Source organism: Streptomyces fractus, from assembly GCF_049844455.1.
GTDB lineage: Bacteria > Actinomycetota > Actinomycetes > Streptomycetales > Streptomycetaceae > Streptomyces > Streptomyces fractus.
This window is the reverse complement of record NZ_JBMYHI010000002.1, coordinates 6,713,156-6,770,562: the sequence shown is the minus strand read 5'-3', so window position 1 is coordinate 6,770,562 and position 57,407 is coordinate 6,713,156. Positions and strand designations below refer to the sequence as shown.

Genomic DNA, 57,407 nt, shown 5'->3' with positions numbered 1-57,407 from the left:
GCCCGGTGAGCTGTTCGCAGCGGCGCAGCCGGTTCAGGACCGTGTTGCGGTGGCAGTAGAGGCGGGCGGCGGCGCGCTGCGCGGAGCCGTCGCAGTCCAGCCAGGCCGTCAGCGTGTCGAGCAGCAGGGTCCGGTCGGCCGGGGGCAGGGCGAGCAGCGGGCCGAGGACGCGGTCGGCGAGGATCCGGCCGAGCGCGGGCGCGGCGGCGACGAGGGCGGCGGGCAGGTGTTCGTCCAGGAGTACGGTGCCGCCGCCCGCGGGGCAGATGCGCAGCGCGGTCTCGGCGAGCCGCCGGGCGCCGCCCACGGCGGCGAGCCCTTCGACGGCGGGGCTGACGCCGACACGCAGACCGGACTCACGACGACAGAACTCCCGTAGCGATGCGGCGAGTTGACCGGCATCCAGTTCTCGTTCTCCGAGGTCGACGATGGCGCGTTCGGCGTCGGCGGCGGTGTGCCACACGGCCCGTACGCCGGCGGGCAGGGCCGTACGGGGTGCGACCCGGCCGCCGCCGTCGGCCATCAGCACCGCGTAGCGGCCGCGTTCGGGCAGGTCGAGTGCGGCGGCCGCGTCGGGCAGGTCAGCGATGCGGATGGCGCCGTCGAGGAGGGCGGCGGCCATCAGACGGCGCCGGTTCTCGCGCCGCCAGGTGAGTTCGCGCTCGGCGCGCCGGTAGGACTCGGCGACGTGGGCGCAGTGCTCGTCGACGAAGTTCCGTACGTCGACGGCGAGATGGACCAGCAGGTGGGCGTCCTCGGGGTGCCGCAGGGTCACCTCGTCGACGAGCGCCTGCCAGACGAGGGCGCCGCCGAGCCTGAAGGCGTGGGAGACGGCGTCGAGCGGGAACCCGCGGGCGGCGCGTTGGGCGCCGATCCGGGCGGAGCAGGCGCGGGCGGCGTCCCGGTTGCGGGTGGGATCGAGCAGCGAGGCGACGCTGTGCCGCAGCGAGCGCCGGATCTCCGCGCGTACGTCGCCGGGGTCGGTGTCGAGGGCGGCCCGGTAGGCGGGCTCCTGCTCGTACAGCTCCGCCGCCAGCCTCTCGGTGAGCGCGGGGAGTTGCCCGAGCAGCGGCCTCGCGGCACGCCGCAGCACGGCGACGGGGGCCGCTTTGGCGGGGGCGGTGTGGGGGCGGGGACGTACGAGGTGCGCGGGCATAGCGGTCCTCCACGGCTCGACGTGCGAGTCCGCAGAATGACATACCGTCTGGTCGGTCTCCAGCCCCCTGAATGAACGCGCAGGTCAGAACGCCCCCACCCCCGGGGCTCCGCCCCGGACCCCGCTCCTCAATCGCCGGAGGGGCTTGAATTGCGGGGGCGTGGCTTGAGGGGGGCGGACGCGGCCTGAGGAGTAGGGACGCGGCTCGAGGAACGCGGGCGCGGCTTGAGGGGCGCGGGCGCGGCCTGAGGGGCGCGGGCGCGGCCTGAGGGGCGCGAGCGCGGCCTGAGGAGCGCGGGCGCGGCTTGAGGGGCGGGGCGCGGCTTGAGGAGCGCGGGTGCGGAAGGGGTTCGGTCCCCGCCCGTCTCCCGCCGCCCGCCCCCTCCGGGGGCTACGGTTCCGCGTTGCCTTGGGCGGCAGGGTGGGGAAGGCGGCGCGTGTCCATGGCGACGGGCCACGGCCTCGGCGCTGGTCAGAGGTGGCTCGGGTCCGTGCGGTCGACCAGGCGGGTCAGTTCGACGCGGGAGCGGATGCCGAGTTGGGCGAAGACGTTGCGGAGGTGGTGGTCCACCGTGCGGGGGCTGACCGAGAGGCGGCGGGCGACCTCGCGGTTGGTGTCGCCCTTCGCGACGCAGCGGGCGATGCGTAGCTGTTGAGGCGTCAACTCGGCCAGCCGCCCCGGGGGTTCGGCGACGTCCGACGACTCGCCCGTGGCGCGCAGCTCCGCCGCCACCTGCTCCGCCCACACCGTGGCCCCGCACCGCTCGAAGGCAACCAGGGCGTCACGCAGCAACGTACGGGCCCGCGCCGGACGGCGGATGCGGCGCAGCCACTTGCCGTAGAGGGCGAGGGTGCGGGCCCGCTCGAAGTCGCCGCCCGCCCGCTCGTGCCTGGCCAGGGACTCCGTGAAGCGGGACTCGGCCGTGGCCGGCGCGCCCCACGCCAACAGGGCCTGACAACGGGCCAGTTGGGCCGGGGCCACGGGGTCGTGGCCCCGGTCCACCCACACCGTGAACTCGCCGACCGCGGCCCCAGCGCCGCCCGGCTCCCCCGCGAGGACGGCGGCCTCGACCAGGCACGGCACGGCGAGCATCCGCACCCCGAAGTGGCCGCGCCGGGGCCCGGGGCCGACGAGCGGGCCCAGCCGCGCGAGGGCCCGGGCCGCGTCCCCGCGGGCCAGATCGGCGCGGGCGAGGGCCCATTGGGCGAGCGTCGCGGCCTGCACGAGCCCGTGCCGGTCGGCGACGTGCTGCGCGGCGGCGGCATGCCGGGCGACGGTGTCGACGTCGCGGTCGAGCGAGGCGACGAGGGCCAGGACGGCGTGCTGGTGCGCGAGCACGTTGCGCTGCCCCGCGGCGATCGCGGCCCGCACCCCCTCCTCGGCATGGGCGCGAGCGCGGACGTGCCGCCCGGAGCGCAGCTCACCGTAGGCGAGCAGCTCCAGGGCGCGCGGCAGTTCGGCGCCCGCGTCCCGGTCCAGCGCGGCCGCGAGCGCACGGCTGCCGAGGCGGCAGGCCGCGTCGACGTCCCCGGCGACGAGGGCGGCGGCCCCGGCGCGCAGCAGCGCCCCCGGTTCCCGCTCACCCGCGGACCGCGCCACGACCCGCCGCAACGCGACCCGCCCCACCCCGGCACGCTCGCCCAGGGATGCGGCCATGCCGACCCGGTAGTCGAGCGCGGAATCCCCCGGCCGCGCACGACCGCCGAGCTCGACCGCCTCCCGGTACCCGGCCCTGTCCCCCAGCGCCCAGGACGCCTCCGCCGCGCCGAGACGCGCTTCGAGGGCCGCCGGTTCAACGCAGAGGCGGGCCGCCAGCAGGAGGGACTCGCGGGCGTCGGCCACCGGCCCGTCGCGCAGCGCCAGCAGGCCGCGGACCAGCGCGGCGCGGCCCCGTACGGCATCCGGCCCCGCCAAGTCGCCCAGCTGCGCGAGGAGTTCACGCGCGCGGTGCGGGCGGCCCGCGAGGCGCGCGTGGTCCGCCGCCGCGACCAGCCGCTCGGCGCGGACGGCCGGGGCATCGGCGAGGCGGGCCGCGTGGGCGAGCGCCGTGCAGCGTTCTCCGTGGGGCGCGCCCTCCGCCGCGGCCAGTTCCGCGCCGAGCTCCGGGTCCGGGTAGGCCGCGCCGAGGGATCGGTGCAGCAGCCCCGCGGACCGCTGCCGCTCCCCCGCCGCCGCGGCGGCGAGCAAGCGGTGCGCCGCCCTGCGCCGCTCCGGGTCCACGGCCTCGTACAGCCTGCGCCGTCCCGGCAGCCGCAGCCGGCCGTCGGGACCGCGCCGCAGCCCCGCCCGCTCGGCCGCGTCCAGATCACCGGCGCCGAGCCCGGCCGCCGCGGCGGCCCGCAGCACGAGCCCCGCGTCGACACCGGGCCCCTCGGGATCGGCCTCGTACGCGGCAGCGGCAAGCAACAGGACCATTCTTCCGCTCACTTGCCGCACGCTAGGGCCCTCCTGACGGATCCTGCTGGAGTCGCGGGCCCCGGCACGCCCAGGGGGACCCCCTCGGCGTCGTCGTCGGTTGCCGACGCTCCGCGCCGTCGCCCGCCTCCAGCCTGATCCGCCAGAAGGACCCTAGTGGCGAACCGGCCCACGCACAGCGCCGGTTGGGCGAGGACCCAACCGGCGCGTTCGTACCCTGTTCCAGCGCACAGGACGTCAGTACCTCACGACGTCACGACCACACGACGTCACGACATGACGCTGCGTCAATGTCACGAGGTGTGCGGGCAGTTGCCCCGGTACTCCGCGATCGTGAGGCTCGAACTCGGCAGCGGGCAGAGGAACTGCTCGTACCGGGTGTCGTTGTCGATGAAGCGCTTGAGCCACGAGATGCTGTACTTCGCGATCGTGGTGTTGGACGTGTTCGGCGTGAAGTGCGTGGCCCCGCGCAGCTCCACGTACGCCTTGTCCAGCGATCCGGGCAGGCTCTGGTAGAAGGGCTCGGAGTGCGAGGGGACGGGCGCGATGGTGTCGCCGTCGGCGCCCACGACGAGCGTCGGGGTCTTGATCTCGGGCCAGGTCTTGTCGAGGTTCCACCCGGTGAGGGGGATCGCCGCCTGGAGCGAGGGCCTGCTCTTGGCGGCCTCCAGCGTGCCGCCGCCGCCCATGGAGTGGCCCATGACGCCGAGCCGGCTCGTGTCGATGCGGCCGCGCACCGAGCTCTGCTGGGTCAAGTAGTCGAGGGCGGACAGGAGTTGGCGGCCCCGGCTGTCCGGCTGGTCGAGCGTGGTGTTGGTGTCGATGGTGAAGACGACGAAGCCCTGCGAGGCGAGGCGCGGGCCCAGCCAGGCGATGGACGACTGGTACGCCGTGTACCCCGGCGAGATCGCGACCGCGCCGAACGTGCCGTCGGCCGTCGACGTCGGATAGTAGATGGTGCCGCCGCCGAAGCCGCTCACGCCCAGCGAGGAGACGGTGGTCTGCGAGACGGCGTACGAGCCGCGTGAGGCCTCGATGCTGGAAACGGTCGGGGCGGGGCCGCGCTCGTAGGGGTTCTCGGCCGCCTGCGCGGTCAGGGCCTGCTGGGTGGCGAGTCCGCCGAGGGCCAGCAGGGTGGCAAGTCCCGTACGGATCAGGCGGGTTCGGAACTTACTCGCGGCTCGCCGGGCGTGCACGGGGGGCGCCGCACTTCTGTGCTGCTGCACGATGACGCGTTCCTCTCGGGAGGGCGGCGCCCGTCCCGGGGCGCCACCGTGGTCACTGACAGCGACCACGGTGGCGTCGGTTCCGCCTCACCCGCATCGGCGAAATCACCGGTCTCGCGGGAAGGTTCAGCGGACGGGGTGCCCCGCCCCGCGCAGCGTGTCCTTGACCTCACCGATGCGGAGGTCGCCGAAGTGGAAGACGGAGGCGGCGAGCACGGCGTCCGCGCCCGCGGCGACGGCCGGTGCGAAGTGCTCCAGCTTTCCGGCGCCGCCCGACGCGATCACCGGCACCGACACGTGCTTTCGGACGGCCTCGATCATCTCGATGTCGTAGCCGTCCTTGGTGCCGTCGGCGTCCATCGAGTTGAGCAGGATCTCGCCCGCGCCCAACTCCGCGGCCCGGTGCGCCCATTCGACGGCGTCGATGCCGGCCGACTTGCGCCCGCCGTGCGTCGTCACCTCGAAGGAGCCCGTCTCGGTGCGGCGCGCGTCCACGGACAGGACGAGGACCTGGCTGCCGAAGCGCTCGGCGATCTCCCGGATCAGCTCCGGGCGGGCGATGGCGGCGGTGTTGACCCCCACCTTGTCCGCGCCGGCCCGCAGCAGCTTGTCCACGTCCTCCGCGGTGCGCACGCCGCCGCCGACCGTGAGCGGGATGAAGACCTGCTCGGCGGTGCGGCGCACCACGTCGTACGTGGTCTCGCGGTTGCCGGAGGACGCGGTGATGTCCAGGAAGGTCAACTCGTCCGCGCCTTCGGCGTCGTAGACCTTCGCCATCTCGACGGGGTCGCCCGCGTCGCGCAGGTTCTGGAAGTTGACGCCCTTGACGACGCGGCCGTTGTCCACGTCGAGGCAGGGGATGACTCGGACGGCGAGCGTCACGGGGTGGCTCCTCGGAAGGCTTCGAGTTCGACTTCGACCAGGATGCGCGGGTCGACGAAGCCCGTGACGACCACCAGGGTCGTCGCGGGACGCACCTGTGCGAATACGTCGTTGTGGGCGCGGCCGACCTCGTCGGCGTCCCGCGCGTGGGTCAGATACATCCGGGTGCGGATCACGGACTCGGGGCCGAGCCCGAACTCCGCGATCGCGTCGAGGGCGTTCGCGAAGGCGACGGTCGCCTGCTCGTACGGGTCGCCCTCCCCGTACAGCACCTCCTGGCGGAACGAGGTCGTGCCGCCCACGACGACCCGGTCGCCGGCGGCGACGGCGCGCGCGAACCCGAAGGACTCCTCCCAGGGACTCCCGGACTGCACGCGCCGCACGTCGTCGTCGCTCATCGGGACACGGCCTCCAGGGCCTCTTCCAGCGTGAACGCCTTGGCGTACAGCGCCTTGCCGACGATGGAGCCCTCGACGCCGAGCGGAACCAGCTCGGAGATGGCTCGCAGGTCGTCGAGGGACGAGACGCCTCCGGAGGCGACGACCGGGCGGTCGGTCGCCGCGCAGACGTTGCGCAGCAGCTCCAGGTTCGGGCCCTGGAGCGTGCCGTCCTTGGCGATGTCCGTGACGACGTACCGGGAGCAGCCCTCGGAGTCGAGGCGCTCCAGGGTCTCGTACAGGTCGCCGCCGTCGCGGGTCCAGCCGCGGCCGCGCAGCGTCGTGCCGCGGACGTCCAGGCCGACCGCGATCTTGTCGCCGTGCTCGGCGATGATCTTGGCGACCCACTCGGGGTCCTCCAGGGCGGCCGTGCCGATGTTGACGCGGGTGGCGCCGGTGGCGAGGGCGGCGGCGAGCGAGTCGTCGTCGCGGATGCCGCCGGACAGCTCCACCTTGATGTCCATGGCCTTCGCGACCTCGGAGATCAGCGCGCGGTTGTCGCCGGTGCCGAACGCGGCGTCCAGGTCGACCAGGTGCAGCCACTCGGCGCCGGAACGCTGCCAGGCGAGGGCCGCCTCCAGCGGGGAGCCGTAGGAGGTCTCGGAGCCGGACTCGCCGTGCACGAGGCGGACGGCCTGCCCGTCGCGGACGTCGACTGCGGGGAGCAGTTCGAGCTTGTTCTTCGCGGGATTCACGGATGCGGTCACAGTACGGAGATCCAGTTCTTCAGCAGCTGCGCTCCGGCGTCGCCGGACTTCTCGGGGTGGAACTGCGTCGCCCACAGCGCGCCGTTCTCGACGGCGGCCACGAACGGGCCGCCGTGCGTGGACCAGGTGACCTTGGGCGCACGCATGGAGGGGTTGTGGATTTCGAGCTCCCAGTTCTGCACGGCGTACGAGTGCACGAAGTAGAAGCGCTCGTCGGTGTCGACGCCCGCGAACAGCTGGGAGCCCTCCGGGGCGTCCACGGTGTTCCAGCCCATGTGGGGGACGACATCGGCCTTGAGCGGCTCGACGACGCCGGGCCACTCGTCGAGGCCCTCCGCCTCCACGCCGTGCTCGATGCCGCGCGCGAACAGGATCTGCATGCCGACGCAGATGCCCATCACAGGGCGACCGCCGGCGAGGCGGCGGCCGACGAGCCAGTCGCCGCGCGCCTCCTTCAGCCCGTTCATGCAGGCGGCGAACGCGCCGACGCCGGGCACGAGCAGCCCGTCGGCGTTCATCGCCTTGTCGAAGTCGCGGGTGATCTCGACGTCGGCGCCCGCGCGGGCGAGGGCGCGCTCGGCGGAGCGCACGTTCCCGAAGCCGTAGTCGAAGACGACGACGCTCTTGGTCTTCTCGGCCGACATCAGTAGAGCCACTCCATCCGCAGGATTCCGGCGACGAGACACATCGCGGAACCGATCCCCATCAGCACCACGACGCTCTTGGGCAGTTTCTGCTTCCAGAAGGACCAGGCGCCGCCGGCGAGGAAGAGGCCGACGAAGATCAGGACCGCGGACAGGCCACTCACAGCGCGCCCTTCGTGGAGGGAAGGATCCCGGCGGCGGCCGCGCGCGGGTCTATCTCGCTCGCGTAGCGCAGGGCGCGCGCGAGGGCCTTGAACTGGCACTCCACGATGTGGTGCGCGTTGCGCCCGTACGGGACGTGGACGTGCAGCGCGATCTGGGCCTGCGCGACGAAGGACTCCAGGATGTGCCGGGTCATCGTCGTGTCGTACTCGCCGATCATCGGCGCCAGCTTCTCGGGCTCGGTGTGCACGAGGTACGGGCGGCCGCTGAGGTCCACCGTCACCTGGGCGAGCGACTCGTCCAGCGGGACCGTGCAGTTGCCGAAGCGGTAGATGCCGACCTTGTCGCCGAGCGCCTGCTTGAAGGCGGCGCCGAGGGCGAGGGCGGTGTCCTCGATGGTGTGGTGCGAGTCGATGTGCAGGTCGCCCTCGGTCTTCACCGTGAGGTCGAACAGGCCGTGCTTGCCGAGCTGGTCGAGCATGTGGTCGTAGAAGCCGACCCCGGTCGCGACATCGACCTTGCCGGTGCCGTCGAGGTCGATCTCGACAAGGACCGAGGTCTCCTTGGTCGTACGTTCAACACGTCCTACGCGGCTCATGCGCCGAACTCCTTTTTCACTTCGCGGGCCGCGTCCAGGAACGCGTCGTTCTCTTCGGGGGTGCCGACGGTCACCCGCAGGCGTCCCGGGACTCCGTTGTCACGGATCAGGACGCCGCGGTCGAGGATGAACTGCCAGACGGCATGCGGGTCTTCGAAGACGCCGAACTGGATGAAGTTGGCGTCGGCGACGGTGACGTCGAAGCCGAACCCCTCCAACTCGGTGACCACACGGTCGCGTTCGGCCTTCAGCTGTTCCACGTACTGGAGCAGCGTGTCGGTGTATTCCAGGGCGGCGAGCGCCGTCGCCTGGTTCACGGCCGACAAGTGGTAGGGCAGGCGCACCAGTTGGACGGCGTCGACCACGGCCGGGTCGGCGGCGAGGTAGCCGAGCCGCAGCCCGGCCGCGCCGAAGGCCTTGGACATCGTCCGCGAGACGACGAGGTTCGGCCGGCCCTCGAGCAGCGAGAGCAGCGAGGTGCCGTGGCTGAACTCGGTGTACGCCTCGTCGACGATCACCATCGCGTCCCGGCCCGCGGCCTCGTACAGCGCGAGGACGTCCTCGGCCGCGACCGCGTTGCCCGTCGGGTTGTTGGGGCTGGTGATGAAGACGACGTGCGGCTTGTGCGTCCGGATCGCCTCGACGGCGGCCGGCACGTCGAGGGAGTAGTCCTCGCGGCGCGGGGCGCTCACCCAGCCGGTGTTGGTGCCGCGGGCGAGCAGCGGGTGCATCGAGTACGAGGGCTCGAAGCCGAGCGCCAGGCGGCCGGGGCCGCCGAAGGCCTGGAGGAGCTGCTGGAGCACCTCGTTCGACCCGTTGGCCGCCCACACCTGCTCGTAACCGACCTCGTAGCCGGTCGTACGGGTCAGGTACCTGGCGAGTTCCGTGCGCAGCTCGACCGCGTCCCGGTCCGGGTAGCGGTTGAGCCCGCGGGCCGCGTCGGCGACGCGCTCGGCGATCCGTCGCACCAGGGGCTCGGGCAGCGGGTACGGGTTCTCGTTCGTGTTCAGCCGGACGGCGACGTCCAACTGCGGTGCGCCGTAAGGGGACTTGCCGCGCAGTTCCTCGCGTACGGGAAGGTCGTCGATCTTGGTCACTTGTTCTTCGGCTCCTTCGGGACCTGCCACTCGAACCGCGCCCTGATCGCCGCGCCGTGCGCCGGCAGGTCCTCCGCGTCGGCGAGCGTCACCACGGTGGCCGCAACCTCGGCGAGGGCGTCCTTCGTGTAGTCGACGATGTGGATGCCGCGCAGGAAGGACTGGACGGACAGGCCGGACGAGTGGCAGGCGCAACCGCCCGTCGGCAGCACGTGGTTGGACCCGGCGGCGTAGTCACCGAGGGAGACGGGCGCCCACGGGCCGACGAAGATCGCGCCCGCGTTCCGCACCCGCTGGGCCACGGCGGAGGCGTCGGCGGTCTGGATCTCCAGGTGCTCGGCCCCGTACGCGTCGACGACCTTGAGGCCGTCGTCGATCGAGTCGACGAGGACGATCGCGGACTGCCGGCCCTTGAGGGCGGGCACGATCCGGTCCTCGACGTGCTTGGTGGCGGCGACCTGCGGCTCCAGCTCCTTCTCCACGGCGGCGGCGAGTTCCTCGCTGTCCGTGACGAGGACGGCGGCGGCCAGCGGGTCGTGCTCGGCCTGACTGATCAGGTCGGAGGCGACGTGCACCGGGTCGGCGGCTGCGTCGGCGAGGACCGCGATCTCGGTCGGGCCCGCCTCGGCGTCGATGCCGATGCGGCCCGTGAAGTAGCGCTTGGCGGCGGCCACCCAGATGTTGCCCGGGCCGGTCACCATGTTCGCCGGGGCGCAGGACTCGGTGCCGTACGCGTACATGGCGACGGCCTGGGCGCCGCCGACCGCGTACACCTCGTCGACGCCGAGCAGCGCGCACGCGGCGAGGATCGTCGGGTGCGGCAGGCCGCCGAACTCCTTCTGCGGCGGCGAGGCCAGCGCGACCGACTCGACGCCCGCCTCCTGCGCCGGTACCGCGTTCATGATCACGGACGACGGGTACACGGACCGGCCACCGGGCGCGTACAGGCCGACGCGCTCGACCGGCACCCACTTCTCGGTGACGGAGCCGCCGGGCACGACCTGCGTCGTGTGGCTGCCGCGACGCTGCTCGCGGTGGACGATGCGGGCCCGGCGGATGGACTCCTCCAGGGCGGCGCGCACGGCGGGGTCGAGATCGGCGAGCGCCTTCTGGAGTGCCTCGGCGGGAACCCGCACGGACTCCAGCCGCACACCGTCGAATTTCTCCCCGTACTCGATCAGCGCCGCGTCGCCGCGATGATGCACGTCCTCGCAGATCGGGCGCACCTTCTCCAGGGCGGCCGCGACATCGAAGTCGGCACGGGGCAGCAGCGAGCGCAGGGCCTGACCCTCGGGGAGGGCGGCGCCGCGCAGATCGATTCGAGAGATCACAGAACAATTCTCTCAGACGCGGGTTTACGCTCGGCGCCCCGTATCAATGGCTGATATCCCGGCAGGCGACCTGACCACCGGCGTTCAGACGGTCACACAGCGGGCATGAACGGTTGTACGAACCAGCGGGCCGCACGGGGGAGGCAGAGCAGTCGTGGTCGAGGGGACGACCGGCACCGGCAACGGGGACGTGCCGGACGGGCTGACCGCCACCGAGGTCGGGATGTGGCAGGCGTTCCGCAACGGGAGCGTCTACGACCTGCGCACCGGGGACAGCGCGCTGGACGATCCGCACGGCGGCCACCCCTGGGGCCCGGAGCGCAGCGTGCGGGCGCGCATCGTGGCGTGGCTGCTGCTCGACGGCCCGCCGGCGCTGGACGGCCGGGTCTCCTCGCTCAAGCTCCAGGGCGTGCAGATCACCGACGCGTTCGACCTCGCGGGCGGCAACGTCGTCCCGTACGTGGAGATGAAGGGCTGCCGCTTCGAGAAGGAAGTGCTCCTCCCGGAGGCGCACTTCACGACGGTGCGCCTCATCGCCTGCTCGGTGCCCCGCCTCGAGGGCGCCCGGGTCCACACGGAGGGCGATCTGCACCTCGCCCGCTGCCGCTTCCACAAGGGGATCCGGCTCACGGACGCGCACATCGGCACGGACCTGCTGCTCAACCAGGCCGTCGTGTTCGGCGACCGGCGCGGGAAGTCGATCATGGCGGACGGGCTCACGGTCGGCCAGGACCTCCAGGCCGAGCTGCTGGAGACGCACGGCGAGCTGAGCCTGCGCAGCGCGACGGTGGGCGTCTCGCTCTCGCTGCGGGGCAGCCGGCTGCGGGCCACGCCGGGGCGCCGCGCCCTGAACGCTCCGCAGATGTCGGTCGAGCGGACCCTGTACCTCGGCCCTGCCGCGCTCGGCGGCCCGTTCCAGAACGGCGGCGGGACGCCCGCGCGCGGCACCCGTGTGCAGCGCTTCGAGTGCGTGGGCGGGGTGCGGCTCGACGACGGCCGGTTCGGCGACGCGGTCGACCTGGACTCGGCGCGCTTCACGATGGAGAACGAGCAGGAGGTCTCCATGCGCCGCATCCAGACCCCGGAACTGCGCTTCCTCTGCGAAAAGCCGGAGCGCGGGCGGATCGTGCTGTCCGGCGCGCGGGCGACCAACCTGGTCGACAGATCGACCAGCTGGCCGGGCCCTGGCCAGCTCCGCCTCGTCGGATTCCAGTACGAGAACCTCATCCCGTCCGGCTCCTTCCCCCTCGCCCGCCGCCTCGACTGGCTCGCCGCGGCGACACCCGAGTACAGCCCGGAGCCGTACGAGTGCCTGGCGACGGTGCTGCGGAGCGGCGGCGAGGACTCCGACGCGCGCGAGGTGCTGCTCGCCAAGCAGCGCAGACGCCGCGAGACGCTGCCGGTCGCGGCGAAGGTCTGGGGCTACATCCAGGACTGGACGGTGGCGTACGGGTACCGGCCGGGCCGGGCCGCGCTCTGGATGGCGATCGTCTGGGCGCTCAGCGCGGCCGTCTTCTCCCAGGCCCCGCACCCCCGCATCAAGCCCGGCGAGGGCCCCGTCTGGGACCCGGCCCTCTTCACCCTCGACCTCCTCCTCCCCGTCATCGACCTCGGCCAGGCCGGCAGCTGGCAGCTCCACGGCCCCTGGCAGTGGGCCTCGGCGATCCTGGTCCTCCTGGGCTGGATCCTGGCGACAACAGTGGCAGCAGGCGCCACCCGCCTGCTCCGCAGAAGCTAGGTGCTGCCGCCCCCGCCTTGGGCAATCTGCCGCCTTGGGCGGCAGGGTGGGCAAGGCGGCCCCCGGTGCGGCGCACCGTTCACGGCGGCCCTGGCCACGTCGCGGCAAAAAGTACCCCGGCCCGTGCAACCTTTCGGCCCCTTCGACCGTCATCCCACCGCAACAACCAACCCGCACCCACGTCCCCGCGCGCAGAAGAAGGAGGCCCCGTGCCATTCCTGCGCGCCCTCATACGCACCACCCGCATGCTCCGCCACACCACCGCCCTGGGCATCGGCCTCCCCCCGGACGAGGAACTCCTCCTCGACGCCCCGGACGACCGCCTCGCCCCCGCCCTCGTCGCCGCGGGCCTCGGCGACCACGGCCCCGCCGCGAAGGCCCTCGCCCAGACCCGCGAGGCCGCCGAGTGGGAGAACCGGGACCGCGCCGTGCAGCGCCTCGCCGCGTTCGCCGCCGCCCGCCCCGAGTGGTTCGAGGTCTGGCAGGAGGCCTCGCCGCACGACCCCGACCTGCTCCTGGTCAAGGCCGAACTCGCCGTCACCCGCGCCTTCGCCGCGCCCGCCCACGCCGAGCTGCTGCGCGAGGTCACCCCGCTGATCCTGGCCGCGGCCGAGTCCGACCCCCGCGACCCGGTCCCCTGGCGCATCGCCCTGGACCACGCCCGCGGCACCAACGCCCCGCACACAGAGTTCGAGCAGCTGTGGGAGCGGGCGGTGCGCCGCTCCCCGCACCACTACGGCTGCCACGTCGCGGCGCTGCGCTATCTGTCGGCCGCCTGGTACGGCTCGCACCGCGAGTGCTTCGACTTCGCGGAGCGCGCCGCGCAGGACGCCCTGCCGGGCTCGCTGCTCAAGGCGCTCCCGGCCCGCGCGGCCCTCGCGTATCTGACCTCGGGCGCCCCGCAGACGGGCATCCCCCGCGCCCGCCTGGACGCCGCCGCCGACCTCGCCGTGGACCTCTCCCGCGGTTACGAACCCGCGGACCCGTGGCCCGCCGAGGTGCGCAACCTGCTGACCTGCGTACTGGTCGGACTCGAACGCTGGGAGGACGCCCTGGAGCAGCTGCGGCTCATCGGCCCGTACGCGACGTCGTTCCCCTGGGACCGGCTCACGGACGACCCGCTGGGCCATTTCATGGAGCTGCGCGGGCAGGTCCGGCTCGAAGTCGCGGCGACGATGCCGCTGCGCGGCGGACCGCCCCGGTCCGATGACCATTACGCTTGGCCGACGTGACCACCGTCCGACTTCCGCTGTTCCCGCTCAACTCGGTGCTGTTCCCGGGACTCGTGCTCCCGCTGAACGTGTTCGAGGAGCGCTATCGCGCCATGATGCGCGATCTCTTGAAGGCGTCGCCCGACGATCCGTCGGAGCCCGACACCGAACCGTCCACCTCGGACGAGCCCCGCCAGTTCGTGGTCGTCGCGATCCGCGACGGCCACGAGGTCGCGCCCAGCGCGTCCGGCATGCCGGACGAGGTGACGACGAAGGAGGCGGGCGCGGGCCCGGCCGCGGGCTTCGGAGACGACCCCATCGCGTCCTTCCACGCCGTCGGCTGCATCGCGGACGCCGCGACGATCAGGGAGCGCGCGGACGGCAGCTTCGAGGTGCTCGCCACGGGCACCCGCCGGGTGAAGCTGCACTCGGTCGACGCCTCGGGCCCGTATCTGACGGCCGAGGTGGAGGAGCTGCCCGAGGAGGACGGCGAGGAGGCGGGCGCCCTCGCGGAGGGGGTGCTACGCGCGTTCCGCTCGTACCAGAAGCGCCTCGCGGGCGCCCGTGAGCGCTCGCTGACGACGGGCGCGGAGCTGCCGGACGAGCCGTCGGTGGTGTCGTACCTGGTCGCGGCCGCCGCGGTCCTCGACGTACCGACGAAGCAGCACCTGCTCCAGGCCGCCGACGTGGCGTCCCGGCTGCGCGAGGAGCTGACGCTGCTGCGCGCGGAGACGGCGATCATCCGCCATCTGCCGTCACTGCCGGCCACCGAACTCACCCGGCAGTCCACCAGCCTCAACTGACCCGAGAATCAAGGGATTCGCACGTTGGCGAAGAAGAGCAAGAAGCAGCAGCCCGGAGGCACGCCCGCGACCGTCGCCCTCACCACCGCGGGCACCCCCTTCACGGTCCACTCCTACGAGCACGATCCCGCGCACGCCTCGTACGGCGAGGAGGCAGCCCAGGCCATGGGTGTGTCCCCGGACCGGGTGTTCAAGACGCTCGTCGCGGACGTGGACGGCGCGCTCGTCGTCGGCGTCGTGCCGGTGGCGGGCCAGCTCGACCTGAAGGCGCTCGCGGCGGCCGTCGGCGGCAAGCGCGCCACGATGGCCGATCCGGCGCTCGCGGAGCGCACGACCGGGTACGTGCGCGGCGGCATCTCGCCGCTCGGGCAACGCAAGAAGCTGCGTACGGTGCTCGACTCCTCCGCCCAGAAGCACGCCACGGTCTGCGTCTCGGCGGGGCGCCGCGGCCTCGAGGTCGAGCTGGCGCCGGGGGACCTCGCGGCGCTCACGGACGCGGTCCTCGCCCCCGTCGGACGTGCGTGACCCCTCGACGTACCCCGCCGCTTCGACTAAGTACCCAGGACATGTCGAAGAAGACGCGCAAGCGCAAGTGGCGGATCAAGAAGGGCAAGTCCAACCACGGGCACCGGCCCGCCTGAGGCCCCCTCTGAAGCAGGACCCTGAAGCTCAGCGCGCGCTCAGCCGGCCGCGGATGTCGTCGAAGTGCGAATGCACCGCGGCCTCCGCGGCCTCCGCGTCCCCGGTCCGCACCGCGTCCACGATCCGGCCGTGCATCCTGGCCAGCTCCTCGCCGTCGGCCGCCTGCCCGATGTCCTGCGCCCGCGACTGGTGGAAGGCGCTCCAGAACGCGTCGAGCAACTCGCTGAGCAGCCGGTTCGCCAGCGGCCCGTACAGCGCGAGGTGGAACTCCCGGTCGGTCGCGGCGTCGATGGCCCCGCCCCCGGCGACCTCCTCGTGCATCCGTCGCACCAGCCCGTCGAGCACGCCGAGTTCCGCCTCTCCGAGCCGCCCGACGAGGCTGCTCATCAGGCCCGCCTCCAACGCCTCCCGCATCTGCAGCAGTTCGAGCAGGCTGTCCTCGCCCCTGCGGTGCCCCACGACGGTGCGGAACGCGAGCCCGTCGATCAGCGGTTCGAGCGACATCGACCCGACGTACGTCCCGAACCCGCGCCGGATCTCGACGATGTGCTTGGCCTGAAGCGACTTCAGGGCCTCGCGCAGCGAGTTGCGGCTGACCGCGAACCGCTCCATCAGCTCGGTCTCGGTCGGCAGCGGATCGCCGGGCCCGAGGCCGCCCTCGACGATGAATTCCTTGATCTTCTGCTGCGCGTCGTCCGCGACCAGCGCTCGCATTCGGGCCCCTCCTGTGATCTTTCCTGTGATCTGCCGGACTCTTCGAACCCTTGACAGTGTGCTCGACGGTGGCGCAATGTCGCCTCCAGGACGTAGGACATCCTACGTCCCATCTCCGTACACCGTCAGTTAACCGTGGAGACCACCGCCATGACTCTCCGAGCCCCGCTCCCCGCCCCCTTCCGCGGCGTCGTTCCGCCGCTGGTCACCCCGCTCACCGCCGAGGGCGAGGTGGACGTCGCGTCGGTGCGGCGGCTCGCCGAGCACCTCATCGGCGCCGGGGTGCACGGCCTCTTCATGCTGGGCTCCAGCGGCGAGACCGCCTACCTCACCGACGCCCAGCGCCGCACCGCCCTTGAGGCCGCCGTCGACGCGGCGGCGGGCCGGGTCCCGGTCCTCGCCGGCGTCATCGAGACGACCACGGCGCGGGTCCTGGAGCGGGCCCAGGACGCGGTGAAGGCGGGCGCCGACGCGCTCGTCGCGACCGCCCCGTTCTACACGCGCACCCACCCGGCCGAGATCGCGGGCCACTTCCGGCGGCTGCGCTCCGGCGCGGACCTGCCCCTGTTCGCCTACGACATCCCGGTCGCGGTGCACAGCAAGCTCGGCCGCGACACGATCCTCGAACTGGCCGCCGACGGCACCCTCGCGGGCCTCAAGGACTCCAGCGGCGACGAGGGCTCCCTGCGCCGCCTGCTCGCCCCGCTGCGCGCCGCGGCCCCCGCGTTCTCGGTGTTCACGGGCGCCGAACTGACCGTGGACGGCGCCCTCCTCGCGGGCGTCGACGGCGTGGTCCCCGGCCTCGGCAACGTGGACGCGCACGGCTACGTCCGGCTCTACGAAGCCGCCCGCGCCGGCGACTGGGACACGGCCCGCGCCGAGCAGAACCGTCTCGCCGCACTGTTCTCGATCACCGACGCCGGCGACCCGGCCGTCATGGGCGGCTCGTCCTCGGCGCTCGGCGCGTTCAAGGCCGCCGTGCACCTCCAGGGCGTCATCGACTGCCCCGCCACGGCCGCGCCGCAGATCCCGCTGGGCGACGCCGAGTTCGCGTACGTCCGCCGCCACCTGGTCGAGGCCGGCCTGCTGCCCGCCTGACCCCTCCTCTCCTCCCCCGCCTCCCTGGATTCGACGATGACTCCTGGCACCACCCCCGCGACCGCCTCCGGCCGCTGGTACTCCGACATCGGCCCCACCCGGTGGAAGTCCTTCTTCGCCGCCTGGATCGGCTACTTCCTCGACGGCTTCGACTTCGTCCTGATCACCCTCGTACTGACCGAGATCGGCCACGACTTCGGGCTCTCGGGGGTCGAGCAGGCGAGCCTGGTCTCCGGCGCGTTCATCACGCGCTGGCTGGGCGGCGCGGTCCTCGGCGCGCTCGGCGACCGCTTCGGCCGCAAGACGGCGATGATCGTCTCGATCGTGCTCTACTCGTTCGGCACATTCGCCTGCGGCTTCGCCTGGGACTACACGAGTCTGTTCACGGCGCGCCTGCTGATCGGCATGGGCATGGCCGGCGAGTACAGCGCGAGCGCCACGTACGTCCTGGAGAGCTGGCCCGCGAAGCTGCGCAACCGCGCGTCCGGCTTCCTGATCTCCGGCTTCTCGCTCGGCGGCGTCCTCGCGGCCGAGGTGTACGAGCTGGTGGTTCCGGGCCACGGGTGGCGCTGGCTGTTCTACATCGGGCTCTTCCCCGTGGCGATCGCGCTGTGGGTGCGGCGGGCGCTGCCCGAGGCGGAGGAGTGGCAGGAGCGGATCGGCGAGGCCGGTGAACGCCCGAACCCGTTCCGGCCGTTGTTCGCGACGCGCCGCCTCGCGACGGTCAACACGGTGCTCGTGGTCGTCGCGACGGGCTCCCTGTTCGCCGTGTTCACGCCGCTCGGCGGCGGCGCGGTACCGCTCCTGTCGGTCGTGGCGGCGGCCTGCCTGCTGGCCTTCACGGTCCAGCTGGGCGGGCGCAAGCGCTGGCTGCTGTACGTGGCGCTGACGGTGACCGTGTTCTGCGCGTTCCTGTACAGCTGGCCGGTGCAGGCGCTGCTGCCGACGTACCTGAAGACCGAGCTGGGCTACTCCCCCTCCGAGGTCACCGACGCCCTCTTCTGGGCGGGCTTCGGCACGGCCGTCGGCTGCGTCGTGGCGGGCTTCATCGGCGACCGGTTCGGCACGCGGCGCGCGTACGCGGTGACGCTGATCGTCGGCGTCGCCTTCGTCTTCCCGGTGTTCGCGGTCCACGACAGCCCGGTGGGGCTCGGCATCCTGCTGTTCTGCATGCTCGCCTGCATGCAGGGCATCTCGGGCCTGCTCCCCAAGTACATCGCGGGCCACTTCCCGACCGAGACGCGCGCGGCGTCCCTCGGCTTCACGTACAACGTGGGCGCCCTGGGCGGCGCGGTCGCCCCGGTGCTCGGCGCGCGGCTGGCCTCGGGCATGTCGCTCGGCCAGTCCCTGGCGATCCTGACGTTCGCCCTCACCCTGGTCGTGATCGTCCTCATCGGCTTCGACGTCCCGAACCGGCTGAGCCGCCTGGTGGACCGGGAGGGCACGAGGGACTACCTGGCCGAGGAACCACTCGCGCCACGCGGAAAGGTGAGCAACTCAAGCCCCGCCGGCGATTGAGGCGCGGGGCCCGGGGCAGAGCCCCGAGACCGCAACGCCGGTACGGCTGAGCCGCTACGGGGCCGTAGACGTGGCGGAGCCGTCCCCCTGTACCCCGTAGGGCGTCGCGAAGAACGGGTCCGGGTCCCGCGGCCCGAACAGGCCGGTAAGGCCCAGGTGTACGACCAGCGCGGCCAGCGGCCACGCGAGCAGCGCCCCCTTGGCCTTCAGCTCCAGGGGGGCGTCGAACACCACGCCCTTGCCGACCTCCTTGGCGTGCGCGGCGACGTTCTGCGTCGGCCCGAGCCAGATGCCGAAGCGCCAGGCGAGCACCCCGCCGAGCAGGCCGCCCAGGGCCAGCGCCACGACGAGCGGCACGCCCCCGCGCCTGCGCCACAGGAAGACGGCGGCACCGGTGACGACGCCGAACGCGAGCCCGAGCAGGGCGAACGTTCCGTCGATGCCGATGGCCTGCTCGCCCTCGGTGTCCTTGAGGTAGACCGCCGAGGCATCCGAGACCAGCGGGACCCGGGGCGCGAGCCACAGCCACAGCGCGCCGAGCGCGAGCCCCACGACCGCGACGCCGACCGTCACGATTGCGGCCTCACGCAGTTCGGCCCGCAGGCCCGGACCGTCCGCCTCGTGCTCCTGCGGGGCGGAGGGGGCGGGAGGCAGATGGCCTGTCATGGGGTCGGGGGCCTGCCAGGGGTCGCTGTGCCCGTTGTTGTGCGGGGGCTGATGGGGTGGCGGTGTCAGCGGTGCGGTCACCCTGCCATCGTGCCAGGCGTCGCTGTGCGGCGCGTCAGGGCCTGTCTGGAGTTCCCCCGCGGGGAACTCCAGACAGGCCCTAGCGGACGGCGGCCCGGCGGTAGGCCCACGTCGCCACGGCGAGCGAGGCGACGCCGACGGCCGCGCAGACGCCCAGGTCGAGCAGGACCACGCCCCAGTCGGGGCGGGCGGCGAAGGTCCGCGCGAACGCCTCGACCCCGTACGTCGACGGGAGCAGGTCCCGCGCCCACTGCACGACCTCCGGCATCCGGTCGGCCGGCAGCACGCCGAGCAGTAGCGCCGCCGACATGCCCAACTGGCCGAGCAGCGTCGCCAGTTCGGGCCGGGGCGCGAGCAGTCCGAGCGCGGCGCCGAGTCCTGCGAGCGCGGCGCCCGCCAGCGGGACCACCGCGGCGAGCACCCACAGGTGGGCGAGCGGCAGCTGGAACATCACGCAGCCGACGACCGCGGTGACCACGGTCCCCGGCACGGTGAACGAGGCGTACGCGCCCGCGGCGCCGAGCACCACGGAAGCGGGCGGCACCGGCAGCGTCGCGTAGTGGTCGAGCCCGCCGGCCGCCCGCAGCTGCCCGAAGTACTGGGCGAGCAGGTTCAGCGCGACGAACGCGACGACGAGCACCGCGGACCCGGCCACCACGGCCTGCGCCTCACGGCCGCCCTGCCCGACGACGCCGCGCATCAGGATCATGATGCCGATGCTCTGGAACGTCGCCACGAACAGCAGCGGGATCCGGGCCACGCGGGCCCGGCTGAGCTGCGCCCTGTAGACGGCGGCGAGCGACGGCAGGAAGCGGGCCCGGGGCGCGAGCCCCTCGTCGGCGGGGCCCGGCGCGGGCGCCGGGCGCGCGGGCGCGAGCTCGGAGGCGACCGCGGGAGCTGTGGGAACGACGCTCATGCCTTCACCAGGCCCTTCACACCGCTGCGGCTCCCGCCGAGCGCCAGGTACACGTCCTCCAGGCTCGGCGTCGCGAGCGTGAAGTCGTCCAGGAAGTCGAAGGCCGGGCCGCCGGTGACGGCGGCGACGGCGGAGCGGGCCGCGTCCGGTGCGAGCCGCAGCGACCAGCGCCGCCCTGATTCCACGGCGTGCGGGCGCAGCCGCGCCACCTCGTCGAGCTCCATCGGAGCCTCCTGGCGCCACACGAGTTCCACGCGCACCTCGCCGGCGACGCGTTCCTTGAGGCCCGCCGGGGTGTCGCAGGCGATGACGCGGCCCTGGTCGAGCACGGCCACCCGGTCGAGGACGGTCTCGGCCTCGATCACGTTGTGGGTGACGAGCAGCACGGTCGTGCCGCGCTCGGCCCGCCGCCGGTCGACGGCGCCCCACACGGCGCGCCGTGCGACGGGGTCCATCCCGGTGGTCGGCTCGTCGAGCACGAGCAGCGGGCGTTCCCCGACGAGCGCCGCCGCGAAACAGGCGAGCCGCCGCTGGCCGCCGGACAGTTTCTTGATCGGCCGCGAGGCGATCGGGGTGAGGCCGAGTTCGTCGAGGACGTCGTCGCGGGCGGCCCGCGCTTCCTTCAGCGGGAGCCCGCGGAGGCGTCCCGTGGTCTCGGCGGCCAGCGCGACGGTCAGCTCGTCCAGCGCGGTCGACTCCTGCCCGAGGTAGGCGAGGATCCGGGAGGCCCGCTCGGGGTGTCGCACGATGTCGTGCCCGAGGATCTCGACGCTGCCCGCGTCGGGGCGCATCAGCCCGGTCAGCTGCCGTACGAGGGTGGACTTCCCCGCCCCGTTCGGCCCGAGGAGCCCGAAGATCTCGCCGCGCCGGATGTCGAGCCGTACGTCGTCCGTGGCCCGGAGCTCGGGTGTGCCGGCCGCGCCGCGGCGCCCGCGCGAGGCCGGATACGTCTTGCGGAGCCCTCGCACCGCGCACACCACAGTGCCCCCATGACGCTTCGGGACGACGGCATCGGTGCGCATACTCACGAGGAACGAGCCTACGGGGTCCGGCGTTCACGATTGCACGCGGGGAGGGACATTTCCCACGCACGGCTCCGCCGTGGACCGGGCGGGCCACTTCGCCGCACCGCCGCCACGGAACGTTTCCGCCGCACCGGCGTCACAGCCTCGGGGCTCCGCCCCGGACCCCGCCTGTTTCCGCCGCACCGGCGTTGCGGCCTCGGGGCTCCGCCCCGGACCCCGCTGCTCAATCGCCGCAGGGGCTTGATTTGCACCCACTCGCCCCCTCCGGGTGCGTCGGCCCCACGGGGTGCCGCCACCGCCTTGGGTATCCGCCGCCGCCCCCGCTTCCCGCCCGTTGCGGTCGACCGCTCCCGCCTCTGGCAAATCGCCGCCACTCCGTCTCCTCACCCTTGGCCGTCGGCCGTCACCGCCTTGGCCCATCTGCCGCCACCCGCCTTGGGCAATCTGCCGCCTTGGGCGGCAGGGTGGGCAAGGCGGCACCACGGTGCGGCGCAACGGAAGCGGCGGGCGTCGACCCCGGTACGGCTCACAACCACGGCGCCGCGCAACAGCACCACCGCGCCGACCCGGCCCCCGGCTAGTCGGCCGCGGCCGCGTGCTCCGCGGTGCGGATGTCGATCTCCCGCCAGAACCCCGCCCGGATCGCATACCGGTCATGCTCGTCGATCTGGTCGTCCTTGTGCGCGAGCAGCCCGAACCTCGCCGCGTACCGCAACAGCTCACCGTCGATCCGGTGCGGCACCCGCGGATACATGGTCGCCAGCTTCTGCAACTGCGTCTGGTCCCCCAACCGCTCCCGCCACCGCCGCGCGAACACCTGCCCGACCTCGTACGGGTCCCCACCGATCGCGGTGATGTCCTCCTCCCGGTCGGCCCACCGCTGCTCCGCCGAGGTGAGCTGCGCCAGCGTCGGCAAGGACGCCACATCGGCCGGCTCCCCGCCGCCACCGGGCCGCTCGACCCAGCCCTTGTCGGACGACCACCGCAGCGTCGCGTTCGCGGGATGCTGGGCGACCTGCGCGACCTGCGCCCCCGGCCCGCGCAGCGCGGCGAGGTCCTTGGGCGTGGGCACACCCTTGGCGCCGCCCGCCGCCCGGTCCTCCTCGGACGCCGGCGGAGCCCCCGCACCGTTCTCGCCGTGCGCGGCCGGCGCGTGCTGCACGGGCGCCGCTCCCCCGGCCTCCTCCACGGAGCGCCCCGCGGAGGAGAGCGCCGACTCGGGCAGCGGCGCGGAGAGGATCGCGGCGATCTCGGGGCGCGGCACGTGCGGCGGGGCGCAGATCCCGCCGAGTTCCTTGGCGCGTACGGCCTTGGTGATCCAGACCCGGTCGAGCACCCGCCGCTCGTCGGCCTCCGCGACCAGGTCCTCGGACTGGTTGTAGTCGCCGTCGGCGGCCTGCACCGCCCACAGGTGGACGGCGACACCGTGCTCCTTGGCGGCCATCATGCCGGGCAGCAGATCCCCGTCCCCGGTCACGAGCACGATGTCCGAGCAGGCGCGGTTGCGGGCGAGTTCGGTCAGCTCGGCGTGCATCGCCGCGTCGACGCCCTTCTGCGCCCACCGCCCGTCGCTCCGGGTCAGCGCGCCGAGGCGGACGGTGACCCGCGGCATCACCCGCAGCCGCCGGTGCTCGGGCTGCGGCACCCGGTCGGGCGCCCCGTCGAACCAGTAGATGCGGAGCAGTTCCCGCCCGGTCTCGGCCTCGGCCCGCTCGCGCAGGCCCTGGATGAGGGCGGCGTGGTCGACATGGATCCGGGAGCGGGAGGGCTCTCCAGCGAGCAGGCTCGCCGCGGCCCCCAGCAGATATCCGGCATCCACCAGGACGATGCAACGATCCACGCGATCCACCCTCTTTCCGCCGACTTGCAAGGAGTCCGGACACGCTCCACGGGACGGCTCCCGCGGCTTCGCTTCGGGTTTCCTTCGAGTCTGCCCGACCGCGCGGGGGTTAACGGCCCGAACTGGATCTTCGGCGTGGCGGAAGCCGTGAACCCGGGGGTGCGCGCGCCCCACCGTATGCCGATTACGAGCCGTAATACTCCGAAATGCGTTCTTCCTCCGCCTGTGTGAATCTGAAGCCGGCCCTGGCCCCTAGATCCCCCGCAGGAGGCAGATCACCATGGCCAAGAACCGTAAGCAGAATCGTCATCAGCAGAAGGCGGCGGCCCAGGCCGCCGAGCCTCAGGAGCAGGCCCGCTCCTCGGCCATGGAGGCCCAGGCCAAGTCGGCTGTGGAGGCCACGCCGGGCGACGTGGCCCGTAAGCACCGCGAGCGCCGCTTCGGTCACAACTGAGGCGCCTCGTAGGGCAGTTGGCACACAGCGAGGGGCGCACCCGGAAGTCCGGGTGCGCCCCTCGCGCGTGTCTCGGTGCGGTCAGCCGGCCAGGCAGGACGGACCGAGCAGCACCTTCAGGTCGCCGTACAGCGCCGGGTCGGGCTTCACCCGGTGCCGGTCGAGCCGCAGCACCGTGGTCTTGCGCGGGCCCTGGAGCTTGATCCGCACCTCGCTGTCGCCCCGGTGGTTGGTGAGGATCTCGCCGAGCCGGCTGATCATCGGCGGGGTCACCTTCAGGGCCGGGATCGTGAGGATCACGGGCGCGTTGGTCCCCGCGTTCGACAGGTCGGGGACCTGCATCTCCATGGCGACCAGGCGCGGCACGTCCTCCCGCTTGTCGAGGCGGCCCTTCACGAACACCACGGCGTCCTCGACGAGCTGCGTGGACACCAGCTGGTACGTCGCCGGGAAGAACATGCACTCGATGGAACCGGCGAGGTCCTCGACGGTCGCGATCGCCCAGGCGTTGCCCTGCTTGGTCATCTTGCGCTGGAGGCCGGAGATGATGCCGCCGACCGTGACGACCGCGCCGTCGCCGAAGTCACCGCCGGTGAGCTGGCCGATGCCCGCGTCCGCCTTGTCGGACAGCACGTGCTCCAGGCCGAAGAGCGGGTGGTCGGAGACGTACAGGCCGAGCATCTCGCGCTCCTGGGCGAGCAGATACGTCTTGTCCCACTCGTCGGTGGAGAACTCGACGTCGAGGCCGAAGCCCGGCTCGTCGCTCTCCCCCTCACCCATGCCGCCGAAGAGGTCGAACTGCCCCTCGGCCTCCTTGCGCTTCACCGCCACGACGTTGTCGATCATCGGCTCGTACTGGGCGGTGAGGCCCTTGCGGGTGTGCCCCATCGCGTCGAACGCGCCGGCCTTGATCAGCGATTCCGTCGTCCGCTTGTTGCAGGCGGCGGCCTCGATCTTGTCGAGGTAGTCGGGGAACGAGGTGAACTTCCCCTTCGCCTTGCGGGCCCGGACGATCGACTCCACCACGTTCGACCCGACGTTGCGGACCGCTTCCAGGCCGAAGAGGATCACGTCGTCGCCCTGGGCGGCGAAGTTGTGCACCGACTCGTTCACGTCCGGCGGGAGGACCTTGATCTTCATGCGCCGGCACTCGTTGAGGTAGACGGCCGACTTGTCCTTGTCGTCCTTGACCGAGGTGAGCAGCGCGGCCATGTACTCGGCGGGGTAGTTCGCCTTCAGGTACGCGGTCCAGTAGGTGACCAGGCCGTACGCGGAGGAGTGCGCCTTGTTGAACGCGTAGCCCGCGAACGGGACCAGGACGTCCCACAGGGCCTGGATCGCCTGGTCGGAGAAGCCCTTCTTCTTCGCGCCCTCCTGGAAGAGGACGAAGTTCTTCGCCAGTTCCTCGGGCTTCTTCTTGCCCATCACGCGGCGCAGCACGTCGGCCTCGCCGAGCGAGTAGCCCGCGACGATCTGCGCGGCCTTCTGCACCTGCTCCTGGTACACGATCAGGCCGTAGGTCAGGCCGAGCGTCTCCTTCAGGGGCTCTTCGAGCTCCGGGTGGATCGGCGTGATCTCCTGCCGGCCGTTCTTGCGCTCCGCGTAGTTGATGTGCGAGTTCATGCCCATCGGGCCCGGCCGGTACAGGGCCGAGACGGCGGAAATGTCCTCGAAGTTGTCGGGCTGCATCTGGCGGAGCAGCGAGCGCATCGGGCCGCCGTCGAACTGGAACACGCCCAGCGTGTCACCGCGGCAGAGCAGTTCGAAGGTCTTCGGATCGTCCAGCGGGAGGTCGAGCATCTCCAGGTCGATGCCCTTGTTGGACCGCACCATCTTGACGGCGTCGTCCATGATCGTCAGGTTGCGCAGGCCCAGGAAGTCCATCTTCAGGAGGCCGAGCGACTCGCACTGCGGGTAGTCCCACTGCGTGATGGTGACGCCGTCGGTGTGCCGGGTCCACAGGGGTGCGTGGTCGACGATCGGCTCGCTGGACATGATGACGCCGGCCGCGTGCACGCCCATCTGCCGGACCAGGCCCTCGACGCCCTTGGCGGTGTCGATGACCTTCTTGACGTCCGGCTCGTTCTCGTACATCCCGCGGATCTCGCCGGCCTCGCCGTAGCGCGGGTGCTGGGGGTCGGTGATGCCGGAGAGGTCGATGCCCTTGCCGAGGACGTCGGCGGGCATGGCCTTGGTGAGGCGGTCACCCATCGCGTACGGGTAGCCGAGCACGCGCGCGGAGTCCTTGATCGCGTTCTTGGCCTTGATCTTGCCGTAGGTGCCGATCATGGCGACCTTGTCGGCGCCGTACTTCTCGGTCACGTACCGGATCACTTCGACGCGCCTGCGCTCGTCGAAGTCGATGTCGACATCGGGCATGGAGACGCGCTCGGGGTTGAGGAACCGCTCGAAGATCAGGCCGTGCGTGATCGGGTCGAGGTCGGTGATGCCCATGGCGTACGCGACGATCGAACCGGCCGCGGAACCACGGCCCGGGCCCACCGCGATGCCGTTGTTCTTGGCCCACATGATGAAGTCGGCGACGACCAGGAAGTATCCCGGGAACCCCATCTGGATGATGATGTCCATCTCGTACTCGGCCTGCTTCTGGCGGTCCTCGGGCACGCCGCCCGGGTAGCGGCGGTTCATGCCGACCCGGACCTCCTCCTGGAACCAGGTGACCTCCGTGAAGCCCTCGGGGATGTCGAACTTCGGCATGAGGTCGCGCTTCTCGAACATGCCGGTCGTGTCGATCTGCTCGGCCACGAGGAGCGTGTTGCGGCAGCCCTCCTGCCAGGCGTCCGAGGAGTCGATGGCGTACATCTCGTCCGTCGACTTCAGGTAGTAACCCGTGCCGTTGAACCGGAAGCGGTCCGGGTCGGAGAGGTTCTTGCCGGTCTGGATGCACAGCAGCGCGTCGTGCGCGGTCGCCTCGTTCGCGTACGTGTAGTGCGAGTCGTTCGTCACCAGCGGCGGGATGCCGAGCTTCTTGCCGACCCGCAGCAGGTCCTCGCGGACGCGGTGCTCGATGTCGATGCCGTGGTCCATCAGCTCCAGGAAGTACCGGTCCTTGCCGAAGATGTCCTGGTACTCGGCGGCCGCCTTGACCGCCTCGTCGAACTGGCCGAGGCGCAGGCGGGTCTGGAGCTCACCGGAGGGGCAGCCGGTGGACGCGATGATGCCCTCGCTCCACTGGGAGAGCGTCTCCTTGTCCATGCGCGGCCACTTCTGCAGCCAGCCCTCTGCGTACGCGTCCGAGGACAGCTTGAACAGGTTGTGCAGTCCCTTGCTGTTCGCCGCCCACATCGTCTTGTGGGTGTAACCACCGGAACCGGAGACGTCGTCGCGCTTCTGGTGCGGCTGGCCCCACTGGACCTTCCGCTTGTTGCGCCGGGACTCCGGGGCGACGTAGGCCTCGATGCCGATGATCGGCGTGATACCCGCCTTCTCCGCGGTGTGGAAGAAGTCATACGCCCCGTGCAGGTTGCCGTGGTCGGACATCGCGATGTGCGTCATGCCCATGTCGCCGGCGGCCTTGAACATGTCCTTGAGCCGAGCCGCACCGTCCAGCAGCGAGTACTGGGTGTGCACGTGCAGGTGCGTGAAGGGCGGTTTGGACACGGTGAGGGCCTCCGATGGCGAACGCGCGGCGACGGTTGAGGGACAGCTTGGAAGTCTACGACCGGTCACTGACAACGGCCGGGCACTCGGGAGTACGGTCGTGCGTTGGACAGACCAGAACATCTGTCCCACGCGTCGGTACGGCGCACCGGACCATCCCGCACCAGGAGGCACCCAGCGATGTCGGAACCGCAGCCCACCGCTGAGCAGCGCGGCGAGCAGATCCTCTCCGTCTTCGACACCGCGTTCGGCGAGCTCCTCGCCGCCGACCCCGCGGCCTTCCGGGTCAAGTTCCGCAAAATGGCGGCCTCTGCCTTCGCCTTCTACCGGGGCACGGCCTGCCTGTTCTACGGGGACGTGGAGCGCGAGCAGCACGGCGGGCCGTTCCTCGACGAGCGCACCAGCCGGGTGTGGATCCACGGCGACCTGCACGCGGAGAACTTCGGCACGTACATGGACTCCACGGGCCGGCTGATCTTCAATGTGAACGACTTCGACGAGGCGTACGTCGGCCCCTTCACCTGGGACCTCAAGCGCTTCGCCGCCTCCATGGCGCTGGTCGGCTACTCCAAGGCGCTGAGCGACGAGCAGATCACGGACCTCGTGCGCACGTACGCGGCGGCGTACCGCGAGCGCATCCACGCGCTGGCGACCGGCGCCAAGAGCGACGAGGTGCCGCCCTTCACGCTGGACACGGCCGAGGGCCCGCTCCTGGAGGCGCTGCGCGACGCGCGCTCGCTGACCCGCTTCGGCCTGCTCGACTCCATGACGGAGATCCGCGAGTTCGAGCGCCGCTTCGCCGAGGGCGGCGGCAGCATCGAGCTGGACGCGGCGACGCGCTACAAGGTGCTCGCGGCGTTCGACGGATACCTGGAGACGCTGCCGGAGGCCTCCCTCTCCCGCCCGGACTCGTACCGCGTGAAGGACGTGGTCGGGCGGCGCGGCATCGGGATCGGCTCCGCCGGCCTGCCCTCGTACAACATCCTGCTGGAGGGCAACAGCGACGCCCTCGAGAACGACGTCGTGATCTACATGAAGCAGGCGCAGACCCCGGCCGTCTCGCGGCACATCACCGACCCGGCGGTCCGCGAGTACTTCCAGCACGAGGGGCACCGCACGGTCATCTCGCAGCGCGCCCTTCAGGCGCACGCCGACCCGTGGCTCGGCTGGACGGAGCTCGACGGGGCCGGGCAGCTGGTCGCCGAGATCTCGCCGTACGCGGTGGACCTGGACTGGGGCGACATCGACGACCTGGAGGAGATCGCCACGGTCGTCGCCGACCTCGGCCGGGCCACGGCGACGATGCACGCGGCGGCGGACGACCAGTCCGGCGAGTCGCTGGTGCCGTTCTCCACCGAGCGCGCCATCGACGCGGCGATCGCCGCCGACGAGGAGGGCTTCGCGCCCCTCTTGGTCGACTTCGCGCACTCCTACGGGGCACGCGCGCGTGCGGACCACCAGATCTTCGTGGACCTGTTCCGTAACGGCCGGATCCCGGGACTGTGAAAGGTGCCGTGAATGCGCCCCCTTTAGGCATCGCCTACAGGAAGCCATGGCACACTCCTCCGCGATGGACGACATATCCGGGACCCAGCTACGAGTGACGCGCGCGGCGCTGTTCACGGCATGCGTCGTGACGCTGTCCGTCGCGTCGCACGTGCTGCTGTCCCGGGCCCCGCTGCCGCTCACGACGGTCGCCGCGATCGCCGCGGCCGTCTTTGTGATCGCGTACGCGCTGGCGGGACGCGAGCGCGGCTTCGGCCGGATCGCGGCCCTGCTCGTCCCGCTGGAACTGGCCGCCGACACGGTCTTCACGACCGGCCAGCACGTCTGTTACGGCCGGGCAGGCGGCCCCGTCGCGGGCCCGCTGCGCCAGTTCGGCTTCGACGTGCTGTGCGCGGGGAACGTGGCGACCCCGCTGGCCCGCATGACCGGCGGCAGCACGGACCGGGCCGCGGCCCTCTTCGCGCACACCGACCCGGCGGCCTCCTGGCTGCTCCTTGGCGCACACGTCGCCGTAGGACTGCTCGCGGCCGCCTGGCTGCGCCGCGGCGAGCAGGCCCTCGCCCAACTGCTGCGCGCGGTGGCCGCCTTCGCGTTCCGGCCGCTGCTCATCGCGTTCGCCGCGGTCACCGTCCGGCCCGGTCCCGCCGTGCGGCTGCCGCGCCCCGCCACGCGCGTACCGGCCTCCCGCACCCGGCTCTGGGTGCACTCCGTAGGACGGCGCGGGCCGCCGTGCCCCGCCGCCTGAGCCACCATCCGGCTCGGGCCCGGCACGGCAGGCCCCCATACGCATGTCACTCACCTACGGAGCACGACCATGAGCAAGCGCAACACCCAGCAGTCGAAGAACGCGGCCCGTGAGCGGCTGCGCGCCGAACGCGAGCGCCAGGCCAAGCGGGACAAGACGAAGCGGCAGACGATCGTCGGCATATCGATCGTCGCGGTCCTGGCGATAGCCGGCGGCGTCGGCTACGCGGTGATGCAGGCCAACAAGCCCTCCCACTGGGAGACGGCGATGGACGCCAAGTCCTCCGCCGTGAAGGCGCCCGCGCACACCTCGGGCAAGGACGGCACGACCGTCGTCATCGGCAAGGCCGACGCGAAGAAGACCCTGAAGCTCTACGAGGACTCGCGCTGCCCCGTGTGCGCCTCCTTCGAGCAGACGGTCGGCCCGACGCTCCACAAGGACGTCGAGGACGGCAAGTTCAAGCTCCAGTACATCGGCGGCACGTTCCTCGACGGCGACAGCGCGGCCAAGGGCGATGTCGGCACCAACGGCGAGGGCTCGAAGAACGCGCTGAGCGCGCTCGGCGCGGCCCTCAATGTGAGCCAGGACGCCTTCCTCGACTACAAGTCGGCGCTCTACTCGGCGAAGTTCCACCCCGAGGAGACCGACGACAAGTTCAAGGACGACGACTACCTGATCAAGGTCGCCGACACCGTGGACTCCCTCAAGAACAACAAGGCGTTCCAGAAGGACGTCACGGACGGTACGTACGACGACTGGGCCATGAAGATGTCCAAGACGTTCGACACCAACAAGGACCAGGTCACCGGCACCCCGAGCCTGGTCATGGACGGCAAGAAGCTGACCGGTTCGGACGGCCAGAACGCCCCGATGACCGTGGCCGAGTACAAGACCGCGACCGAGAAGGCCCTCAAGGGCTGACGGCCGGTCCACACGCAGACGAAGAGCGGGCGAACCTTTCGGGTTCGCCCGCTCTTTGTAGCTACCAGTCAGTAGTCTGACCGGCTGTGACCAGTCGACTTCATCAATCCGTTCCCAGAACCACGCCCGGCACCCCCGGTACCCCGAGCCGCCGTACGGTCGTCAAGGCCGCGGCCGCGGGCGCCGCGCTCGCCGCGCCGCTCACCGCCACCGCCCCGGCCCACGCCGCCGAGGCCCCCGCCTTCCTGCACGGCATCGCGTCCGGCGACCCTCTGCCCGACGGGGTCCTGCTGTGGACGCGCGTGACACCGGCCGCCGACGCGGTGCCCGGCTCCGGCAAGGGCGCCGACGTGCGGGTGACCTGGGAAATAGCCGAGGACAAGGCCTTCCGTCAGGTCGTCGGCCGGGGGGCCGTGACCGCGAGCGCCGCATCCGACCACACGGTCAAGGCCGATGTAAGGGGCCTGCGCCCGGCGACCGCCTATTACTTCCGCTTCTCCGTGGACGACGCCCGCTCCCCCGTGGGCCGCACCCGCACCACCCCCGCCGCCGACGCGTCCCCCGACGGCCTGCGCTTCGGCGTCGTCTCCTGCGCCAACTGGGAGGCCGGCTACTACTCCTCGTACCGGCACCTGGCCGCCCGCACCGACCTTGACGCGGTCCTGCACCTCGGCGACTACCTCTACGAGTACAAGACGGGCGAGTACCCGACCGCCGACTACACGGTCCGGCAGCACCGGCCCACCCACGAGATCGTCTCGCTCGCCGACTACCGCACCCGGCACGGCCAGACCAAGACCGACCCGGACGTGCAGGCGATGCAGGCCGCGCACCCGCTGATCGCGATCTGGGACGACCACGAGTTCGCCAACGACGCCTGGTCGGGCGGCGCGGAGAACCACACGCCGGACACCGAGGGCGACTGGGCGGCGCGCCAACAGGCCGCGAAGCAGGCCTACTTCGAGTGGATGCCGGTCCGCCCGTCCACCGCGGGCACGGTCTTCAGGCGGCTCCGGTTCGGCTCGCTCGCCGACCTCCACCTGCTCGACCTGCGCTCGTTCCGCTCCGAGCAGTCGAGCGTCGGCAACGGCGCCGTGGACTCCCCGGAGCGCACGATCACCGGCCGCGCCCAGCTCGACTGGCTGAAGTCGGGCCTCACCGCCTCGAGCGCGCGCTGGAAACTCGTCGGCACCTCGGTGATGATCTCGCCGGTCGCCTTCGGTTCGCTGCCCGCCCACATCGCGGGCCCGCTGGCCGAGCTGCTCGGCCTCCCGAAGGAGGGCCTGGCGATCAATGTCGACCAGTGGGACGGCTACACGCACGACCGCGCCGAACTCATCTCCCATCTGCGCGAGCACGCCGTCCGCGACACCGTCTTCCTGACCGGCGACATCCACATGGCGTGGGCCAACGACGTGCCGGTCAAGGCGGCGACGTATCCGCTGTCCCCCTCCGCCGCGACGGAGTTCGTGGTCACGTCCGTGACCTCCGACAACCTGGACGACATCCTGCACGTCGCCCCGGACACGCTCTCCACGGTCGCCGAGGGCGCCATCAAGGCGGCCAACCGGCACGTGCGCTGGCTGGACATGGACCGCCACGGATACGGCGTCCTGGACGTCACGGCCGAGCGGACGCAGATGGACTACTACGTGATCTCCGACCGCGCCGACCAGAACGCGACGTCGGCCTGGCAGCGCTCGTACCGCACCCGCACCGGCACCCAGAAGGTCGAGCGGGCCGACGCGCCCGTGGGCTAAAGGGTTTCGAGGAAGCCGAGCGCCACCCGCCAGGTGGCCTCGGCGGCCTCCTCGTCGTAGTCCGGGAGATCGGGGTCGGTGTAGAGGTGTCCCGCCCCGGCGTACCGGTAGACCTCCACGTCCGCTCCCGCGCGCCCCATCTGCAGGTACCAGGCGGTCAGCCAGTCGTCCGTCTCGAACGGGTCGGGCTCCGCGACGTGCAGCTGGACCGGGAGCTCGTCCACGGCGACGCCCTCCGCGATGTCGGACGTGCCGTGCAGGAGCAGCAGCCCCTTCGCCTTGTCGTCGCCGAGGGCGAGGGTCTGCGCGGTCGCGGCGCCGAACGAGAACCCGGCGTAGACGAGACCACGGTCGGAGTAGGGCGCGGCCGCCAGGACGGCGCGCTTGAGCAGCTCGTCCTTGCCGATCTCGTCCTTGAAGGCCATGCCCTCCTCGACGGTGTCGAAGGTGCGGCCCTCGAAGAGATCAGGGGTCCACACCTCGTGCCCGGCGGCCCGCAGCCGGTCGGCGGCGGCCTCGACGGCGGGCCGCAGACCGAACGCCGAATGGAAAAGCATGATGTTCATGGGCTCCATGGTGCCAGGGCCCCCGCAGGTTAGCCGCGCCCGATCCCGGTTACCGTCGTGGCATGGAGAACGTACTGCGCCCGCTGATCGTCATCGGTGGCTCGGTCGTGCTCACGCTGTTGGTGGGGTGGGCGGTCGACCGGTTGCTGCTCCGCACCGACCAGCGCCACCACGAGACGCCGCTGTGGGGGCTGCTGCGCCGCTGCCGGCTGCCGCTCCAGCTCGTGCTCTGCGCGGCGCTGCTGAGGGGCTCGTACGACCAGGCGGGCCTCGCGGAGAAGCACTACGGAGCCGTTGGAGAAACGCTCAACCTGGTGCTGATCGGCGCCACCGCCTGGCTCGCCGTCCGTGTCTCCTCCGCCGTCGTCGAGTCGTCCTACGCCCGCTACGCCACCGCCCAGCGCGATCCGGCCCGGGTCCGCCGGGTGCGCACCCAGGTCACCCTGATCCAGCGCGTCGTCATCGCGGTCGTCGGCGTGGTCTCTGCGGCCGTGATGCTCCTGACGTTCCCCTCGTTCAGAGCGGCCGGGGCCTCGCTGCTGGCCTCGGCCGGTCTGCTGGGCATCGTCGCCGGTGTCGCCGCGCAGTCCACGCTCGGCAACCTCTTCGCGGGCCTGCAGATCGCGTTCGGCGACATGGTGCGGATAGGGGACACCGTGGTCGTGGACGGCGAGTGGGGCACGGTCGAGGAGATCACTCTCACCTTCCTCGCCGTGCGCACCTGGGACGAGCGCCGCATCACCATGCCGGTCTCGTACTTCACGTCGAAGCCGTTCGAGAACTGGTCGCGCGGCGGCGCCCAGATGACCGGCACCGTCTTCTTCCACCTCGACCACAGCGCGCCCGTGCCCGAGATGCGCGAGAAGCTGCACGACATCCTGCGCGAGTGTGCCGCCTGGGACGGCCGCGACTGGGGCCTCGCCGTCACCGACACGACGCCCAGCACGCTTCAGGTCCGCGCACTGGTCACCGCCAAGGACGCGGACGACATCTGGACGGTGCGGGTCCAGGTCCGCGAGCAGCTCGTGCGCTGGCTGACCGATCAGCACCCGTACGCGCTGCCGCGGATCAACACGGCGACGGCCCTGGTCGCCCCGGACGAGATGGACTCCCTGCCGGACCACGTGCTCACCCGCAACGGCCATGCGCCCCGGACGGGCCGGGGCTGACTCCCCTGTGCCCTAACGCCCCAGGAACTCCCCTCCGTTGACCTGGATGATCTGCCCGCTGACATGGCCGCCGCCCGGTGACGCGAGCCACAGCACGGTTTCCGCGATGTCCTCGGGCCTGCCCGCGCGGCCGGTCGGGATGGCGTCGACCCGGCGCCGGTACTCCGCCTCGGGCATCGAGGGCCCGAAGAAGTCGGTGTCCTCGATGTAGCCGGGCGCGACGGTGTTCACCGTGATGCCGCGCGGACCGAGGGCCCTGGCGAGGTCGTACGTATATGGGTGCAGGGCCGCCTTGGCGGCGCCGTAGGAGCCCTGGTTCGAGCCGCGCAGCGCGGCGATGGAGGAGACGAACACGATCCGGCCGCCGGGCGAGGCCAGGTGCTCGCGCAGCGCCTCGGTGAGCAGGACCGATGTGAGCGTATTGATCCGGAAGTTGGCGTTCCAGTCGTGGGCGACGGCCTCGAGCGGATCGGCCCCTTGTGGGGCCGGGAGCGTCCGGGCGCCGAAACCGCCGGCGCTGTGCACGATCACGTCGACCGTCCCCTCGAACGCCTCGAGCGCGAAGTCGGCGGCGCCGCGCGCCCCTTCGACCGTGCCGAGGTCGGCCGGGTACTTCAGGGCGCCGGGCACCCCCGCCTTCTCCAGGACCTCGATCCGCCGCCCGACCAGCAGTACCCTGTCCCCCTCCGCGGCGAAGGCGTTGGCCGCCGCGAGCCCGATTCCTGTACCGCCGCCGGTGATTATCACGTTGCGTGCCATACACACGAGCCTAGAACGCCGCGCGGACCGTACGCCGACTTCTAACGCAAACTACGCACGTCCAGTTTCCTGAGTACGCGGTCGACCACCTCCGGGTCGGAGCCCGGTTCGCTGCGGGCCGCGAGGACCTCGTGCCGGGCCGCCGACATCATCTCGGCCTGGATCCGGCGGATCCGCTTGATCCGGGCGACCCGCCTGGTCTGCTTCTCGCGCCGCTCATCCGCGCCGATCTCCGGGTTGATGCGCAGGCCGATGTCGAACGCGCGGCGCAGCATCTGCTCCTGCACCTCCTCCGGCAGCTCCTCGACCTCCTCGATCTCCTTGAGCCGCCGCTTCGCCGCCTTCGCGGCGCGCACCGCGAGCTGCCGCTCGAACTCCCGCTCGGCGGTGTCGTCGCTGCGCACCCCCAGCTTCCGCACCAGCCACGGCAGGCTCAGGCCCTGCAGCACCAGGGTCGCCATGATCACCCCGAACGCGAGGAAGACGATCTCGTCCCGTTGCGGGAAGGGCGAACCGTCGTCCATGGTCAGCGGGATGGCGAGGGCCAGGGCCACCGAGGCCACGCCGCGCATTCCGGCCCACCACATGACGACCGTCTCGCGCCAGCTCACCGGGATGTCCTCGTCGACGTCGCGCCGCAGGTGCATCCGCCGGGTCACCCACGTCATCGGCAACAGCCACAACAGCCGTACGACGATGACGACCCCGACGACCGCGCCCGCCCAGCCGAACATCTCGCCCCAGCGGCCCTCCGCGGTCCTGAGGACGTTGTGCACCTCCAGGCCGATGAGGCCGAACGCGACGCCCGTGACGAGGGTGTCCACGACGTCCCAGAAGGCCCGCCCGGTGAGCCGCGTCAGCACGTCGTCGGCGTCGAAGGCGTGCTCGGCCAGGAACATGGCCGTGGTCAGGACCGCGAGCACGCCCGAACCCTTGAGCTCCTCGGCGAGTGTGTACGAGGCGTAGGGGATGAGGAGCGTGAGGCCGATCTGGAGCGTGGCGTCGCCGAGGTAGCCGATGAGCTTGTTGGCGACCCAGCCGAGCCCCCAGCCGACGGCGATGGCGACGACCGCGGACAGGACCAGGTCGAGCGCGGCCCGCGGCAGCGAGAAGGTGCCGCTGACGGCGGCGGCGATCGCGACGTGGTACAGCACGATCGCGGTCACGTCGTTGAACAGGCCCTCGCCCTCCAGGATCGACACCATGCGCCGGGGCAGGCCGAGTTGGCCCGCGACGGCGGTCGCGGCGACCGGGTCGGGCGGCGCCACGAGCGCGCCGAGCGCGACGGCCGCGGCGACCGGCAGGCCCGGCACGATGGCGTCGGCGACGAAAGCGACCGCGGCCGTGGTGACGAAGACCAGGGCGACGGCGAGCAGGAAGATCGGCCGTTTGTTGGCCGCGAACTGGCGCCAGGACGTGCGGTGCACGGCCGCGTAGAGCAGCGGTGGCAGCACGAGCGGGAGGATCAGATCCGGGTTGATGTCGACGTTCGGCACCGCCTGGATCAGCGCCAGGGCGATACCGAGCAGGGTCATCAGGACCGGGGAGGGCAGGCCGAGCCGGTCACCGAGCGGGACGGTCAGCACGGCCCCGAGCAACAGCACGAACAGCAGGGCCAATTGATCCACAGGGGACTCCGACCAGACTCGACGATCATGTGCGTTCCGGCCTCAAGAGTGCCACGCGCTTCAGATCAAACCGGTCTTTTTGGGCCCCGGGGCCACGGCGCCACAGGGGCGCGATGCCGCCGTCGGCTAGCCGAGCACCTTCCGCATCGCACGGTGGTCGATGCCGGCGTCGAGGAACTCCGGCCCGTACGCGACGTACCCCAGGCGCTCGTAGAACCCCAGCGCGTGCGTCTGCGCGTGCAGGTCCACGGCGGCGAGCCCACGCGCGCGGGCCGCGTCCTCGATGGCCAGCACCAGCGCCGCGCCGACGCCGAGGCCGCGCGCCGCCTTCGTCACCGCGAGCCGCCCGAGAGCGCCGACGTCCGCCGCCCCGCCGTTCTTCACGGCGGCGGCCTCGCCCGTCAGCAGGCGGCCGGTGCCGAGCGGCTCCCCGTCCTGCCGGACGGCGAGGACGTGCACGGCCCCAGCGTCGTAGGCGTCGTACTCGAGGTCCTCGGGCACCCGCTGCTCGACGACGAAGACTTCCTTGCGGACGGCGAAACAGGCCTGCCGGTCCGCCTCGTCCTCGGCGACGCGGGTCACGTACGCGGGCCGCGGGGTGCTCATGCGCTCTCCGCCCTGACCCGGTCGAGGGCCGTCTGCAGATCCTGCGGGTACTCGCTCTCGAACTCGACCCACTGGCCGTCCGCCGGGTGCTCGAAGCCGAGCCGCACCGCGTGCAGCCACTGCCGCGTGAGCCCGAGCCGCTTCGCGAGCGTGGGGTCCGCGCCGTACGTCAGGTCGCCGACGCACGGGTGCCGGTGCGCCGACATGTGGACGCGGATCTGGTGCGTGCGCCCCGTCTCCAGCTTGATGTCGAGCAGCGAGGCGGCGCGGAAGGCCTCGATGAGGTCGTAGTGCGTGACGGACGGCTTGCCCTCGGCGGTCACGGCCCACTTGTAGTCGTGGTTCGGGTGGCGCCCGATCGGGGCGTCGATGGTGCCGCTCATGGGGTCGGGGTGGCCCTGCACCAGCGCGTTGTACCGCTTGTCCGGGACGCGCTCCTTGAACTGACGCTTCAGCGACGTGTACGCCCGCTCCGACTTGGCGACGACCATCAGGCCCGAGGTGCCCACGTCGAGCCGGTGCACGATGCCCTGGCGCTCGGCGGCGCCGGACGTCGAGATCCGGTACCCGGCGGCGGCGAGGCCACCGATCACCGTCGTCCCGGTCCAGCCGGGGCTGGGGTGGGCGGCGACCCCCACGGGCTTCATGATCACGACGATGTCGTCGTCGTCGTGCACGATCTCCATGCCCTCGACGGGCTCGGCGACGATCTGCACGGGAGCGGGTGCCTGCGGCATCTCCACTTCCATCCAGGCGCCGCCGTGCACCCGCTCGGACTTGCCCACGACCGAGCCGTCGACCGCCACCTTTCCGGCGGCGGCGAGCTCGGCGGCCTTGGTGCGGGAGAAGCCGAACATGCGCGAGATGGCGGCGTCTACGCGCTCGCCCTCCAGGCCGTCGGGTACGGGCAGGGTGCGGACCTCGGGAATCGTGCTCACCCATCGAGTATGCAGGAGCCCACCGACACTCCCGCACATGAGCCCCGTGACCTGGGGCTCAGTCCCTGAGCTCAGTCCTTGTGGACGGTCCCGTCCGGGTCGATGCCGCGGAAGGACAGCAGCACGATCAGGATGCCGCCGCACACGATCGCCGAGTCGGCGAGGTTGAACACCGGGTAGTGCTTGGGCGCGATGAAGTCCACCACCGCGCCCTCGAAGACGCCCGGCGCCCGGAAGATCCGGTCCGTGAGGTTGCCGAGCGCCCCGCCGAGCAGCAGGCCGAGGGCGATCGCCCAGGGCGTGCTGTAGAGCTTCCGGGCGAGCCGGGCGATCACGACGATCACGGCGGCCGCGATCAGGGTGAAGATGATCGTGAAGGCCTCGCCGATGCCCCAGGCGGCACCCGGATTCCTGATCACTTCGAGCTGGAGCCAGTCACCGATGATGTGGATGGCGTCGCGGTGCTCCAGCTTCGCCACCACGATCAGCTTGCTGCCCAGGTCCAGGATGTACGCGAGCGCGGCCACGGCGAACAGCACGGCGATCCGCCGCCTGCCCCTCGGCCGGTCCTGGACCTGCTCGTCGACCTCATCGGGCCGCTCCGGCTCGGCTGCCCCCGCATCCGGGGAATCCGGCGTACCGATGATGCGCTCCGCCTCTGCCACGTGAGTCCCTCAACCTAGTACCTGACTGAGGACGAGAGTACGGCACGCGGGGCCGCGCCCCCATGGGCCGGTGCCCGTGCGCGGGCGCGGCCGTCGCTCAGTAGCGGCGCTCCTGCTTCTGCTTGCACTCGACGCACAGGGTCGCGCGCGGGAACGCCTGCATGCGCGCCTTACCGATCGGGTTCCCGCAGTTCTCGCAGAGCCCGTACGTCCCCGCGTCCAGGCGCTCCAGGGCCCGCTCGGTCTGGAGCAGCATCTCCCGCGCGTTGGCGGCGAGCGACATCTCGTGCTCACGGGTGATGTTCTTGGTGCCGGTGTCCGCGTCGTCGTCGCCGGCCCCGTCCCCGGAGTCGCGCATCAGCCCCGCGAGGCCCTCCTCCGCGGCGGCGATCTCGTGCCCGAGCCGCAGCACCTCGCTCTGCAGCTCGGCGCGCGCCTCCTCGGCCTCCTCCGGGGTCCAGGGATCCTCGCCCGGGCGGACGGCCAGCTCACCGGCTTCGGCGGTGCCGCGCGCCTTGGGGACCGCGCCCGGCTTCTTGGTCGCCGTGGCCGTGCCCTGAGTCTTCTTCGCAACCACTGTCGTGGCTCCCGTCGTCTTCGCGGCCTCGGCCGCGTCCTCGGCCGCGGAGGCGACCGTCTTCTTCGCGCCCTTGCGCCCGCCGGCCCGGCCGGCGCCGTCCGCCTTCTCCCCCGTCCCCTCGGCGTGCGTACCCGTCTTCCCCACGCCCGGATCCTTGTCCTCCGCCTTCGCGGCCGCGCTCGACGTGGCCGCGGTCTTCTTCTTGGCCGCGGCGGCCGCCTTGCCCGTGGTCGTCTTCTTGGCCGTGCTCCTGCTCGCGCTCTTCGCCGGCGCCGCCTTCTTGGCCGTGGCCTTCTCCGGTGCCTTGGTCGTGGCCTTCTTCGCTGCCGTCTTCGTGGTCGTGGCCTTCGCACTCGTCTGCTTGCGGGCCGTCGTGTGCGCCGCGGCGGTCGACTTCTTCTTGCCGGTGGGCGTCTCCTTCGGGGAGGCCGCCGCGCCCGTGGTTCTCCCGGACTCCGACTGCTGAACGGCGGTCTTCTTCGCCACCATGGTCGCGGCCCCTTCACAATTTGTGATCTTGCTCGCGAATCGTGCTGGGACGATAAATCGACTCCGGGCCCGCGGCAACGGGGCGCACCACGGGGCCAGGCCCCGCGCGACGGTCCCGTGACCGACCCGCGACGAACCTGCAAGCGTTGTGCCCAGCTCCCCGCTTGGTAATCCGCCGGTGTCCCGTACGCCCCCGGACCACCCGGCGACCGGCGAGGATCGGACAGCCGGCGTATGGCCATTCGGGTCACCCGACGCACCCGCGCCCCGCCCGCCCGGGCCCCCGCGAAAACCGGTCGGCCGACCCCTCCCGGGCGCCGTACACTGGGCGGAGCGAGAAGCGTGGATGGGGCCGAGTAGCGGCGTACGCAGCCAAGAGCGAACCGGGGACGGTGGAAGCCCGGCGGCGAGCGCGACGCGAAGATCACCCCGGAGCCGCCGGAAGAACGCCGCAGCGCACAGCCCGCGGCCAGTAGACCCGGCATCGCGACCCCAATGAGGGGGCTCACCGGAGCGCACCACGCCCCGGCGGGCCAAGGAGGGTGGTACCGCGGGAGCGCGCCGCACACGGCGCAGCAGCCTCTCGTCCCTCCGACGGAAGAAGGCAGATCCGCCGGAGGAAGACTGATGACGCAGTACCGCCAGGTGCCCGCCCAGGTCGACCTGCCCGCCCTCGAGCACGCGGTGCTCGACTTCTGGCGCGAGCAGAAGATCTTCGCCAAGACCCTGGAGCAGTCCGAGGGACGCCCCGAGTGGGTGTTCTACGAGGGCCCGCCGACGGCCAACGGCATGCCGGGCGCCCACCACATCGAGGCCCGCGTCTTCAAGGACGTGTTCCCCCGGTTCCGCACGATGCGCGGCTACCACGTGGCCCGCAAGGCGGGCTGGGACTGTCACGGCCTCCCGGTGGAGCTGGCGGTCGAGAAGGAGCTCGGCTTCAGCGGCAAGAAGGACATCGAGGCGTACGGCATCGCCGAGTTCAACGCCAAGTGCCGCGAGTCCGTGACCCGGCACACCGACGCCTTCTCCGACCTGACGACCCGCATGGGGTACTGGGTCGACCTCGACGACGCGTACCGGACGATGAATCCGGAGTACGTCGACTCGGTCTGGTGGTCGCTGAAGGAGATCTTCAACAAGGGCCTGCTGGTCCAGGACCACCGCGTCGCCCCCTGGTGCCCGCGCTGCGGCACCGGCCTCTCCGACCACGAGCTGGCGCAGGGCTACGAGACGGTCGTCGACCCCTCGGTCTTTGTCCGCTTCCCGCTCACCTCCGGTCCGCTGGCGGGTCAGGCCTCGCTCCTGGTGTGGACGACGACCCCGTGGACCCTGGTGTCCAACACGGCCGTCGCGGCGCACCCCGACGTGACGTACGTCGTCGCCACCAACGGCGAGGAGAAGCTCGTCGTCGCCGAGCCGCTCGTCGAGAAGGCGCTCGGCGAGGGCTGGGAGACGACCGGCGAGTCCTTCACCGGCGCGGAGATGGAGCGCTGGAAGTACCAACGTCCGTTCGAGCTGGTGGAGTTCCCGGAGGAGCCGGAGGCCCACTACGTCGTCAACGCCGAGTACGTGACGACCGAGGACGGTACGGGTCTGGTCCACCAGGCCCCCGCCTTCGGTGAGGACGACCTCAAGGTCTGCCGCTCGTACGGCATGCCGGTCGTGAACCCGGTCATGCCCGACGGCACCTTCGAGGAGGGCCTCGGCCTGGTCGGCGGCGTCTTCTTCAAGAAGGCCGACGAACAGCTGACCGAGGATCTGAAGAACCGCGGTCTGCTCTTCAAGCACCTCCCGTACGAGCACAGCTACCCGCACTGCTGGCGCTGCCACACGGCGCTGCTGTACTACGCGCAGCCGTCCTGGTACATCCGCACCACGGCCATCAAGGACCGTCTCCTTCAGGAGAACGAGGGCACCAACTGGTTCCCGGAGACGGTCAAGCACGGCCGCTTCGGCGACTGGCTGAACAACAACATCGACTGGGCGCTGTCCCGCAACCGCTACTGGGGCACCCCGCTGCCGATCTGGCGCTGTGAGGAGAACCACCTCACCTGCGTCGGCTCGCGCGAGGAGCTGTCCGAGCTGACCGGCACGGACCAGTCGTCCCTCGACCCGCACCGCCCGTACATCGACGACGTCACGTTCACGTGCACCCACGAAGGCTGCGCGCTGCCGGCCGTCCGCGTGCCTGAGGTCATCGACGCCTGGTACGACTCGGGCTCCATGCCGTTCGCGCAGTGGGGCTACCCGTACAAGAACAAGGAACTGTTCGAGTCCCGCTACCCGGCGCAGTTCATCTCCGAGGCCATCGACCAGACGCGCGGGTGGTTCTACACCCTCATGGCGGTCGGCACCCTGGTCTTCGACAAGTCGTCGTACGAGAACGTGGTCTGCCTCGGCCACATCCTCGCCGAGGACGGCCGCAAGATGTCCAAGCACCTGGGCAACACGCTGGACCCGATCCCGCTGATGGACCGTCACGGCGCGGACGCGGTGCGCTGGTTCATGGCGGCCGGCGGCTCCCCGTGGGCGGCCCGTCGCGTCGGCCACGGCACCATCCAGGAGGTCGTCCGCAAGACGCTCCTCACGTACTGGAACACGGTCGCCTTCCAGGCCCTGTACGCGCGTACGTCGCAGTGGGCGCCGAGCGAGGCGGACCCGGCCCCGGCCGACCGCACGGTGCTCGACCGCTGGCTGCTGTCCGAGCTGCACCAGCTCACGGACGAGGTCACCACGTCCCTCGAGGCGTACGACACCCAGCGCGCCGGCAAGCTGCTCTCCGCGTTCGTCGACGACCTCTCCAACTGGTACGTGCGTCGCTCGCGCCGCCGTTTCTGGCAGGGCGACAAGGCCGCGCTGCGCACCCTGCACGACGTGGTGGTGACGATCACTCAGCTGATGGCGCCGCTCACGCCGTTCATCGCGGAGCGGGTGTGGCAGGACCTGGTCGTGCCGGTCACTCCGGACGCCCCGGAGTCGGTGCACCTGTCCTCGTGGCCCGAGGCCGACCGCGCGGCGATCGACCCGGAGCTGTCGACGCAGATGGCGCTGGTCCGCCGTCTCGTGGAGCTCGGTCGCGCCACGCGCGCGGAGTCGGGGGTCAAGACCCGCCAGCCGCTCTCGCGCGCGCTGGTCGCGGCGACGGGCTTCGCCGGGCTCTCCCCCGAGCTCCAGGCGCAGATCACGGAGGAGCTGAACGTCTCCTCCCTGGCCTCGCTCTCGGACGTCGGCGGCAGCCTGGTGGACACCACCGCCAAGGCGAACTTCCGGGCGCTCGGCAAGCGGTTCGGCAAGCGCGTCCAGGACGTGGCGAAGGCGGTCGCGAACGCGGACGCCGCGGCGCTCTCCCTGGCCCTGCGCGAGGGGAACGCCTCGGTGGAGGTCGACGGCGAGAAGATCGACCTCGCCCCGGATGAGGTCATCATCACGGAGACCCCGCGCGAGGGCTGGTCCGTGGCCTCGGACTCCGGCGCCACGGTGGCGCTCGACCTGGAGCTCACGGAGGAGCTGCGGCAGGCCGGCCTGGCCCGTGACGCGATCCGCCTGATCCAGGAGGCCCGCAAGAACAGCGGCCTGGACGTGGCGGACCGGATCGCCCTGCGCTGGACGTCCACGGACCCGGCGGTGATCTCGGCCCTGTCCGAGCACGCGGAACTGATCGCCGACGAGGTCCTCGCCACGGACTTCGCCCAGACCGAGCCCGACGACACGTACGGCTCCGCCTTCACGGACGAGGGCCTGAGCCTGTCCTTCGCCCTCCGCAAGGTGTAGCCGCCCAGGGGCAGAGCCCCGAGACCGGACGACCGCAACGATCCACGCCCGAAGGGGCGTCTCGCCAGAAACGTTTCTGGCGAGACGCCCCTTCGGCGTTTCGTACCCCCTACGCACACCTGACCGCCCACCCCACCGGCACGCAAAAGGCCTTGGCCCGGATCGCAGAAACGATCCGGGCCAAGGCCTGAATGAATGCCGACGCCTAGCTACTACCAGGCGCTACGAGCACACGCGCCGCTCAGTTGTCGTCCTCGTCGATGAGGAAGCCACGCATCGGCGACGGGGCCTGACCCATCGGCGACGGACCCTGCGGCCGCACCGGAGCCATCGGCTGCGTCATCGCGGGCGACATCTGCTGCTGGCCACCGCCGTACGACGGACCGCCGTTCTGCTGGTTGCCACCCATCGACTGGTTGCCACCGTAGGACGGCGCACCCGCACCGGCCGGAGCCATGGAAGGCGCCGGGGACGGCGGCAGGCTCGCGGTCGCGGGGGTACGCGGCGGAGCGAGCGAGTCGTCGGCCTGCGTCTCCAGCTGGCGCAGCTGCGACTCCAGGTACGACTTCAGACGCGTGCGGTACTCGCGCTCGAAGCCGCGCAGGTCCTCGACCTTGCGCTCCAGCGTGGCGCGGGCGGACTCCAGGGAGCCCATCGCGACGCGGTGCTTCTCCTGCGCGTCCCGCTCCAGGGCGTCGGCCTTGGCACGGGCGTCACGCTCAAGACCCTCGGCACGGCTGCGCGCCTCGCCGACGATCTTGTTCGCCTCGGAGCGGGCCTCGGCGATCGCCTGGTCGGCGGTCTGCTGAGCCAGCGAGAGGACACGGGCGGCGCTGTCGCCACCGGGGCCCTGACCGGGCTGCGGCATCTGCGGGCCACCGTGGCCGCCCATGGGGCCGCCCATCGGGCCGCCCAGCTGCGGCTGCTGGCCCATCGGCCCCTGGCCCATCGGGCCGGGACCCTGCTGGCCGCCCTGCGGACCGTGTCCACCAGGACCGGCCGGCAGCTGCGGCGCACCGCTCGGCAGCTGGGGCGGGCCGCCCATGGGGCCGCCCATCTGCTGCTGCGGCGGGCCCGATATACCCGCGGGCACCGGGGCGCCCGGGCCTCGCATGCCCTGCGGGGGACCCTGCTGGTCCTGCGGACCCTCGGGTCCACCCGGACCGCCGGGGCCACCAGGCCCACCGGGGCCCTTGCGCATGCCGCCCTGCTGCTGGTTCTGCGCGGCGGCGCGCGTGGCTGCGGCGAGCTTCGCGCGCAGGTCTTCGTTCTCTCGGAGAAGACGGGTCAGTTCGGCTTCGACCTCATCGAGGAAGGCATCGACCTCGTCCTCGTCATAGCCTTCTCGGAGGCGGACGGTCGTGAACTGTTTGTTCCGCACGTCCTCGGGGGTCAACGGCATCTCTTCACCTCAACGTTGTCGTCGGCATTCGGCAAGACCGTATCGTTCACAGTCGCATCCCGACGTTCTGCACGATCGAGATCAGGACCCAGACGATGATCATCAGTACGAAGAAGGACAGGTCGAGCGCCACGCCCCCGAGACGCAGCGGCGGAATGAACCGCCGCAGAAGCTTGAGCGGTGGATCAGTGACAGTGTAGGTGGCCTCCAGAACGACCACCATCGCCTTGCCGGGTTGCCACGAGCGGGCGAACTGGAAGACGTAGTCCATGACCAGCCGGAAGATCAGCACGATGAGGAAACACATCAGCGCGACGTAGAGCACCTGCAAAACCACGCCCATCTCGGCGGTTCCCTCTCCCCTGTGTCTCGTGCCTCGTGACTGGCTGGTTACCAGTCGTCGAACTCTTTGCTGCGTCTCAGCTCTGGTTGAAGAACCCGCCCTCTGCGATACGGGCCTTGTCCTCCGCCGTGACATCGACGTTAGCAGGCGACAACAGGAACACCTTCTGTGTCACTCGCTCGATGCTCCCGTGAAGACCGAACACAAGACCGGCGGCAAAGTCGACAAGTCGCTTCGCGTCGGTGTCGTCCATCTCCGTCAGATTCATGATCACCGGGGTGCCCTCACGGAAGTGTTCCCCGATGGTACGGGCCTCGTTGTAGGTCCGGGGGTGCAAAGTGGTGATGCGGTAGGGCTCCCGCTCGGACACAACCTTGGGCATGATCACCGGTGCGTTCTTCTCCAGGCTCTGACGTTCAGGTGTGATGGATGCCACGGGGGCGATTCGTGCCGGACGTCCGGAATCGGCGGCGAGCGGGGCGGCTTGGCGCACCGGCTCACGCTGAGCCGGAGGCTGCACTACTCTGACCGATTCCTCCACATCCGTCGCACCATGGGAGTTGTGCGACTGATGCGACGGCTCGTGCCGATCGTGTCGTCGAGGGGCACGCTCGGGCTCCGGGTCGAGTTCGGGCTCGAAGTCGTCATCGGGGTCGAACCCCCGGCCGTCGTACCCATCGTCCTCCACGAGGCCGAGGTAGACCGCCATCTTGCGCATCGCGCCGGCCATTCTCTGAGTCCTCCGCTCTGTGGTGGATCGGCTGACGTCAACCAAAGTGCCCGCGATCCACGTGGCCTCCCCGCCCATCAGCGAGAATGACCATATTTTCTGCTGTGGTCCGACTTCTTCGCGACGTTACCCGAGCCGGGGTCGGACACCCAGGACCGCGGTACCGACGCGCACATGTGTCGCTCCGGCCGCCACGGCCTGCTCGAGGTCCGAACTCATCCCTGCCGAGACCATGTTCGCAGCCGGATGGGCCGCGCGCAGGGCAGTCGACAAATCCATGAGCCGCTCGAACGCCGCCTGTTGCCGCCCCGCGTACTCCCCGGTGAGCGGCGCGACGGTCATCAGTCCGTCGAGCCGCAAACCCGGGGCCTCGGCAACGCGCGCGGCCAACTCCTCCACTCCGCCGGGGCCGACGCCCCCGCGCTCCCCCCGACCGTCCGCACCGGCGTCGAGCGCGACCTGGATCAGACACCCCAGTTCGCGTTCGGCCCGCACGGCTTCCTTGGAGAGCGCCGTGACGAGCCTGCCCCGGTCGACGGACTGCACCAGACCGGCGTAACTCGCCACGGAACGGACCTTGTTGGTCTGAAGCTGACCGACAAAGTGCCAAGTAAGCGGCAGATCCGAGCATTCCGCGGCCTTGGGCGCCGCGTCCTGGTCCCGGTTCTCCGCCACGTGCCGCACCCCGAGCCCGGACAGGATCCGCACATCGCTCGCGGGATAGGTCTTGGTGACCACGATGAGGGTCACGTCGTCCCGCTTGCGCCCGGCCGCCGCGCAGGCCGTGGTGATACGTTCCTCCACCGTGGCCAGGTTCGCGGCGAGCTCCGCCGTACGTTCCTGAAGGTTCGTCATGTCGTCTCAGTCCAGCCAGACATAGCCGGCGAGTCGGCCGGTGGCCTTGTCGCGGCGGTACGAGAAGTGATCGTGCGACTCAAGTGTGCACACCGGCGACCGCTCCCGGTCACGCACCCCGAGCCGCTCCAGCTGTGCGTGCACACCGGCGGTCACATCGACGGCCGGAGTGCCCCAGCTGGTCTCGGCGTACGCGGCCGGTTCCACCGCCGCGACCTCGGCCCGCATCTCGGCCGGCACCTCGTAGCAGCGCCCGCAGACCGCGGGCCCCGTGCGGGCGATGATCCGGGCCGGGTCCGCGCCCCGCTCCACCATGGCGCGGACCGCGGCCGGCACCACTCCGGCGACCATGCCGGGGCGTCCCGCGTGCGCGGCGGCGACGACCCCGGCGACCGGGTCGGCGAGCAGAACGGGGGTGCAGTCCGCGGTGAGCACGGCGAGCGCGAGCCCGCGCCGCGTGGTGACGAGGGCGTCGACGCACGGAATGTTGGCTTCGGTGGGCCAGGGCCCGTCCACCACCGCCACATCGGGGCCGTGCACCTGGTTCATCCACACGACACGGGAGGCGTCGATCCCGAGTGCCTGGGCTGCCAGTTCCCGGTTGCGCAGCACGGCTTCGGAGTCGTCGCCGACGGCGCCGCCGAGATTGAGCTCCTCGTACGGAGCGGCGCTCACCCCGCCCCACCGGTCGGTGAAGGCGAAGTGCGCGCCACTCTCGGAAGACACTGTGTGGTGTTGTCCTGTCACTGCGGTGATCCGACCTGCTCCACGATCACGTTCAGGCTCACGTGACTACTTCAGGAAGTCCGGCACGTCGAGCTCCTCGGCCTGGCTGTCCGGGTAAGACGGCCGGGGAACCTGCGGCGGGGCGGCCGGGGCCGACGGTGCCTCGTTCGCCGGGGCGGGCGCCTCGACCGGCGGGGCCGGGGTCGGCGTCTGCGGCTGGGACTCCTCGCGCTGGGTGACGCTGCCGAGGTTGCCGAAGGACGGACGCGCGGGCTCGGGGGCCGGCGTCGAAGGCCGCGCCGGCGTCGCCGGCTCGTCACGCTTGGCGGTCGACGAACCGACCACGTTGTCCCGCTTGTTCGGCGGCTGTCCACCGTCGAAGCCGGCGGCGATGACGGTGACCCGGACCTCGTCCCCGAGCGCGTCGTCGATGACGGCGCCGAAGATGATGTTCGCCTCGGGGTGGGCCGCCTCGCTGACCAGCTGCGCGGCCTCGTTGATCTCGAAGAGACCGAGGTCCGAGCCTCCGGAGATGGACAGCAGCACGCCGCGGGCGCCGTCGATGGACGCCTCGAGGAGCGGCGAGGAGATCGCCATCTCGGCGGCGGCCACCGCGCGGTCGTCGCCGCGGGCGGAGCCGATGCCCATCAGGGCCGAACCCGCCTCGGACATCACGGACTTCACGTCCGCGAAGTCGAGGTTGATGAGCCCCGGGGTGGTGATGAGGTCGGTGATGCCCTGGACACCGGAGAGCAGGACCTGGTCCGCCGACTTGAAGGCGTCGAGGACGGAGACCTGCCGGTCCGAGATGGACAGGAGCCGGTCGTTCGGGATGACGATGAGGGTGTCGACCTCTTCGCGGAGTTCGGCGATGCCGTCCTCCGCCTGGTTGGCCCGGCGCCGGCCCTCGAAGGTGAACGGCCGTGTGACCACACCGATCGTGAGGGCGCCGAGCGAGCGCGCGATGTTGGCCACGACGGGTGCGCCGCCGGTGCCGGTGCCGCCACCTTCACCGGCGGTGACGAAGACCATGTCGGCCCCCTTGAGGACCTCCTCGATCTCCTCGCGGTGGTCCTCGGCCGCCTTGCGTCCGACGCCCGGATTGGCTCCGGCGCCGAGTCCGCGGGTGAGTTCACGGCCGACGTCGAGCTTGACGTCCGCGTCGCTCATCAACAGGGCTTGCGCATCGGTGTTGATGGCGATGAACTCGACGCCCTTGAGACCGACCTCGATCATCCGGTTGATGGCATTGACACCACCGCCGCCGACACCGATGACTTTGATGACTGCGAGGTAGTTCTGCGGTGCTGCCACGTCGAAGGCCTCTCGCCTCGAGTTACGTGTCGCCGCCTCGCGTTCAACGGTGCGACGACTGATGCCGAATTGGGGCGGTCCGGACTACTAGTTGACTACTAGTCGACTGCCGACCCGAACCCTAACGCTGAAGTTTAGGGTTACCAGTGTGTCTGTTTCCTGGACTCTTCCGAACCTGACACTAAGTCGACAAGTGGCGCCCGTTCAACGAACACGCCGAACCTCCCGTTTTTCTTTTCACCCTATGTGATCAGCCGTGTCGATGCCCAACCAGGGTGCTGGCCTGCATCGATGTGCGTCAACTCCCGGACGCGGCAGGGGCCGTGGGAACACTCACGTCCAAGTGCCTGGCCTTCGGGGAGGCTTTCATGAGAGCGGTGAGAGTACGTGCCTTCGTGTCACCCTGCTCGGCACTTCCCCAGGAGACGGCCCGCCCGCCGGACAGCTCCAGCGAGATGTCGTCGTACGAACGGACCTTGACGGTCCGCGTGTCGCGCGCGACCGGCTTCGGGAGCTGCCCGGCGACCCGCACCGCTTCGCGTACGAGCCGGTCGGGGCCGAAGCGCCGCAGGCTTGCCTCGGCGCCGCCCTGATCGGGCGTCAATTCGAGGAGGGGAACGCCCTTCAGGGGCTTGTCGACCGTCGCGAAGCGAACGCCTTCGCGGTCGACTTCGACGAACTTGTCTGAATTTCCGCCGTCTTCGACAATCAGCACCGGCTTGCGTTCCGTCACTTTCAGCCCGATTCCGTGCGGCCATGAACGGACCACATCAACCGAGTCGATCCGGGGCAATTTCCGGCGCAGCCGGTCCTCAATGGCGTCCGTGTCGACGGAGATCAGCGGGGCGCCGACCGGCACGGCGGCCGCGTCGCGGACCTGAGACGGCGTCAGGACCCGGGTGCCGGAAGGCTTGACGCGCTCCACGCGCAGCCACGGCGAGCCGTACAGCAGCCAGGTGCCGCCCGCGCCGAGCAGCACGAGCAGCACTCCGGTCACGACAAGGGTGCGCACGCTCGGCATGCGCACCCATCCCGCGGCGGGGGGCGGCTCGGACGTTTCGGACGACTCTCGTTCGCGGTCCGTGGTGGTGGGTCCGGCCACTGTCCCCTGCCCTTACATTCGTCTGCTCACTAACGACGCGAGTTGATCGCCTCGTACACCATCCCGACGAGCAGGTCGTCGGCGTCCCTGCGGCCGAACTCGGCGGCGGCGCGGGACATCTCGTACAGCCGGTGCGGGTCGGCGAGCACGGGCAGGACATGGGCCTGGACCCACTCGGGGGTCAGCTCCGCGTCGTCGACCAGCAGACCGCCGCCGGCCTTGACCACCGGCTGGGCGTTGAGCCGCTGTTCACCGTTGCCGATGGGCAGCGGGACGTACGCGGCCGGGAGCCCGACGGCGGAGAGTTCGGCGACGGTCATCGCGCCCGCGCGGCAGAGCATCATGTCGGCCGCGGCGTACGCGAGGTCCATCCGGTCCACGTACGGTACCGGGATGTACGGGGGCATCCCCGGCATCTGCTGGACCTGCGGCAGTTCGTTCTTGGGGCCGACCACGTGCAGCACCTGGATGCCGGACCGCTGGAGCAGCGGCGCGACGCGCGTGACGACCTCGTTCAGGTGGCGGGCGCCCTGGGAGCCGCCGGAGACGAGCAGCGTCGGCAGGTTCGGGTCGAGGCCGAACGCGGCGCGCGCCTCGGGCCGCTTCTGCGCCCGGTCGAGCAGGGCGATGGTGCGGCGCAGCGGGATGCCGATGTAGCGCGAGTTGCGCAGCTTGCTGTCGGGCGAGGAGACCGCGACCTGCGCCGCGTACCGCGAACCGATCTTGTTGGCCAGGCCCGGCCGCGCGTTGGCCTCGTGCACCACGATCGGCACGCCGAGCCGCTTGGCCGCGAGGTAGCCGGGCAGCGCGACGTATCCGCCGAAGCCGACGACCGCGTCCGCCTTGGTGCGCTCCATGACCTGCTCGGCCGCCTTGATGGTGCCGCGCAGCCGGCCGGGAACCGTGATCAGTTCCGGCGTGGGCTTGCGCGGCAGCGGTACGGCGGGGATCAGCGCCAGGTCGTAGCCGCGCTCCGGCACGAGACGGGTCTCAAGGCCTCGTTCCGTGCCCAGGGCCGTGATGCCCACGGTCGGGTCCTGCCTGCGCAGGGCGTCCGCGAGGGCGAGCGCCGGCTCGATGTGGCCGGCGGTCCCCCCACCGGCGAGTACGACATGCACCGAAATTCACCGCTCTCTGGACGGGCGTGCCGAGGCACGCCGTCGCATCGTGTTCCATCTCATCCCCCGGGCTCCCGGGCTCCGCCGCATGGCGAGGGCCGCCCGCGCCGCCGGCTCGTCCCGCGCGAACGCGATAAGGAGACCCACGGCGAACATGGTCGGGAGCAGTGCGGACCCCCCGTACGAGAACAGCGGGAGCGGGACTCCGGCGATCGGCAGCAGGCCGAGCACCGCACCGATGTTGACCACGGCCTGTGCCGTGATCCACGTCGTCACGCCTCCCGCGGCATAGCGAACGAAGGGGTCCTCCGTGCGTCCGGCCACGCGGATACCCGCATAGCCTAGAGCCGCGAACAGGGCGAGCACCGACAGCGTCCCCGCCAGGCCCAGTTCCTCACCGGTGACGGCAAAGATGAAGTCGGTGTGCGCTTCGGGGAGTTGTCCCCATTTTTCCACACTCGCTCCGAGACCGGAACCGAAGAGTCCGCCGGAGGCCAGTGCGTAGATCCCGTGCAGCCCCTGCCAGCACATGTCGCCGGGTCCCGCGTCGGCGCTGCCCAGGCAGGCGAGGCGTGCCATGCGGTTCGGGCTGGTCTTGATGAGGAGCAGGCCGATCACGGCGGCCACCGACAGCACGCCCACGAAGAGCCGCGTCGGCGCCCCGGCCGTCCACAGCAGGCCGAAGAGGATCGCGGTCAGCAGGATCGCGGTGCCCATGTCGCCGCCGAGCATGATCAGCCCGAGCAGCAAGAAGGCCACCGGAACGAGCGGCACCAGCATGTGCTTCCACTGGGTCAGCAGCCGCTTGTCGTGCTTGCGCGCCAGCAGGTCCGCGCCCCAGAGGATCAACGCCAGCTTCCCGAACTCGCTGGGCTGGAGCATGAAGGGGCCGCCGAGCGAGATCCAGTTCTGGTTGCCGTTGATCGACACCCCTATCCCCGGCACCTGCACGAGGACCATGAGGAAGACGCTGACGGCGAGTATCGGGTAGGCGAGCGCGCGGTGCAGTTTCACCGGCATCCGCATCGCGATGAGCAGCAGGACGCCGCCGATGACGGCCGCGACGAACTGCTTCTTGAAGAAGTACGAGCTGGACAGGCCCATCTGCAGCGCCGTGATCATCGACGCGGAGTAGACCATCACGAGGCCGAGGACCGTGAGCAGCAGCGCGGCCCCGATGATCAGGTAGTACGCCGTGAGCGGCCGGTCCCAGGCGCGCTTCGCCTGGGCGTACAGGCGGCGCACCGGGTTGACCCGGGCCCGGTAGACCTTGCTGGTCCTCCGCGGCGGTGCGGCGGGGCGCCCGGTCGTGCGGGGAGGACTGCTACCGGCCATGACCGTCCCCCACCGATGAGCCGTACGTCTGCGCTGCCACGTTCCCCTCCCGAAGGGTGCCCGGCGTCACCGGGCGCCCTCTCGAGCCCCGTCAGACGCTGGTGGCGCCCAGTTCGCGGACCGCTTCCGCGAACGCCTCGCCACGCTTGTTGTAGTTCGTGAACATGTCCATCGACGCGCAGGCCGGGGCCATCAGCACGGTGTCCCCCGTGCGGGCGAGCCGCGCGGCCTCCTGGACCGCCGCCGACATCGCCCCAGTGTCGGTCCGGTCGAGGTCGACGACCGGTACTTCCGGTGCGTGTCGCTGCAGGGCTTCACGGATCAGGGCCCGGTCCGCGCCGATCAGGACGACGCCGCGCAGCCGCTTCGCGGCGCCCGTCACCAGCTCGTCGAAGGTGGCGCCCTTGGCGAGCCCGCCCGCGATCCACACGATGGACTCGTAACTGGCCAACGACGCCTGGGTGGCATGGGTGTTGGTCGCCTTGGAGTCGTCCACGTACGCGACGCCGTCCACGTCGGCGACGTGCTCGATGCGGTGGGCGTCGGGGCGGAAGTTCCGCAGACCCTCGCGTACGGCCTGGGGCTCGACGCCGAAGGCGCGGGCGAGGGCCGCCGCGGCGAGGGCGTTGGCGATGTTGTGCGGGGCCGGCGGGTGGACGTCGGAGACCTCGGCGAGCTCCTGGGCGTTCTTCTGCCGGTTCTCCACGAAGGCGCGGTCGACCAGGATGCCGTCCACGACGCCGAGTTCGGAGGGGCCGGGCGTGCCGAGCGTGAAGCCGATGGCGCGGCAGCCCTCCTCGACGTCGGCCTCGACGACCAGGTCCTCGGTCGCCTTGTCCGCGACGTTGTAGACGCAGGCGACCTGATTGCCCTCGTAGATACGGCCCTTGTCGGCGGCGTACGCCTCCATGGAGCCGTGCCAGTCGAGGTGGTCGGGCGCGAGGTTCAGGACGGCGCCGGAGTGGGCGCGCAGCGAGGGCGCCCAGTGCAGCTGGTACGAGGACAGCTCGACGGCGAACACGTCGTAGGCGTCGTCGCCTTCACGTACGACGTCGATGATCGGCGTACCGATGTTGCCGACGGCGGCCGTGCGCAGGCCCGCCGCCTCCAGGATCGACGCGAGCATCTGCGTCGTCGTGGTCTTGCCGTTGGTACCGGTGATCGCGAGCCAGGGCGCGGCGTTCGGGCCGCGCAGGCGCCAGGCGATCTCCACGTCGCCGACGACGTCGACGCCGGCCGCCGCGGCCTCCGCGAACAGGGGCGAGGAGGGCTTCCAGCCGGGCGAGGTGACGACGAGTTCGGTGCCCTCGGGCAGCGTGGTCGAGTCCCCGAGCTGGACGGAGATCCCCTCTTCTTTAAGAAGAGCCGCCTTTTCGCGGTGGACCTCGCTGTCGCCGCCGTCCACGACGGTCACCGACGCGCCGAGGCCGGCCAGGGCGCGGGCGGCACTGATGCCGCTCACGCCGAGACCGGCGACGGTGATGTTCAACCCCTGCCAGGTGGAGGTCACTTCTTGGCTGCCCATCCTGCGTAGAAGAGGCCGAGTCCGACGATCACGCACATGCCCTGGATGATCCAGAACCGGACCACGACAAGGACTTCGGACCACCCCTTGAGTTCGAAGTGGTGCTGCAACGGCGCCATCTTGAAGACGCGCTTGCCGGTCATCTTGAAGGAGCCGACCTGGATCACGACGGACATGGTGATCAGGACGAACAGGCCGCCGAGGAGGGCGATCAGGAGCTCCGTACGGGAGCAGATCGCGAGGCCCGCGAGGGCGCCGCCGAGGGCGAGGGAGCCGGTGTCACCCATGAAGATCTTGGCGGGCGAGGTGTTCCACCACAGGAAGCCGAAACATGCGCCCATCAAGGCCGATGCGACCACCGCCAGGTCGAGTGGGTCTCTGACCTCGAAACACGCCCCTGGGTTGGTGAGCGTCTGCGCGTTGGCGCAGGACTCCTGGAACTGCCAGACACCGATGAAGGTGTACGCGCCGAAGACCATCACGGAGGCGCCGGTGGCGAGGCCGTCGAGGCCGTCCGTCAGGTTCACGCCGTTCGACATCGCGAGGATCATGAACAGCGCCCAGACCACGAACAGGACCGGGCCGATCGACCAGCCGAAGTCCTCCACGAAGGAGAGCTTGGTGGAGGCGGGCGTATTGCCGCGCACATCGGCGAACTGCAGTGAGATCACGGCGAAGGCGATGCCGACGATCAGCTGTCCGGCCATCTTCGCCTTGGCTCTGAGGCCGAGGGAGCGCCGCTTGACGATCTTGATGTAGTCGTCGAGGAAGCCGACGAGCCCCATGCCCGCCATCAGGCCGAGCACGAGCAGACCCGACAGGGTCGGCGTGGCGCCGGTGATCAGCTTGCTGAGGAAGTACGCGATGAGGGTCGCCAGGATGAAGGCGATACCACCCATGGTCGGCGTGCCGCGCTTGCTGTGGTGCTCGCGCGGGCCGTCGTCACGGATGAACTGGCCGTAGCCCTTGCGCGCAAGGAGCTTGATCAGCAGCGGCGTTCCCGCGAGCGTCAGGAAGAGCCCGATGACGCCCGCGAACAGGATCTGCTTCATCATCAGGCATCAACCCCACCCTGCACGTCCGCGAGCAGCGCCTGTGCCACGCTCTCCAGACCCACCGACCTGGATGCCTTCACGAGCACGACGTCTCCCGGGCGCAGCTCGCTGCGCAGCAGGTCGATCGCCGCCTGTGCGTCGGACACGTGCACCGACTCCTCACCCCACGAACCCTCGTTATAGGCGCCCAGTTGCATCCAGGACGCTTCCCTGCCCCCGACTGCAACGAGCTTGCTGACGTTGAGCCGGACGGCGAGCCGTCCGACGGCGTCGTGCTCGGTCAGCGACTCGTCGCCGAGCTCGGCCATCTGCCCGAGCACCGCCCACGTCCGACCACCCTTTGCCCGTAGGGCCCCGCCCATGGCCACCAGCGCGCGCAGCGCCGCTCGCATGGACTCGGGGTTCGCGTTGTAGGCGTCGTTGACGATCGTGACGCCGTCCGAGCGCTCGGTGACCTCCATCCGCCAGCGGGACAGGTTGCCCGCCTCGGAGAGCGCGAGGGCGATCTCCTCCACGGACATGCCAAGGTCATGGGCGACGGCGGCCGCGGCGAGCGCGTTCGACACGTGGTGCTCACCGTACAGGCGCAAGGTCACTTCGCTGCACCCGGAGGGTGTGTGCAGGCTGAAGGCGGGCTGTCCGGTCTCCGTGAGCCGGACATTCTCGGCGCGTACGTCGGCGCTCTCGGCCTCTCCGAAGAAGAGCACCTTGGCCTTCGTGCGCGAAGCCATGGCGCGCACCAGCGGGTCGTCCGCGTTGAGGATCGCGGTGCCGTCGGCGGGGAGGGCCTCCACCAGTTCGCCCTTCGCCACCGCGATCTGCTCGCGGCCGCCGAACTCGCCGATGTGCGCGGTCCCGACGTTCAGGACGACCCCGACCTTCGGGGGCGTGAGGCCCGTCAGGTACGTGATGTGGCCGATGCCGCGGGCGCCCATCTCCAGGACGAGGAACTGCGTCTCGTCGGTGGCGGTGAGCGCGGTCAGCGGCAGGCCGATCTCGTTGTTGAACGAGCCGGGCGTGAAGACCGTGTCGGCCTTGCGGCGCAGCACCTGGGCGATCAGGTCCTTGGTGCTGGTCTTGCCGGCCGAGCCGGTGAGAGCCACAAGGGTGGCGCCGAGCCGCGCGACCACGTGCCGGGCGAGCGCGCCGAGCGCCGCCTGGACGTCGTCGACGACGATGGCGGGCACACCGACCGGGCGCGACGCCAGTACGGCGGCGGCCCCCTTGTCGACGACCTCGCGCGCGTAGTCGTGGCCGTCGACCCGCTCGCCCACGAAGGCGGCGAACAGGCTTCCCGGCTCGACCTTGCGCGAGTCGATGACGACCGGCCCGGTGACCCGGGCCTGCGGGTCCGGTATGTCGTACGTCTGCCCGCCGACGGCTGAGGCGATCTCGGCGAGGGAGAGGGCGATCACAACTTCATCCCTGGGTTTTCTGGTGGTCGACGGTGGCTGCGGCCGCCTCGATGGACGCGCGGAGGACCTGGCGGTCGTCGAACGGGCGGACCACACCGGCGATGTCCTGGCCCTGCTCGTGGCCCTTGCCCGCGATGAGCACCGTGTCACCGGGCTCGGCGCGCGCCACGGCCGCGGCGATGGCCGCGGCCCGGTCCTCGAACACGGCGACGTCGCCCCGCTCGTGGGCCGGTACGTCGGCTGCGCCCGCGAGCATCGTGGCGAGGATCGCGAGGGGGTCCTCGGAGCGCGGGTTGTCGGAGGTGAGGATGGCCGTGTCGGCGAACCGCGCCGCGGCCGCGCCCATCGGCATCCGCTTGGTCCTGTCGCGGTCGCCGCCGCAGCCGAGCACGATGTGCAGCTTGTTCTCGGTGACCTTGCGCAGCGCCCGGAGCACGGACTCCACGGCGTCGGTCTTGTGCGCGTAGTCGACGACGGCGAGGTACTTCTGGCCGGCCTCCACGCGCTCGAGGCGGCCGGGCACGCCGGGTACGGCGGCGACGCCGTCGGCCGCGGTCTGCGGGTCGATCCCGGCGACGGCGAGGGTGACGATCGCGGCGAGGGTGTTCGCGACGTTGAAGGGGCCCGCGAGCGGCGCCTTGGCGCTGATCCGCTCACCCTTGGGGCCGACGACGGTCAACGTCGAGTCGAACGGCCCGACTTCGACGTCCTCGGCGCGCCAGTCGGCGTCCGGGTGGCCCTCCGCGGAGAAGCTGACGACGGGGACCTCGGACTCGTCGATGAGCCGGCGCCCGTACTCGTCGTCGTAGTTCACGACGCCCTGTTTGCTGCGGGCCTTCGTGAACAGCTGTGCCTTCGCCTGGAAGTAGTCCTCCATGTCGGAGTGGAACTCCATGTGCTCCGGGCTCAGGTTGTTGAAGACCGCCACGTCGAAGACGCAGCCGTCGACCCGGCCGAGCACGAGGGCGTGGCTGGAGACCTCCATGGCGACGGCCTCGGTGCCGCGCTCGCGCATGACCGCGAACAGCGCCTGGAGATCGGTGGCTTCCGGAGTGGTGCGCTCGGACTTGATCCGCTCGTCGCCGATCCGCATCTCGACCGTGCCGATGAGGCCGGTGCTGCGGACCGTCCGGAGACCGCCCTCGATGAGGTACGCGGTGGTGGTCTTGCCGGACGTGCCGGTGATGCCGAGCTGGAGCAGGTCCTTGCCGGGGTGGCCGTAGATCGTCGCGGCCAGCTCGCCCATCCGGCCGCGCGGGTTGTCCACGACGAGCGGGACGAGTCCGGCCTCGGACACGCGCTCCCAGCCCGCCGGGTCGGTCAGCGCGGCGACGGCGCCGAGCGAGGCGGCCTGTGCGGCGAAGTCGGCGCCGTGCGCGCGGGCTCCTGGCAGGGCCGCGT

General features: G+C 71.3%; 50 protein-coding genes (2 of these 50 running past the window's edge). 13 read left to right on the top strand and 37 right to left on the bottom strand.

The window, feature by feature from the left end; translation table 11 throughout:
* The 11 genes from ACP4E5_RS32600 to hisD all read right to left on the bottom strand — a co-directional run.
* On the bottom strand, positions 1-1,156 hold the 5' portion of the coding sequence (locus ACP4E5_RS32600) for an RsbRD N-terminal domain-containing protein (RefSeq protein WP_425834992.1). 104 nt of this gene lie to the left of the window's left edge; only the first 1,156 of its 1,260 coding nucleotides appear in the window; its start codon is at positions 1,154-1,156; its stop codon lies off the left edge, out of view.
* Between the two features lie 472 nt (positions 1,157-1,628).
* The gene (locus tag ACP4E5_RS32595; RefSeq protein WP_425834990.1) at positions 1,629-3,584 is read right to left on the bottom strand and encodes a LuxR C-terminal-related transcriptional regulator; all 1,956 of its coding nucleotides are present in this window, start codon (positions 3,582-3,584) and stop codon (positions 1,629-1,631) included.
* A gap of 281 nt (positions 3,585-3,865) precedes the next feature.
* Positions 3,866-4,798 (bottom strand): bis(hydroxyethyl) terephthalate hydrolase, encoded by a 933-nt coding sequence (bdeA, locus tag ACP4E5_RS32590; RefSeq protein WP_425834988.1) that lies wholly within the window; start codon positions 4,796-4,798, stop codon positions 3,866-3,868.
* Positions 4,799-4,924: 126 nt separating this feature from the next.
* The gene (hisF, locus tag ACP4E5_RS32585) at positions 4,925-5,680 is read right to left on the bottom strand and encodes an imidazole glycerol phosphate synthase subunit HisF (protein ID WP_425834986.1); all 756 of its coding nucleotides are present in this window, start codon (positions 5,678-5,680) and stop codon (positions 4,925-4,927) included.
* On the bottom strand, positions 5,677-6,078 hold the full coding sequence (locus ACP4E5_RS32580; protein ID WP_425834984.1) for a RidA family protein: 402 nt from the start codon (positions 6,076-6,078) through the stop codon (positions 5,677-5,679). Before ACP4E5_RS32580 ends, hisF begins: the two co-directional genes overlap by 4 nt.
* Complete coding sequence (priA, locus tag ACP4E5_RS32575; protein ID WP_425834982.1) at positions 6,075-6,812, bottom strand: bifunctional 1-(5-phosphoribosyl)-5-((5-phosphoribosylamino)methylideneamino)imidazole-4-carboxamide isomerase/phosphoribosylanthranilate isomerase PriA; 738 nt, start codon at positions 6,810-6,812, stop codon at positions 6,075-6,077. Before priA ends, ACP4E5_RS32580 begins: the two co-directional genes overlap by 4 nt.
* Before the next feature lie 8 nt (positions 6,813-6,820).
* A complete protein-coding gene (hisH, locus tag ACP4E5_RS32570; RefSeq protein ID WP_425834980.1) occupies positions 6,821-7,468 on the bottom strand; it encodes an imidazole glycerol phosphate synthase subunit HisH in 648 nt (215 codons plus the stop codon).
* Complete coding sequence (locus ACP4E5_RS32565; RefSeq protein WP_425834978.1) at positions 7,468-7,632, bottom strand: hypothetical protein; 165 nt, start codon at positions 7,630-7,632, stop codon at positions 7,468-7,470. Before ACP4E5_RS32565 ends, hisH begins: the two co-directional genes overlap by 1 nt.
* The gene (gene hisB / locus ACP4E5_RS32560) at positions 7,629-8,228 is read right to left on the bottom strand and encodes an imidazoleglycerol-phosphate dehydratase HisB (protein WP_403849747.1); all 600 of its coding nucleotides are present in this window, start codon (positions 8,226-8,228) and stop codon (positions 7,629-7,631) included. The genes ACP4E5_RS32565 and hisB overlap by 4 nt, the downstream gene beginning before the upstream one ends.
* Positions 8,225-9,325 carry a histidinol-phosphate transaminase gene (locus tag ACP4E5_RS32555; protein ID WP_425834975.1) on the bottom strand — a complete coding sequence of 367 codons (1,101 nt, stop codon included), beginning with the start codon at positions 9,323-9,325 and terminating at the stop codon, positions 8,225-8,227. The genes hisB and ACP4E5_RS32555 overlap by 4 nt, the downstream gene beginning before the upstream one ends.
* On the bottom strand, positions 9,322-10,656 hold the full coding sequence (gene hisD, locus ACP4E5_RS32550; RefSeq protein WP_425834973.1) for a histidinol dehydrogenase: 1,335 nt from the start codon (positions 10,654-10,656) through the stop codon (positions 9,322-9,324). Before hisD ends, ACP4E5_RS32555 begins: the two co-directional genes overlap by 4 nt.
* Before the next feature lie 154 nt (positions 10,657-10,810).
* Here hisD and ACP4E5_RS32545 point away from each other — a divergent pair, with 154 nt between their 5' ends.
* The 4 genes from ACP4E5_RS32545 to ybaK all read left to right on the top strand — a co-directional run bounded on the left by ACP4E5_RS32545 (position 10,811) and on the right by ybaK (position 14,933).
* Positions 10,811-12,394 (top strand): oxidoreductase, encoded by a 1,584-nt coding sequence (locus tag ACP4E5_RS32545; protein ID WP_425834971.1) that lies wholly within the window; start codon positions 10,811-10,813, stop codon positions 12,392-12,394.
* A gap of 245 nt (positions 12,395-12,639) precedes the next feature.
* Positions 12,640-13,626 carry a hypothetical protein gene (locus tag ACP4E5_RS32540; RefSeq protein ID WP_425841810.1) on the top strand — a complete coding sequence of 329 codons (987 nt, stop codon included), beginning with the start codon at positions 12,640-12,642 and terminating at the stop codon, positions 13,624-13,626.
* Positions 13,623-14,408: an LON peptidase substrate-binding domain-containing protein gene (locus ACP4E5_RS32535; protein ID WP_425834969.1), complete on the top strand. Its 786-nt coding sequence runs from the start codon at positions 13,623-13,625 to the stop codon at positions 14,406-14,408. Before ACP4E5_RS32540 ends, ACP4E5_RS32535 begins: the two co-directional genes overlap by 4 nt.
* A gap of 24 nt (positions 14,409-14,432) precedes the next feature.
* A complete protein-coding gene (gene ybaK / locus ACP4E5_RS32530) occupies positions 14,433-14,933 on the top strand; it encodes a Cys-tRNA(Pro) deacylase (protein WP_425834967.1) in 501 nt (166 codons plus the stop codon).
* A 144-nt stretch (positions 14,934-15,077) separates the two neighbouring features.
* On the opposite strand, the gene ACP4E5_RS32525 is transcribed toward ybaK, so the two are convergent.
* A complete protein-coding gene (locus ACP4E5_RS32525; protein WP_425834965.1) occupies positions 15,078-15,764 on the bottom strand; it encodes a FadR/GntR family transcriptional regulator in 687 nt (228 codons plus the stop codon).
* Positions 15,765-15,914: 150 nt separating this feature from the next.
* Between ACP4E5_RS32525 and ACP4E5_RS32520 the strand changes: the two genes are divergently transcribed.
* Positions 15,915-16,862: a dihydrodipicolinate synthase family protein gene (locus ACP4E5_RS32520; protein ID WP_425834963.1), complete on the top strand. Its 948-nt coding sequence runs from the start codon at positions 15,915-15,917 to the stop codon at positions 16,860-16,862.
* Positions 16,863-16,898: 36 nt separating this feature from the next.
* Positions 16,899-18,380 carry a sialate:H+ symport family MFS transporter gene (locus ACP4E5_RS32515; RefSeq protein WP_425834961.1) on the top strand — a complete coding sequence of 494 codons (1,482 nt, stop codon included), beginning with the start codon at positions 16,899-16,901 and terminating at the stop codon, positions 18,378-18,380.
* A 54-nt stretch (positions 18,381-18,434) separates the two neighbouring features.
* On the opposite strand, the gene ACP4E5_RS32510 is transcribed toward ACP4E5_RS32515, so the two are convergent.
* The 4 genes from ACP4E5_RS32510 to ACP4E5_RS32495 all read right to left on the bottom strand — a co-directional run bounded on the left by ACP4E5_RS32510 (position 18,435) and on the right by ACP4E5_RS32495 (position 22,908).
* Positions 18,435-19,127, bottom strand: coding sequence for a DUF2567 domain-containing protein (locus ACP4E5_RS32510; protein ID WP_425834959.1), 693 nt, complete (start codon positions 19,125-19,127; stop codon positions 18,435-18,437).
* A gap of 79 nt (positions 19,128-19,206) precedes the next feature.
* Positions 19,207-20,043: an ABC transporter permease gene (locus ACP4E5_RS32505; protein WP_425834957.1), complete on the bottom strand. Its 837-nt coding sequence runs from the start codon at positions 20,041-20,043 to the stop codon at positions 19,207-19,209.
* On the bottom strand, positions 20,040-21,020 hold the full coding sequence (locus tag ACP4E5_RS32500; protein WP_425841807.1) for an ABC transporter ATP-binding protein: 981 nt from the start codon (positions 21,018-21,020) through the stop codon (positions 20,040-20,042). The genes ACP4E5_RS32505 and ACP4E5_RS32500 overlap by 4 nt, the downstream gene beginning before the upstream one ends.
* 625 nt (positions 21,021-21,645) lie before the next feature.
* A complete protein-coding gene (locus tag ACP4E5_RS32495; RefSeq protein ID WP_425834955.1) occupies positions 21,646-22,908 on the bottom strand; it encodes an NYN domain-containing protein in 1,263 nt (420 codons plus the stop codon).
* 280 nt (positions 22,909-23,188) lie between these two features.
* On the opposite strand from ACP4E5_RS32495, the gene ACP4E5_RS32490 reads away from it, so the two are divergent.
* On the top strand, positions 23,189-23,362 hold the full coding sequence (locus ACP4E5_RS32490) for a hypothetical protein (RefSeq protein ID WP_425834953.1): 174 nt from the start codon (positions 23,189-23,191) through the stop codon (positions 23,360-23,362).
* A gap of 81 nt (positions 23,363-23,443) precedes the next feature.
* Here ACP4E5_RS32490 and dnaE read toward each other — a convergent pair whose 3' ends face one another.
* Positions 23,444-26,983: a DNA polymerase III subunit alpha gene (gene dnaE, locus ACP4E5_RS32485; RefSeq protein ID WP_425834951.1), complete on the bottom strand. Its 3,540-nt coding sequence runs from the start codon at positions 26,981-26,983 to the stop codon at positions 23,444-23,446.
* 180 nt (positions 26,984-27,163) lie between these two features.
* Between dnaE and ACP4E5_RS32480 the strand changes: the two genes are divergently transcribed.
* From ACP4E5_RS32480 to ACP4E5_RS32465, 4 genes are all read left to right on the top strand, one after another.
* Positions 27,164-28,489 carry a DUF2252 domain-containing protein gene (locus ACP4E5_RS32480; protein WP_425834949.1) on the top strand — a complete coding sequence of 442 codons (1,326 nt, stop codon included), beginning with the start codon at positions 27,164-27,166 and terminating at the stop codon, positions 28,487-28,489.
* A gap of 46 nt (positions 28,490-28,535) precedes the next feature.
* Positions 28,536-29,234 (top strand): hypothetical protein, encoded by a 699-nt coding sequence (locus tag ACP4E5_RS32475; RefSeq protein ID WP_425834947.1) that lies wholly within the window; start codon positions 28,536-28,538, stop codon positions 29,232-29,234.
* 69 nt (positions 29,235-29,303) lie between these two features.
* Entirely contained in the window at positions 29,304-30,155 is an 852-nt protein-coding gene (locus tag ACP4E5_RS32470) for a thioredoxin domain-containing protein (RefSeq protein ID WP_425834945.1), read from the top strand.
* 86 nt (positions 30,156-30,241) lie between these two features.
* Positions 30,242-31,915 (top strand): alkaline phosphatase D family protein, encoded by a 1,674-nt coding sequence (locus ACP4E5_RS32465; RefSeq protein ID WP_425834943.1) that lies wholly within the window; start codon positions 30,242-30,244, stop codon positions 31,913-31,915.
* Here the strand turns inward: ACP4E5_RS32465 and ACP4E5_RS32460 are convergent.
* Positions 31,912-32,481 (bottom strand): dienelactone hydrolase family protein, encoded by a 570-nt coding sequence (locus ACP4E5_RS32460; protein ID WP_385768826.1) that lies wholly within the window; start codon positions 32,479-32,481, stop codon positions 31,912-31,914. The two genes, ACP4E5_RS32465 and ACP4E5_RS32460, sit on opposite strands and share 4 nt — an antisense overlap.
* Before the next feature lie 62 nt (positions 32,482-32,543).
* Between ACP4E5_RS32460 and ACP4E5_RS32455 the strand changes: the two genes are divergently transcribed.
* Complete coding sequence (locus ACP4E5_RS32455; RefSeq protein WP_425834940.1) at positions 32,544-33,650, top strand: mechanosensitive ion channel family protein; 1,107 nt, start codon at positions 32,544-32,546, stop codon at positions 33,648-33,650.
* Between the two features lie 12 nt (positions 33,651-33,662).
* On the opposite strand, the gene ACP4E5_RS32450 is transcribed toward ACP4E5_RS32455, so the two are convergent.
* From ACP4E5_RS32450 to ACP4E5_RS32425, 6 genes are all read right to left on the bottom strand, one after another.
* The gene (locus ACP4E5_RS32450) at positions 33,663-34,409 is read right to left on the bottom strand and encodes an SDR family NAD(P)-dependent oxidoreductase (RefSeq protein ID WP_425834938.1); all 747 of its coding nucleotides are present in this window, start codon (positions 34,407-34,409) and stop codon (positions 33,663-33,665) included.
* A 41-nt stretch (positions 34,410-34,450) separates the two neighbouring features.
* On the bottom strand, positions 34,451-36,037 hold the full coding sequence (locus ACP4E5_RS32445; RefSeq protein ID WP_425834936.1) for a Na+/H+ antiporter: 1,587 nt from the start codon (positions 36,035-36,037) through the stop codon (positions 34,451-34,453).
* A 126-nt stretch (positions 36,038-36,163) separates the two neighbouring features.
* Complete coding sequence (locus tag ACP4E5_RS32440) at positions 36,164-36,643, bottom strand: GNAT family N-acetyltransferase (protein WP_425834934.1); 480 nt, start codon at positions 36,641-36,643, stop codon at positions 36,164-36,166.
* A complete protein-coding gene (locus ACP4E5_RS32435) occupies positions 36,640-37,581 on the bottom strand; it encodes an RluA family pseudouridine synthase (protein ID WP_425834932.1) in 942 nt (313 codons plus the stop codon). Before ACP4E5_RS32435 ends, ACP4E5_RS32440 begins: the two co-directional genes overlap by 4 nt.
* 71 nt (positions 37,582-37,652) lie before the next feature.
* Positions 37,653-38,246 carry a signal peptidase II gene (lspA, locus tag ACP4E5_RS32430; protein WP_425834930.1) on the bottom strand — a complete coding sequence of 198 codons (594 nt, stop codon included), beginning with the start codon at positions 38,244-38,246 and terminating at the stop codon, positions 37,653-37,655.
* A gap of 97 nt (positions 38,247-38,343) precedes the next feature.
* Positions 38,344-39,315 (bottom strand): TraR/DksA family transcriptional regulator, encoded by a 972-nt coding sequence (locus tag ACP4E5_RS32425; RefSeq protein ID WP_425834928.1) that lies wholly within the window; start codon positions 39,313-39,315, stop codon positions 38,344-38,346.
* A 627-nt stretch (positions 39,316-39,942) separates the two neighbouring features.
* Between ACP4E5_RS32425 and ileS the strand changes: the two genes are divergently transcribed.
* On the top strand, positions 39,943-43,086 hold the full coding sequence (ileS, locus tag ACP4E5_RS32420) for an isoleucine--tRNA ligase (RefSeq protein ID WP_425834926.1): 3,144 nt from the start codon (positions 39,943-39,945) through the stop codon (positions 43,084-43,086).
* A 241-nt stretch (positions 43,087-43,327) separates the two neighbouring features.
* On the opposite strand, the gene ACP4E5_RS32415 is transcribed toward ileS, so the two are convergent.
* The 13 genes from ACP4E5_RS32415 to ACP4E5_RS32355 form a co-directional block, all read right to left on the bottom strand.
* Entirely contained in the window at positions 43,328-44,488 is a 1,161-nt protein-coding gene (locus tag ACP4E5_RS32415; RefSeq protein WP_425834924.1) for a DivIVA domain-containing protein, read from the bottom strand.
* 46 nt (positions 44,489-44,534) lie between these two features.
* Positions 44,535-44,831: a YggT family protein gene (locus ACP4E5_RS32410; RefSeq protein ID WP_425834922.1), complete on the bottom strand. Its 297-nt coding sequence runs from the start codon at positions 44,829-44,831 to the stop codon at positions 44,535-44,537.
* 76 nt (positions 44,832-44,907) lie between these two features.
* On the bottom strand, positions 44,908-45,561 hold the full coding sequence (locus tag ACP4E5_RS32405; RefSeq protein ID WP_425834920.1) for a cell division protein SepF: 654 nt from the start codon (positions 45,559-45,561) through the stop codon (positions 44,908-44,910).
* A gap of 126 nt (positions 45,562-45,687) precedes the next feature.
* Positions 45,688-46,416: a YggS family pyridoxal phosphate-dependent enzyme gene (locus ACP4E5_RS32400; RefSeq protein ID WP_425834918.1), complete on the bottom strand. Its 729-nt coding sequence runs from the start codon at positions 46,414-46,416 to the stop codon at positions 45,688-45,690.
* 6 nt (positions 46,417-46,422) lie between these two features.
* The gene (gene pgeF / locus ACP4E5_RS32395) at positions 46,423-47,163 is read right to left on the bottom strand and encodes a peptidoglycan editing factor PgeF (protein WP_425834916.1); all 741 of its coding nucleotides are present in this window, start codon (positions 47,161-47,163) and stop codon (positions 46,423-46,425) included.
* A gap of 45 nt (positions 47,164-47,208) precedes the next feature.
* Positions 47,209-48,456, bottom strand: a complete 1,248-nt coding sequence (gene ftsZ / locus ACP4E5_RS32390; RefSeq protein WP_425834914.1) for a cell division protein FtsZ — start codon at positions 48,454-48,456, stop codon at positions 47,209-47,211.
* A gap of 298 nt (positions 48,457-48,754) precedes the next feature.
* Positions 48,755-49,558 carry a cell division protein FtsQ/DivIB gene (locus tag ACP4E5_RS32385; protein ID WP_425834912.1) on the bottom strand — a complete coding sequence of 268 codons (804 nt, stop codon included), beginning with the start codon at positions 49,556-49,558 and terminating at the stop codon, positions 48,755-48,757.
* Between the two features lie 29 nt (positions 49,559-49,587).
* Positions 49,588-50,676, bottom strand: a complete 1,089-nt coding sequence (gene murG, locus ACP4E5_RS32380) for an undecaprenyldiphospho-muramoylpentapeptide beta-N-acetylglucosaminyltransferase (protein ID WP_425834910.1) — start codon at positions 50,674-50,676, stop codon at positions 49,588-49,590.
* A 6-nt stretch (positions 50,677-50,682) separates the two neighbouring features.
* Positions 50,683-52,011, bottom strand: a complete 1,329-nt coding sequence (ftsW, locus tag ACP4E5_RS32375; protein ID WP_425834908.1) for a putative lipid II flippase FtsW — start codon at positions 52,009-52,011, stop codon at positions 50,683-50,685.
* A 91-nt stretch (positions 52,012-52,102) separates the two neighbouring features.
* Entirely contained in the window at positions 52,103-53,536 is a 1,434-nt protein-coding gene (gene murD, locus ACP4E5_RS32370) for a UDP-N-acetylmuramoyl-L-alanine--D-glutamate ligase (protein ID WP_425834906.1), read from the bottom strand.
* A complete protein-coding gene (gene mraY / locus ACP4E5_RS32365) occupies positions 53,518-54,591 on the bottom strand; it encodes a phospho-N-acetylmuramoyl-pentapeptide-transferase (protein ID WP_425834904.1) in 1,074 nt (357 codons plus the stop codon). The genes murD and mraY overlap by 19 nt, the downstream gene beginning before the upstream one ends.
* Positions 54,591-56,006 (bottom strand): UDP-N-acetylmuramoyl-tripeptide--D-alanyl-D-alanine ligase, encoded by a 1,416-nt coding sequence (locus ACP4E5_RS32360; protein WP_425834902.1) that lies wholly within the window; start codon positions 56,004-56,006, stop codon positions 54,591-54,593. Before ACP4E5_RS32360 ends, mraY begins: the two co-directional genes overlap by 1 nt.
* 4 nt (positions 56,007-56,010) lie before the next feature.
* A protein-coding gene (locus ACP4E5_RS32355) for a UDP-N-acetylmuramoyl-L-alanyl-D-glutamate--2,6-diaminopimelate ligase (RefSeq protein WP_425834900.1) crosses the window boundary here: on the bottom strand, positions 56,011-57,407 show its 3' portion. The gene runs 151 nt beyond the window's last position; only the last 1,397 of its 1,548 coding nucleotides appear in the window; the start codon falls outside the window, past its right edge — the gene reads right to left on this strand; it ends in the stop codon at positions 56,011-56,013.

Bases quoted from the DNA above. Each gene is read 5' to 3' on its own strand.
- ACP4E5_RS32505 (WP_425834957.1), bottom strand. From the start codon at position 20,043: ATGAGCGTCGTTCCCACAGCTCCCGCGGTCGCCTCCGAGCTCGCGCCC.
- ACP4E5_RS32415 (WP_425834924.1), bottom strand. From the start codon at position 44,488: ATGCCGTTGACCCCCGAGGACGTGCGGAACAAACAGTTCACGACCGTC.
- ACP4E5_RS32540 (WP_425841810.1), top strand. From the start codon at position 12,640: ATGCTCCGCCACACCACCGCCCTGGGCATCGGCCTCCCCCCGGACGAG.
- hisB (WP_403849747.1), bottom strand. From the start codon at position 8,228: ATGAGCCGCGTAGGACGTGTTGAACGTACGACCAAGGAGACCTCGGTC.
- ACP4E5_RS32470 (WP_425834945.1), top strand. From the start codon at position 29,304: ATGAGCAAGCGCAACACCCAGCAGTCGAAGAACGCGGCCCGTGAGCGG.
- mraY (WP_425834904.1), bottom strand. From the start codon at position 54,591: ATGATGAAGCAGATCCTGTTCGCGGGCGTCATCGGGCTCTTCCTGACG.
- ACP4E5_RS32400 (WP_425834918.1), bottom strand. From the start codon at position 46,416: ATGACGAACCTTCAGGAACGTACGGCGGAGCTCGCCGCGAACCTGGCC.
- murD (WP_425834906.1), bottom strand. From the start codon at position 53,536: ATGGGCAGCCAAGAAGTGACCTCCACCTGGCAGGGGTTGAACATCACC.
- ACP4E5_RS32440 (WP_425834934.1), bottom strand. From the start codon at position 36,643: ATGAGCACCCCGCGGCCCGCGTACGTGACCCGCGTCGCCGAGGACGAG.
- ACP4E5_RS32455 (WP_425834940.1), top strand. From the start codon at position 32,544: ATGGAGAACGTACTGCGCCCGCTGATCGTCATCGGTGGCTCGGTCGTG.
- ACP4E5_RS32580 (WP_425834984.1), bottom strand. From the start codon at position 6,078: ATGAGCGACGACGACGTGCGGCGCGTGCAGTCCGGGAGTCCCTGGGAG.
- ACP4E5_RS32525 (WP_425834965.1), bottom strand. From the start codon at position 15,764: ATGCGAGCGCTGGTCGCGGACGACGCGCAGCAGAAGATCAAGGAATTC.
- ACP4E5_RS32410 (WP_425834922.1), bottom strand. From the start codon at position 44,831: ATGGGCGTGGTTTTGCAGGTGCTCTACGTCGCGCTGATGTGTTTCCTC.
- ACP4E5_RS32480 (WP_425834949.1), top strand. From the start codon at position 27,164: ATGTCGGAACCGCAGCCCACCGCTGAGCAGCGCGGCGAGCAGATCCTC.
- hisH (WP_425834980.1), bottom strand. From the start codon at position 7,468: ATGTCGGCCGAGAAGACCAAGAGCGTCGTCGTCTTCGACTACGGCTTC.
- ACP4E5_RS32425 (WP_425834928.1), bottom strand. From the start codon at position 39,315: ATGGTGGCGAAGAAGACCGCCGTTCAGCAGTCGGAGTCCGGGAGAACC.
- ACP4E5_RS32450 (WP_425834938.1), bottom strand. From the start codon at position 34,409: ATGGCACGCAACGTGATAATCACCGGCGGCGGTACAGGAATCGGGCTC.
- ftsW (WP_425834908.1), bottom strand. From the start codon at position 52,011: ATGGCCGGTAGCAGTCCTCCCCGCACGACCGGGCGCCCCGCCGCACCG.
- ACP4E5_RS32490 (WP_425834953.1), top strand. From the start codon at position 23,189: ATGGCCAAGAACCGTAAGCAGAATCGTCATCAGCAGAAGGCGGCGGCC.
- ACP4E5_RS32405 (WP_425834920.1), bottom strand. From the start codon at position 45,561: ATGGCCGGCGCGATGCGCAAGATGGCGGTCTACCTCGGCCTCGTGGAG.
- ACP4E5_RS32475 (WP_425834947.1), top strand. From the start codon at position 28,536: ATGGCACACTCCTCCGCGATGGACGACATATCCGGGACCCAGCTACGA.
- ACP4E5_RS32520 (WP_425834963.1), top strand. From the start codon at position 15,915: ATGACTCTCCGAGCCCCGCTCCCCGCCCCCTTCCGCGGCGTCGTTCCG.
- ACP4E5_RS32515 (WP_425834961.1), top strand. From the start codon at position 16,899: ATGACTCCTGGCACCACCCCCGCGACCGCCTCCGGCCGCTGGTACTCC.
- ileS (WP_425834926.1), top strand. From the start codon at position 39,943: ATGACGCAGTACCGCCAGGTGCCCGCCCAGGTCGACCTGCCCGCCCTC.
- ACP4E5_RS32460 (WP_385768826.1), bottom strand. From the start codon at position 32,481: ATGAACATCATGCTTTTCCATTCGGCGTTCGGTCTGCGGCCCGCCGTC.